The sequence below is a fragment of the Cupriavidus sp. 01L43 genome (assembly GCF_056399925.1).
In genome coordinates this window covers 1-57,671 of the sequence record NZ_JBFTSH010000015.1, presented here as the reverse complement: position 1 = coordinate 57,671, position 57,671 = coordinate 1, and the positions used below count along the sequence as shown (strand labels likewise).

Sequence of the window (57,671 nt, the reverse complement as noted above, 5' to 3'; positions counted from 1 at the left end):
CCCGGGAGTTGTGGCGCAGCGTGCCGTAATAGCCCCGGTTCGGCCAGAATTTGTCGAGTTCCGGCGGTAGCTTGATCATCTCCGAGATCTCTTCCCCGGTGTAGCCGTTGTTCATCAGGTTGACCGACTGGTCATGCGTGTACTTGTACAGGTCGCGCTGCTTCTTCCAGTAGTCGATGATCTTGGCGTTGCCCCACATCGGCCAGTGGTGGGCCTGGAACTTGAAATCGACATCCTTGCCGTAGGTGTCGATGGTCTCGTTCAGGTAGCTCGACCACTTCAGCGCGTCACGCACCTGGGCGCCACGCAGCGTCAGGATATTGTGCATGGTGTTGGTCGTGTTCTCGGCCATCCACATGCCCCGGAACTGGGGGAAGAACGTGTTCATCTCGGACGGCGCCTCGGTGCCTGGCGTCATCTGGAACACCATCTTCACGCCATCCACGGTGATCTCGGTGCCGGTCTTGCTGATGATGTCCGTGGGGACGATCAGCCCGGCGTCGCCGGTCGACACGGTCTGCCCCAGCCCGCCGTTCACGCCACCGCGCGCGTTGCGGGGCAGCAGCGCCCCATACATATAGACGGCGCGGCGCCCCATCGCATTGCCGGCGATGACGTTCTCGCTGACCGCATGCTCCGTGAAGCCTTCCGGCGCGAAGATCTTGACCTTCCCGGACCGGACATCGGCTTCGTTCACGACGCCGCGCACGCCGCCGTAGTGATCCACGTGCGAGTGGCTGTACACCACGGCCACCACCGGCTTCTGCCCGAGGGTTTTCGTGACGAATTCCAGCGCCGCCTTGGCCGTCTCGGCCGAGATCAGCGGGTCCAGCACGATCCATCCCGTGTCACCCTGCACGAAGGTGATGTTCGACAGGTCGAAGCCACGCACCTGGTAAATCCGGTCCGACACCTTGAACAGTCCGTTCTGCATGCCCAACTGGGCGTTGCGCCACAGGCTCGGATTGACGGTGTCCGGCGCGGCCTTGTCGAGCCCGATGTATTGCTTGTAGGCTTCCAGGTCCCAGACGACGTCGCCCTTGGCATTGCGGATGGTCAGCGTGTCGGGCTTGGCCACCAGACCGCGCTGGGCATCCTCGAAGTCGGCCTTGTCGTTGAAAGGGAGTTCGTTCAGCACGGCCGCGTTCGCTGCCTTGGTCGCTGCCGTCGCGGGCTTGCCGCCAATGGGCTGGGCCTGGGCCCACCCCGATGATGTCCACGCCAATGTCGTCGCGGCGATGAGGAGAGGGGCGAATTTCATGGCTGGTACTCCCGGTTAGGACAAACCAATCAAACAACGGCAACCGATAGACCCTAGCGCTTCAGCGCGGTCTCCAGGTTGTGCAAGTTCTGGGGTGGGACACGAATCAAACCGCCGCGCGGGCTGTCGATGTCCGCGATCAGCGCCAGTGACAGCGATATCGTCATCGGCAGCACCAGCAACAGGGCGGCCTTGGCGCTCTTGGTGCGCGCGCCATAGCCCTGCATCAGGCTGCTAAAGAACGCAATCACGATCATCAGGCACCAGGCCGACACCGGGATCCGGTTCAGCCACGCGGCCTCTGTATAGCCCTGGGAATTGAGGACGTCGTTCATGCCCGACACCACCAGCGACGTGATCGGGGTGGGCTTGTCGCGCGCCACGCCGCGCACCACCTTCCACAGGTCGTCGCCGATTTGTGCCGTGGCCTGCTCGATCTGCTGCAGGGCGTCGGGTTCGCGCGTGCGGTAGTAGAGGATGCGCTGGTCCAGGTAGCGAACCAGCAATGCCTTGATCTGCGCCGTCTCCGGACCCTCCACCAGCTCGGCCCGCAGGAATTCGGTGCCGATCGCGTTGGCCTCTTCTTCCTCCAGGTTCTTGCGCTGGTCATAGCGGCCGACCGCCATGGAGAGCGTGAACCCGATCAGCAGGGCGAGCAGCGTGAGCGTGGCGCCCTGCACGATATTGAAGTCGTCCCGGCTGTCGTCCGCCATCGGCCTGATGCGGCGCAGCACCAGGAATCCGATCCCCGCCGCCAGCGCCATGAGCACGATCATGGCCAGGAAGAGGATGGCCGGATGCCTGGTGAGGTAGGTCATGGGACGATGGCCCGGAAGCCGTCAGTTCAGGCTGCCCGGATCCCGCGCGGCTTTCTGCTGCTTGGCGCGCGCCGCGAAGTAGGCCCCGATCTGCTTCTGCGTGATGCCATTGGTCTTCTTGGTGTCGATCTTGTCGTAATTCTTGAAGACTTCCGGCATGCCGGCCTCGGCCTCTTCGCGGCTCAACTTGCCGTCCTGGTTGGTATCGGCGGCCTTGAATTTCTCGGCGAAGGCGGCCTTGGCCTCCTGCGCGTTGGCCGGTTTTTGCTGCTGCGCACTGGCGGTCGTGGACATGAAGGCGGCAATCGCCGAAAGGCACGCAACGGCTACGAATTTCGAAGTCATGGATGTCTCCCAGATGTGTGTTGTATTCAGCGCTTGCGGCGCGACTGCCTGTGTGACTCTATCGCAGCGTTTTCTGATTAGTACTAAAACTTTTCGTGCCAGATATGAAATTAGTCGCCTAGTGTTTCCAATCAACGGGTTGCGGCACGACAATGACACCGCACTTCAGATCGCCACACCTCTGCCAGACGGGCTCCGCCCTCGGCACCGTTGATGAAGGGGGAATCCAATGAAGCCGCATGGCGTCTTTCGCCCGCATTCGCACCCCCTCGCGCTGGAACCCCGCATCCTGTTCGACGGTGCCGCCGCCGCAGCAACGTCCGACCAGCACCATGCCACCGCCGACAAGAGCGCCACGGACGCCCATCCCGCCGCCACCGAGCCGCGCGAGAATGCCGCCGCCCCGGCGCCGACCGCGCCGCGCCACCTGGTGGTCATCGACAGCCGGCTGGAGAACCGCGAAGCGCTGACTGCCCAGTTGCCGGTGGACACCACAGCCATCGTCGTCGACCCCGGCACGGACGCGCTGAACGCCATCTCCGCTGCGCTGGCCCAGATGGCCAAGACCGGTCAGGTCGATTCGATCCAGATCTTTTCCCACGGCACCAGCGGGCAGTTCACGCTGGGCAACCGCACCTACACGGCCGAGTCGCTGGCGGGCTTTGCCGACACGCTGAAGTCCTGGCAAGGCGCCATGCGGCAGGACGCGGACATCCTGCTGTTCGGCTGCCAGGTGGGCGCCGGCGAGGCCGGCCGCGCGCTGGTGAGCCAGTTGGCCCGGCTGACGGACGCCGATGTCGGCGCCTCCGATGACGACACCGGCAGCGCCAGCGCGGGCGGCGACTGGACCCTCGAAGTGGCCAGCGGCATCCTCGACAAGCCGCTGGCCCTCAGCGATGCCGCCGTGCGCGACTACCAGGGCCTGATGGCCGATGCCAGCCCTACCCTCTCGATCGGCACGGCCACGAAGGACGTCGTGCTCGGTGGCACGGTCACCTTCGACGTGACGATGACCAACCCGTCGTCGCAGGTCGGCTACGGGCCTTACGTGGACCTCTACCTGTCCGCCAGCGGGCGCGATGGCGACGATGGCGTGACCTTCGTCTCGGCCACCTACCTCGGGCAGGCCGTGACGGCCTTTACCGTCACCTTCGACGCGCAGGGCAACGCCGTGCATCCGCTGGCCCGCGATGGCTCCGGCAACCCGATCATCATCAACGCGGCGTCGGTCGGCATGCGGCCGGGAGACCAGCTGGTGGTGCTGCAACTGCCGTTCGGCAGCCTGTCGCAGGGCCAGCCGCCGGTGACCATGCAGGTGACCGCCCGGCTCAGCGAGCTGGCGGACACCAGTTTCTCGAATGGCTCGCCCGACCTGCTGATCCGCGCCCGCGCCGGGTTCGAGCTGGGCAACGACTCGCTCAACAATCCGACCGATGACCCAAGCCTGATCGGCGCCGCGCTGGTGGACTTCACCGTCCACCCGACGCTGCTGACGATCACCGAAACGCTGGACATGACCGAGGGCGAGACCGCCACCGGGCCGAATTTCGTCCACCACGAGACGGTCACCATCACGCCGGCCACGCCCCAGCCGCTCAACACGGTGCGCGTGACCCAGGTCCTGCCGGACGACATCCAGGTCACCGCCATCACCCCCGGCGGCAACGGCGTGCTGGTCTCCATCACGCTGCAGGACGGCGCGGTGCTGACCAACCCCACCGCCATCGCCGCCGCGATTGCCGCCGACAACATCTTCATCGCCAGCTACACGGTGGAGTACGCCACGCTGACCGGCCCGGTGCAGAACGTGGTCAGCTTCTACGTGCCCGAAACCAACGCGGCCGGCACGCCGATCATCGACTCGTCCACCGGCGATGCCGTCAACATCACATTCGGCGATGTCACCGCCACCGGCAACTGGGTGCCGCTGGACCCGCGCGACCTCACGCCGCCGGCCACCTCGATCGCCTTCACCGCTTCCGGCGACGGCGCCGTCGCCAGCTTCACCGCGCGCGCCATCACGCTGGAGAAGCAGGCCACCATCGCCGCCGGCGGGGATGTGGGCAGCGCCGGGCCGTCGCCGGGCGACACCCTGCGCTACGACCTCAACCTGGCCATCTCCGACTACTTCGCCTTCGGCCAGAACCTGCTCTTCAACGGCAGCTTCACCGTGGTCGATACGCTGGGCGACGGCCAGACGCTGACCGGCACGCCCACGCTCGTGGTCACCCAGAACGGCATCACCCACACGCTCGCGCTGGTCACCTCGACCACGGTCAATGCCGATGGCACGACCACCCTCACTTTCGACATCGCCGCCTCGCTGCGCCAGTCGCCGGACTTCCCGATTGCCGCGCTGGTGGGCGATTTCGCCCTGAACGCCACGCAGAACGGCGCCACCACGGCGGTCATCAGCTATACCGCGCTGCTCGGCCAGCGCTACAGCGGCACCACCCGGCCGCAGCCCGAAATCAACGAGGGCGACGCCATCGGCAACGCCGCCACGGTCACCGCCACGCTGGTGCAGGACCCGCTGAACCTGACCGGCTTCACCGAAAGCGAGCAGTCCGCCTCCACCACCACGATCCCGGTCAGCCACATCGACATCGAGATCGTGGCCGTCAACGGCGGCACCCCGCCCGCCAGCGGCGAACTGCGCCCCGGCGACACCGTGACCTTCACGCTCAGCTACGACCTCGTCACCGGCGACTACGAGAACTTCAGCCTGACCACCTACCTGCCGCTGCCGCTGTTCGATGCCTCCGGCGTGGCCTGGAGCCAGGGCAGCGGGGTCAACCAGTGGACGCTCGGTGCCGGCAACACCAACCTCGGCCCGATCACCGGCGTGACCACCGGCCCCGGCAATTCGGTGGTGTTCACCTTCGGCGACTTCGCCACGGCCAGCGTCACCGGCAGCCGCATCGAGATCCAGTTCACCATGCGCGTGGGCGACCAGCCGTTCTCGGACCAGCGTTCGCTGGACGTGCTGGCGCAGTCCAGCCAGACCACCACGCTGAACCAGACCGTGCTGTCTTCGTCCGATGTGGCGGTGATCATCTCGGTGGCGGAGCCGGTGCTGGGCATCGAGCATGGCGTGGTGTCCACCTCGCACGGCACCGTGACCGGCACCACCGGCACCTGGGCGGCGCCCGGCAGCGGCGGCGCGCCGTTCACCGGCTCGGTGACCGACCTGGCGGCGCTGAACGGCGCGGTGACCGGGATCGATGCGGGCGACGTGGTGCGGCTTGCCACGGCCGTCGAGAACACCGGGGGCGGCGGCGCGTTCGACGTGGGCGTCTCCATCACCCTGCCGCCGGGCCTGAGCTTCCTCAACGGCAGCCTCGACGCCGCCAACCTGCGCATCTATCGCGGCAACGGCGTGGCGCTGGTGGAGGGCACCGACTACACCGTCAACGGCAACACCATCACCTTCCTCGATGCCGGCGCCGTGGCCACCCTGCTGGCGGGCCGCACCGGCGGCACGGCGGTGACCGACGGCTCCAACATCGTCGTCATCACCTATGACACCGTGGTGGCCAATGCCATTGCCGCCAGCAGCACGCTGCAAAGCACGGCGGCGCTGACCCACTACGCCAGCGTGGACGGAGGTGCCGATTTCACCACTTCCGACATCACCAACACGGCCGACGAACAGGTGGCCGCGCCCGAGGTGACCAAAGTCTTTGCCGGCGGCTCGCTCGATGACGGCGACTCCAGCGCCACGCAGACCACCGGCGCCAACCTGGTGGTCGGTGAGAGCATGCTTTACGACATCGTTGTCACCGTGCCCGAGGGCAGCACCCAGAGCCTGCGCGTGGACGATCTGATTCCGCCCGGCATGCAGCTCGATACGTCCTTCAACGGCGGACTCGGCTACGAACTCATCACCACCGTGGCCGGCAGCGCGGCGCTGACGGCGAATTTCAACGGCAACCTGACGATCGACAGCGTGTCCGGCCTCGGCGGCACCGCCGGCGCGGCCGGCGTGGGCGCCCGCATGACCTTCTCCGTGGCCGGCGCCACGGCAGACAACGTGGTCGGCAACGAGAAATTTGTCATCCGCCTGCGGCTGGTGGCCAGCAACGTGCCGGGCAACCAGGCCGGCACCACCCACGCCAACCAGGCCCAGGCGACCTTCAGCGACCCGGATGGCAACGTGCCCAACGGCACCGCCCCGGTGGACCGGACCGTGGCGCAATCGGGCGCGGCGCCCACCACCACGCTGGTCGAGCCCACGCTGACCATCACCCAGAGCACTTCCGCCCTGCCCCCGCTGGGCGTGGATGCCGGCGATGTGGTCGAGTTCACGGTGGTCATCACCAACGGCAGTGGCGCAGGCGACGTCAACGCCTACGACATCACCTTCTCGGACAACGTGCCGGGCCGGCTGATCAACCTGACGCTGTCCCAGGCGGTCTATGCAGGCGGCGCCACGGCCAACGGCGGGCCGGACTTCATTCTCGACGGCTCGCAGATCCGCACCGCCGATGGCGCCAATATCGACATCCCCACCGGCGGCAGCATCACGCTGCGCTTCACGGGCACGGTCAGCCCGGTCATCGGCGGCGCGCTGAACCTCGCCAACGTGGCCGTGGTGCAGTGGACCAGCCTCGACGGCACCACCGGCCCCGCCGCCAACCCGGCCGGCGAGCGTACCGGCACGGACGGCCTGCTCAACGGCGGCACGCTCAACGACTACCAGAGCGCCGCCACGGTCATCGTGCCGGTGTCGGCAGGCATCCAGATCTCCCGCGTGGGCGGCCTGCCCGATACCGCCGCGCCCTCCCCCACCACGGCGCTCAACGAGGACGTGGCCGTGGGCGAGGTGTTGCGCTACCGGGTCGTCGCACTGGTGCCGGAAGGCGTCACGGAGAACTTCTCGGTGCAGGTCACGCTGCAGAACGGGCTCGAGTTCCTGAACGACGGCACGATCCGCATGACCTTCGTCTCCGCCGGCGGCATCGTCTCCACGCTGACGCTGATCAGCAGCGGCTCGCTCAACGTCAGCGGCAACGAAAACAGCCCGATCGCCCTGCCGATCACCGCCACGCTGAGCGGCCCCGCGCCGGACGGCGTGCTGCTGCCGACGCAGATCCTCGTCAGCCGCGATGCCAACGGCAACACCGTGGTGACCTTCGCGCTCGGCACGCTGGCCAATGCCGACCGGGATCTCGACCTCGAAGGCGTTTCCATCGAATTCAATGCGCGCGTGGCGAATCAGGCTGGCAATGTGCGCGATACACCGCTCGCCGTGACGGCGGCGGACTTCAGCGGCACCACGGCGCTGTCCCAGTCGGACACCGTGATCGAAATCATTGCCGAACCCGGCTTCAGCGGCATGAACAAGCAGGTGGTGGACTTCGTGCCGAACCCTGCCGGCAGCACCGGCACCGCGACAGTCTCGGTGCGCTTCACCGGATCCGGCGACATGACCGCCTATGACGTGGCCCTGACCGATGGCTTCCCGGGCAGCGCCAACTACGCGCTGGTCAGCGTGACCATCGACGGCGTGACCTACGGCCAGGGCAACCTGCCGGCTGGCGTGAGCTTCAGCGGCACGGGCGGCGTGACCGTGAACTTCGCGTCGCTGGCCAGCACCTCGGTCGTCGAGGTCCGCTACACCGTGGAGGTGCCGAACACTGCCACCATCGCCGCGACCAACGCCGAACTGCGCTGGACCAGCCTGCCGCCGGGCTTCAGCAGCTGGGGCGGCTCGCCCGTGGGCACCCCGGGCGCGGCGGATGGCGAACGCACCGGCAGCGAGACCGGCCCGAACAACTACGTGCTGCGCGAAGCGGCCGGCCTCGGCATCATCGCCGGCACGCTGTGGGACGACACCGCCTCGGCCGATACCTCGGTCACGCCGGACGGCGCCGGCCTGCCCGGCCAGCAGGTCACGCTGACCTGGGCCGGCGTGGATGGGGACTTCGCCACGGCGACGGACAACCGCACCTACACCACCACCACCGACGGCACCGGCCGCTACCAGTTCGGCGTGCTGCCCTCGGGCCTGTTCCGGATCGATACCCCCGCAGGCACCATCACCTATGCCCAGCCGCTGGGCAGCCTGCACGTGCGCATCGACACGGACGGCAGTTCCCCGCTGGCGCAGATCGTCGTCACGCTGGGCGAAGGGGTGGCCGCCACGGCCGATGCGGGCTACGTGCAGATCAACGATGCGCCGGTCAATACCGTGCCCGGCACGCAGAATGGCGCCGAGGACACGCCGCTGGCCATCGGCGGCATTACCGTCGCGGACGTGGATGCCGGCACCGGCGTCGTGCAGGTGACGCTGGGCGTGCTGCACGGCACGCTGTCGCTGTCGGCGCCGCCGGCCGGGGTCACGGTCGCGGGCGACCAATCGGCCAACCTGTCGCTGACCGGCACGCTCGATGCGATCAATGCTGCACTCGCCACGCTGGTCTACCTCGGCAATCAGGATTTCAACGGCGCCGACACGCTCACCGTTATCACCAACGACCACGGCCACAGCGGCGACGCCGGCACCCTGAACGGCACGCCGAACGAGGACCCCGCCGACGCCCTGACCGACACCGACAGCTTCCAGATCGTGCTGGCGCCGGTCAACGACACCCCGGTGGCCAACAACGATGTCGCCGATGCCCGCGAGGCCGGCGGCCAGGCCAACGGCACCGTGGGCCTCGACCCGCGCGGCAGCGTGCTCGACAACGACACCGACGTGGACATCGCCACCAACGGCGACGCCCTGCGCGTGGTGAGCCTCCGCTCCGAGATCAACGGGCCGATCCTGCTGCCGAACCCCGGCGCCGGCTCGCTGGCCGGCCGCTACGGCACGCTCACGCTCAACGCCACGGGCGGCTACGTCTACACCGTCGACAACAACAACGCCGCCGTGCAGGCGCTCAGGCTCTCGGGCCAGACACTGGTCGAAACCTTCACCTACACGATCTTCGATGGCGCCAACGCCAGCGCCACGGCCACGCTGACCGTGACCATCCACGGCGCCAACGACAACCCGGTGGGCGTGAACGACGCCGGCACGGCGCTGGAGGCCGGCGGCGTGGCCAACGGCACGCCGGGCACGGCGGCCACCGGCAACGTGCTGCCCAACGACACCGACGTGGACAGCACCGCCAATGGCGAGTCCCACACGGTCACGGGCGTGCGGACCATCATCGCCGCGCAGGCGGGCCCGGTCATCCCCGTGGCCCCGAATACCAGCAGCGGCACCGGCGCGGTGGTCATCGGCCAGTACGGCACGCTGACGATTGGCGCGGACGGCAGCTATCGCTATGTGGTCGACGATGCCAACGCCACCGTGCAGCGCATGCACGCCGGCGACAGCCTGATCGATACCTTCAGCTACGTGGTCACCGACGCGGGCGGGCTGAACGGCATCGCCGAGCTGACCATCACGATTCAGGGCAGCAACGACAACCCCGTGGCCAACGACGACACCGGCAGCGCCTCGCCGGCCTCGACGGACGGCGTCACGCCCGAATCGCACGCCACCGGCAATGTCGTCACCACGGGCCCCGGCGCGGACAGCGACGTGGACGCGGCGGACCAGCCCAACAGCCAGTTGCATGTCGATGGCATCCGCACCGGCACCGAGTTGGCCGGCGGCACGCTGACCGCCGTAGCCGCCAACACCACGGCGACGACCGGCACGGTGGTGATCGGCCTGTACGGCACGCTGACCATCGGCGCGGATGGCAGCTACGACTACGACGTCGACAGCACCAACGCCACGCTGCGCAACCTGCCCCCGGGCGCCACGGTCACGGAGACCTTCACCTACCGGATCACGGACACGGCCGGGCTGACCGACATCGCCCAGCTCGTCATCACCGTCAGCGGCGTCAACGACCCGCCCGTGGCGCAGAACGACACCGCGCAGGCCATCGAGGCCGGCGGCGTGGGCAACGGCACGGCGGGCGTCGATCCCGCCGGCAGCGTGCTGGCCAACGATGCCGATCCGGACGGCGATGCGATGACCGTCACCGCCGTGCGCACCGGCACGGAAGCGGGCTCGGGTACCGCCGGCACGCTGGGCCAGGCGCTGACGGGCATCTATGGGGCGCTGGTGCTCAATGCCGATGGCACCTATCGCTATATCGTGGACAACGGCAACCCTGCGGTGCAGGCCCTGCGGACCGATACCGACACCCTGAGCGAGACCTTCACCTACACCATCGCCAGTTCCGGCGGCACGGACGTGGCCCAGATCACCATCGTCATCCATGGCCGCAACGACAACCCGGTGGCCGTGGACGACACCGGCACGGCCATCGAGGCCGGCGGCACCCTGAATGGCAACCCGGGCCAGAACGCCACCGGCAATGTGCTGACTACGCCTCCCGGCGCCGATACCGATGTGGACGCCAGCGACACCGCCACCGTGACCGCCATCCGCACCGGCACCGAGACGGCCGGCGGCACGCTGACCGCCTTCACCGGCTCGACCACCGTGACGGGCACCTACGGCACGCTGACCCTCCAGGCCAACGGCACCTTCGTCTACGCCGTGGACAACAGCCTGGCCGCCGTGCAGGCGCTGCGGCCCGGCCAGTCGGTCTCGGAGACGTTCACCTACCAGATGGCCGATGCGGCCGGCGGCACCGACCTCGCCCAGATCATCGTCACGGTCAACGGCGCCTGGGATGCCCCCGTGGCCACCGACGACCGCGCGCTGGCCGCCGCCGGCAACGGCAACGGACCGCCGTTCAATCCCACCGGCAACGTGCTGCCCAATGACACCGATGTCGATGCCGGCGATGTGCTCGCGGTGACCGGCATCGTCTCCGAGAACCTGAGCCCCGGCGGCGGGCTGGCGCCGGTGGCGGCGGGCAGCACCAGCGCCACGGGCAGCATCGTCGTCGGCCAGTACGGCACGCTGTTCATCGGCGCGGACGGCAGCTACCGCTACGTGGTGGACGTCACCAACCCGGTACTGGTCAACCTGCCGCGGCTGGGCAGCGTGACCGAGGTCTTCACCTATCAGGCGACGGACCTGGGCGGGCTGTCCGCCACGGCGCAACTGACCATCACCGTGTTCGGCCGCAACGACGCACCGGTGCCCGTGGACGACTTCGGCATCGCCATCGAGGCCTCGGGCGTGAACAACACGGTCTCGGGCACCTCGCCGGACGGCAACGTGCTGCAGAACGATGTCGATCCGGACAGCAACACCTTGTCCGTCACCGGCATCCGCACCGGCACCCGCGACTCGAACAACCCCGACGAGAACGTCGGCCGCATCGGCGACGTGCTGCAAGGCCGCTACGGCACGCTCGTGCTGCTGCCCGGCGGCGGCTGGAAGTACGTGCTGGACAACGACAACCCGGTGGTGAACGGCCTGCGCACCGGCGACCAGACCCTGCAGGAGGTCTTCACCTACACCTCGGTCGATACGCTGGGCGCCGCCGCGCTGGGCGAGTTGCACATCACCATCATCGGTCGTAACGACACGCCGGTGGCCCAGGACGACGCCGCCATCGCCATCGAGGCCGGCGGCGTGGCCAACGGCACGCCGGGGGTGAACCCCGAGGGCGACGTGCTGGCCAACGACCGGGACGTCGATTTCACGATCCTCGGCGAGACCCGCGCGGTGGTCACCTTCGGCACCGAGACGGGCGCCGAGGCGGCCGCCGGACAGGTGCTGGCCGGCCGCTACGGCACCCTCACGCTGCGCGCGGACGGCAGCTACACCTATGTGATCGACAACGACAATCCGGACGTCCAGGCGCTGCGCACGGCGGACGAGGTGCTGAGCGAGACCTTCACCTACGTCATGCAGGACACCGCCGGCGCCACCTCGGTGGCCCGGCTGACCGTGCGCATCCAGGGCAGCAACGACAACCCCGTGGCGCAGGACGACGCCGTGACCGCCAGCGACCAGATTCCCGCGCCGCAGGCCAGCGGCAACGTGCTGCCCAATGACAGCGACATCGATGCCGCCGAGCAGTTGACCGTGGTCGGCGTGCGCACCGGCGCTGAGACCGGCACCGGCACGGCCGGCACGGTCGGGCAGAGCCTGGCGGGCCTCTACGGCACCCTGGTGCTCAACGCGGACGGCAGCTACACCTACACCATCGACCAGTCCAACCCGGACGTGCTGCGCGCGGCGGGCATGGGGCTGGTCCTCCACGACACCTTCACCTACACCGTGGCGGACCGCGCCGGCGCCACCGATCTGGCCCAGCTGGTGGTCAACCTCGATATCGCCACGCCGTACATCCCGCCGCCCGACTATGGCGATTTCTGGCACGACGACCGCGGCGGATACGACCAGCTCGGCCGCTCGTTCCTGCCGGAGATCAATCCGGCCGTGTTCGTGACGCCCGAAGTGCAGCGCGTGTCCAACGTCAGCCGGATCACGCAGGCGAATTTCGACGAGGGCCTGCTGGGACTGGTCGAGGACGCCGAGATCGGCGTCGATCGGCGCATCCCCGTGGTGCCGGGCCAGTTCGTGCACCGGGAAGTGCGCGACAGCCAGCTCGTCTCCGCCTACGACCGCACCTCGGTGCGCAGCCGGCACGGCGTGGTCAACCTCAGCGCCGATGGTCTGCTGAGCGAGCCGTCCGTGCAGACCGTGGACCCGGCCAAGCTCATCCATGTGCCGACGGCAGCCGAAAGCGCGACACCGCCGGACGCCGCGCCAGCACGCCCTGCACCCGCCAAGCCGCCCGCGCCCGCGCCCGCCCCGCGCGCCGCCGCCGATTTCCAGAGCCAGTTGCACGCCGCCGCCGCGCGGCTGCACCCGTTCCAGCCGCGCCCCGCGCCGGCTTCCCACGCAGACAACCACCCGGGAGGGGAGTGATATGCGAATGCGTCCGGTCAGCATGCTGAGCGCAAGCCTCGGCATCACCCTGCTCCTGAGCGCCTGTGGTTCCACCCAGCCGAAGCCGTACACCAAGGAAGAGCAGCAGCTGCAGATCTCGGCGGACAAGGCCACGATGTACGAGGACCAGGAGCCGGTCACTCGCCCCATCACGTTCTATGAGGCGGCGGCGCGCGCGCTCAAGTACAACCTCGACTACCGCCTCAAGCTGATGGAAAGCGCGCTGTCGGCCAAGCTGCGCGATGTGTCGAGCCACGAGATGCTGCCCCGCATCGTGGCCGGCACCGGCATCGCGGCGCGCAGCAACGATTCGGGCGGGACGTCGATCGGCATCGAGGACCGTCAGGTCAGCTTGCGGCCGTCCACGTCCGAAGAGCGCTTCCACATGCTGAGCAACCTCGGCCTGAGCTGGAGCCTGCTCGATTTCGGCGTGGCCTACTACCGCACCCAGCAGCGCTCCGACCAGATCCTGATGGCCGAGGAGCGGCGCCGCAAGGTGGCGCAGAACGTGCTGCAGGACGTGCGCAACGCGTACTGGCGCGCGCTGGCCGCGCAGCGGCTCAAGCCCGAGGTGGACCGGCTGCTGGAACGCACGCAGAAGGCGCTGGGCGCCGCGCGCGAGGCCGAGCAGAAGGGGCTGATGCCGCGCCAGCAGATCCTGGCCTACCAGCGCGCCCTGCTCGACTCGGTCTACCTGCTGACCATCCGCCGGCAGGACCTGGAGCTGTCGCAGGCGGAGCTGGCCGCGCTGATGTCGCTGCCGCCCGGCGTGCCGATGGTGCTGGCCGAGATGCCCGAGCAGGTGCTGCCGCAGCAGACCGTGGAGGTGGGCCGGCTGGAGCAACTGTCGCTCGAGAACCGCCCCGAGATCGCGGAGGAGTGGTACCGCAAGCGCGTCAACGCCAATGACCTCAAGGTCGCCAAGGCGCAGCTCTGGCCGAACATCGGGCTCGACGCCGGCCTCCAGTACGACACCAACACCTTCCTCTACAACAACTACTGGTCGCAGATCGGCCTGACGGTCTCCGTCAACCTGGTGAAGCTGCTGCAATACCCGCTGCTCAACGCCACGCAGGACGCCCAGGCCCACGCGGACGACATGCGCCGCGTGGCGCTCTCGATGGCGATCCTGACGCAGGTGCGCGTGGGGCTGCTGCGCTACCGGCTGGCGCTGCAGGAGATGCAGTTCGCCGAGGACGGCCTGCGCGTGGATACCAGCCTGCTCGACTATGCCCGCGCGGCGCAGACCACCACGTTCGGCTCCGAGCTGGAGCTGATCCGCTCGGAGGGCCGCTACCTGCTCTCGCGCTACCAGCGCGAGGCGGCGTACTCCAACGCCCAGGCCGCCTGGGGCCGGCTCTACAACTCGATCGGCTTCGACATCATGCCGGAGGCCATCGAGCGCGGCGACATCGCCACGCTGGCCAGCGAGATCGAACGTACCGTCAATCGTCAGGAACAGACCAACCTGCTGGTCATCGCCCAAGGAGCCCCGAATGCCGAAGCCGCAAGGCCATGACCGTCGCCGTTCGCCACGCCATGCGTTGTCCCTGACGACCGCGCTGGCCCTGACAGCAAGCGGTATCGGCATGGCATGGGCGGCGCCGGCCACACCCGCCGCGTCTCCCGCCGGCCTCAGCGACCCCAACGCGATCCGCGTGCTGCTGGTGGCGGGCCTGGAGACCACGCTGTCCGCGCAGATGAACGGCACGCTGGGCGACCTGCGCGTGGCGCTGGGGCAGAAGGTGGCGCGCAACGCGGTGCTGGTGCAACTCAACTGCGGCGAAATCCAGGCCCGGGCGGACGTGGCCCGCGCCGAACTGGCCATGGCGAAGCAGAACCTGGTCGGCAAGAAGGGGCTGCAGGAGCTGAACGCTGCCGGCGAGATCGAGGTCGGCCTCGCCCGTACGGACGTGGAGAAGGCCGAGGGCGCCCTCGCCCTGAGCCGCGTGCAGCTTGGCTACTGCAAGGTGCAGGCGCCGTTCAACGGGCGCGTGGCCAAGGTCTATATCAAGCCCTTCCAGACCGTCAGCGCAGGCACGCCGCTGTTCGACATCGTCGGGGACGGCGTGCTCAAGGCGCGGCTGAATGTGCCGTCCGTGCTGCTGCGGCGGCTCAAGGTGGGGCAGCCGTTCGAGATCACCATCCAGGAAACCGGCAAGACCTATCCGAGCCGGGTGGCCGCCATCAACGCCCGCGTGGATGCGGTGGCCCAGACCGTGGAACTGGAAGCGCGGCTGGACGCCGAACACCCCGAACTGAGTGCCGGCATGAGCGGCGTGGCCCGCTTCCCGGACGCGCAATGACTGCCAGCCTGCCGCCGCAACCGGGTCCGGGGCTGCTGCCGGGCGTGCTGGCCCTGCGTGACCGGGCGCTGGCGGCGGACAGCCTGAACGCGCTGGCGTTCTCCATGGCCAACGACCTGTACCCGATGATCGAGTACCGGCAGGCCGTGGTGATGGCCGAGCGTGGCGGGTCGATGACCCTGCTCGCCCTCTCCGGGCTGGCCCGGCCCGACACCGACTCGCCCTTCCTGGTCTGGCTGCGCGGCGCGGCGCGCTGGCTGTCGAAGCAATTGCCCGACGCCGCCCCGCGCTGGGTGCCCTACGCGCCCGACGCCATGCCGCCGGACGTGGCCGAAGGCTGGGCCGAATGGTGGCCAGCCGGCGCCTTCTGCGTGCCGATGCACGACGCGGCCGGCAATCGGCTCGGGCTGGTGATCTTCCTGCTCGATACCCCGGTCTCGGACGCCCAACAAACGGTGCTGCAAGGCGTCTGGCGCACCTGGGCCTACTGCTGGGCCGCACTGGTACGGCAGCGGCCCGGCCTGCGCTGGCGCCCCGGGCGCCGTCAGGTGGCGGTGGTGGTGGCGCTGCTGGCCGCGCTGCTGCTGATTCCGGTGCGCCAGACCGTGCTGGCCCCGGCCGAGATCGTCTCGCGCGAGGCGCAGGTGGTCGCCTCCCCCATCGACGGCGTGATCGCGCGCATGCTGGTACGCCCCAACCAGCCTGTGGAAGTTGGCACACCGCTGTTCTCGCTCGATGAAACCACGCTGCGCAGCCGCGCGGAGGTACTCACGCGGCAGGTGGCCGTGGCCGATGCCGAACTGCTGGCGGCCAGCCAACGCGCCTTCGACAATCCGCAGAGCAAGAGCGAACTCGCCGTGCTGGGTGCCACCGCGCAGGAGCGGCGGGCGGAACTGGGCGCGGTGCAGGCCCAGCTCCAGCGCACGCAGGTGCTCTCCCCGCGTGCCGGCGTGGCGGTCTATGGCGACCCGGACGACTGGCTCGGCAAGCCCGTGGTCACCGGCGAGCGTGTGCTGACCGTGGCCGATCCCGCGCAGCCGGCCATGCTGGTGCACCTGCCCGTGGCAGACGCCATCGCGCTGGAACCCGGCGCCGAAGTCACGCTCTACCTGACCGCCTTCCCGCTGGCGCCGCTGCGCGGCAAGATCCTGGAAACCAGCTATCAGGCGCGCCCCGGCGACGACAGCGTGGTGGCCTACCGGCTGCTGGCCAGCGTGGACGATGTCCCCGCGCACGCCCGGCTCGGCCTGCACGGCACCGCCAAGCTCTATGGCGAGCGCGTGAGCCTTGGCTACTACCTGCTGCGCCGCCCGCTGGCGGCGGCGCGCGCATGGACGGGCTGGTGATGGCCACCGCGCCGATGGGCCTGCTGGCGAATGCCGCCGATACGGTGGACCCGGCCGACGTGCCGCTGATGCCGCTGCGCCCCGACCTGCGCCTCGCCGAAACCGCCCGCAACGCCAGCGGCGAGCCGGCCTGGGTGATCCAGGACACCGTGCTGAACCGCTTCTTCCGCATCGGCTGGTTCGAATTCGAATGCCTGCTGCGCTGGCACGGCACGCCGCGCCAGGTCTGCGACGCCGTGTGCGCGGAAACGCCGATGGCGCCGGACGTGGCGCAGGTGCTCGCGCTCAACCAGTTCCTCGCCCGCAACGACCTGCTGCGCCCAGACGCCCAGGCGCGCGACCGGCTGGCCCGGCAGGCGCGCGGCCAGGGTCCGCGCTGGCTGACGTGGCGCTGGTGGCTCCACCACTACCTGTTCTTCCGCATTCCGCTGGTGCGGCCCCAGCGCATGCTGGCCGCCGTGACCCCGCACCTGGGCTGGCTGTTCCACCGCGCCACGGCGGTGGTCATCGCGCTGCTCGGCCTGCTTGGCGTGGTGCTGGTGCTGCATCAGTGGGACACCTTCACCCACGACGTGGTCGAGTCGTTCTCCACCGAAGGGCTGCTGAGCTTCGCGGCGGCGCTGATCATCGCCAAGACGCTGCACGAACTGGCGCACGCGCTGGTGGCCACGCGGCTCGGCGTGAAGGTGGCGCACATGGGCATCGCCTTCGTCGTCATGTGGCCGATGCTGTACACGGACACCGGCGAAAGCTGGAAGCTCACGCGGGCGCGTCAGCGGCTGGCCATCGCCTCGGCCGGCATCCTGTGCGAGATCGCGCTGGCCGGACTGGCTTCGCTGGGCTGGGCGCTCAGCGAGCCCGGGCCATGGCGCAACGGCCTGCTCTACCTCGCCACCACCAGCTGGGCGCTCTCGCTGGCGCTCAATGCCAGCCCGTTCATGCGCTTCGACGGGTATTTCATCCTGACCGATCTGCTCGACTTCCCGAACCTGCACGAGCGCGCCTCCGCCCAGGCGCGCGTGGCGCTGCGCCGCGCCGTGCTGGGCCTGCGCGAGCCGTGGCCGGAGGCGTTCCCGCCGCAGCGCCGGCACTTCCTGATCGGCTTCGCCATCGTGACGTGGCTGTACCGGCTGGTGCTGTTCGTGGGCATTGCGGTGGCGGTCTACCTGTTCTTCTTCAAGCTGCTGGGCATCCTGCTGTTCGCGGTGGAGATCGTCTGGTTTGTCATCGCGCCGGTCTGGCGGGAGATGCGGCACTGGTGGGCGCATCGCGCCAGCGTGCCCGGGCGGCGGCGCCGGGCGCTGCTGGCGGTGGCCGGCATCGCCGTGCTGCTGCTGGCGCTGCCGTGGCGCACGCAGATCCATGCGGTAGGCGTGGCGCGCTCGGCCCATCAGGTGCGCGTGTTCGCGCCGTTCGCGTCGCGCGTGGTGGCCATCCAGCCGCCGGGCACGGTCAAGGCCGGCGATTCACTGGCGGTGCTGGAGGAACCCGACATCAGTTCCCGCATCGGCAAGAGCGAAGCCGCGCGCCAGGGCATGCTGGCGCGTCTCTCGGGGCTGGTGGCGGACGCCTCGGGGCTGGAGCAGCAGGCCGTCACGCGCGAGCGGCTGCGGGTGCAGATGGAGGAAGGCGCGTCGGCGCGGCTGGAAATCGCCCGCCTGAGCATGATCGCGCCGTTTGCCGGGCGATGGATGGACGTGGACCCGGACCGCAAGCCCGGCCAGTGGATCGGCAATCGGGAGGCGATCGGCATCCTGTTCGATCCGGCGCACTGGGAGGCCGACGCCTATGTGAAGCAGGATGAGATTCCTCGCATCAAGGCGGGCAGCCGCGTGCGTTTCTATCAGGAAGGACAGCCGACGCCGATTGCCGGCGAGGTGATCGCCATCGACAGCACGCGCGCCAAGCAGCTGTCCCACCCGATGCTCGCGGCGCGCCACCACGGGCCGGTGACCACGGTGGCGGCGCAGGACGCCCTGACGCCGAACCCGGCCCTGTTCCACGTGCTGGTGCGACTGGACGGCCCGCCGGTTGGCCAGCGCGAGGCGCGCGGACAACTGCAGATCGACGGCGAGCGGCGCAGCCCGCTGGCGGAAGCGTTCCGCCATATGTCCGCCGCGCTGCTGCGTGAAAGCGCCTTTTAAGTCGCTTCCACGTTAGCGGGGCTTCGACAACTCCCCAAAGATTGTCGGAATCAACTCCGATACGGTCGGATGGATGGCCATGGTCTGGGTCATCTGCGTGGCGGTCATGCCACCGGCCATCGCGGCCAGCACCATATGGACCGCCTCGTCGCCGCCCGGGCCGAGGATGGCGGCGCCGAGAATCTGGTCGGTATCGGCATCCACCACCACCCGCATCGAGCCCTGCGCCTCGCCCTTCTCCACGGCCCGCGCCACGCGCGTCATGGGCCGCATGCCGATGCGCACCCGGTGGCCGGCCTGCCGCGCCTGGGCTTCGGTCATGCCGACGCGGCCGAGCGGCGGATCGGTGAACAGCGCGTAGACCGGAATCCGGTCGCCTACCGAGCGCTGGGCCCCATCGAGCAGATTGGCCGCCACCACTTCGAAATCGTTGTAGGCGGTGTGGGTGAAGGCGCCGCGCCCGTTGCAATCGCCCAGTGCCCAGATGCCGTCCACGCTGGTGCGGAGCTGGTTGTCGACGTCGATATAGCCGCGCGCATCGGTGGCCACGCCGGCCTTGTCGAGGCCCAGGTCGTCGGTGTTCGGCCGCCGGCCCACGGCCAGCAGCACATGGGTGCCGGCGATCTCTTCCGCGCCTTCCGGGCAGCCCGGCCCACTCACGCCCACCGCCGCACCTTCGGCATGCGGGTGAAGCTGGATGCACTCGGCGCCGCAGCGGATGCGGATGCCTTCCGCTTCCAGGATCTCCCGCACCTGCAGCGAGACGTCCGGATCTTCCCGCGCAATCAGGTGCTGGCCGCGCTCCACCACCGTGACCTGCGCGCCGAGCCGGCGGAACACCTGCGCGAACTCTAGTCCCACATAGCTGCCGCCGATGACGATCAGGTGCCCGGGCACCTCGGTCATCGCCACCATGTTCGTATTCGTCAGATAGGGAACCTCGGTCAGCCCGCCGATTTCCTTGGGCGCCAGCGCACGGCCGCCCACATTGAGAAAGATCTTGTTCGCGCGCAGCAGGCGGTCGCCCACGCGCACGGTGCGGGGGCTCTCCAGCCGGGCGTGGCCACGGATCAGCGTGCAGCCTTGCATGCCCCCGAGCCAGCCTTCCAGCCCCGTGCGGGACTTGCCGCTGATCTCCGCCACGCGGGCGCTGACGCGGGCCATATCGATGCGCGCCGGCCCCGGCAGCATCACGCCGTAGTCGGCAGCACGCGCCGCCAGATGGGCCGCATAGGCGTTGGCGACGAGTGCCTTGGTCGGCGTGCAGCCCACGTTGACACAGGTGCCGCCGACCTGATGGCGCTCGATGATCGCCACGGTCATGCCGGCCTGCGTCAGCCGGCCCGCCAGCGACGGGCCCGCCTGGCCAGTGCCGATGATGATGGCGTCGAAGATTTCAGGGGAATCCGACATACAGCCTCCTCATCGGCACACCGGCCGCATGGTCACCGAACTACGGCTTGGGCATTACACGCGCGCCGGCAGCTTCCAGTTCGGGCGCACGAAGTGGCAGGTATAGCCATTCGGCAACCGCTCCAGGTAGTCCTGGTGCTCGGGTTCCGCCTCCCAGAACGGGCCGGCCTGGGAAATCTCGGTCACCGCCTTGCCCGGCCACAGCCCGGAGGCGTCCACGTCGGCCACGGTGTCCTCGGCCACCTGTTTCTGCTCGTCATCCATATAGAAGATGGCGGAGCGGTAGCTGGTGCCGACATCGTTGCCTTGCCGGTTCTTGGTGGTCGGATCGTGGATCTGGAAGAAGAATTCGAGGATTTGGCGAAAGCTGATCTGCTTCGGATCGAACACGATCTCGATGGCTTCCGCATGGGTGCCGTGGTTGCGATAGGTCGCGTTCGGCACATCGCCGCCAGAGTAGCCCACGCGCGTGGAGAGCACGCCCGGATAGCGGCGCAGCAGGTCCTGCATGCCCCAGAAGCAGCCGCCGGCGAGGATGGCGGTTTCGGTTTGCGTCGTCATACGTCTGATCCTTTCATTCGGGGGCCGGCGAGAGCGCCGGCGCATCGACCAGTAATATACGCATGCCTCAGGAATTTAGCAGAATGGCTATGCCGTCCCCACCTTACTCGCCGGGTCTTTCCCCCGGTTTCGCCTCCGATGCCGTGCAGCGCCTGCGCCACGAGATCGCCGCCTGCACGCGCTGCGCGGCCGACCTCGCCGCCGGGCCGCGCCCCGTGGTGCAGTTCAGCGCCACGTCACGCATCCTCATCATCGGCCAGGCGCCGGGCTCGCGCGTGCACGCCAGCGGCGTGCCATTCGACGACCCCAGCGGCGACCGCCTGCGCGACTGGACCGGCCTCACCCCCGAGGTGTTCTACGACGCCAGCCGCGTGGCCCTGATGCCGATGGGGTTCTGTTATCCGGGCAAGGGATCGAGCGGCGACCTGCCGCCGCGCCGCGAATGCGCGCCGCTCTGGCACGAGGCCATCCTGGAACACCTGCCGCCGGACCGCCTGACGCTGCTGGTCGGCAGCTACGCCCAGGCGCGCTATCTGCCGAAGGGTGCCGGCGGATCGATGACGGACGCCGTGCGCAACTTCCGCGCAGCCGGGCCGCATGTGTTCCCGCTGCCGCATCCGTCCTGGCGGGTGGTGGGATGGATGCGCCAGCATCCGTGGTTCGAAGCCGAGCTGCTGCCCGCGCTGCAAGCCGCCGTGCGGGAGCAACTCGCTGGATAACTACGCGGCGGAAGCCAGCACCGCCGGTCGCGACGACACCAGCCGGGGCGTGGCCGACCCGGGCGTTTCCAGCATCCGCCAGAACTCCAGCAGCGTGGGATTGCCGCTGATGACGGGTCGAAACGCGACGATCTCGAGTTCCGCGTACCAGGACGCATCGCCGGCATGCACCAGCGTGCCGTCGGCCAGCGCCTCGGCGGCGGTGCTCAACGGCAGCCACGCCAGCCCGTGGCCCTCGGTCGCCATCTTCAGCAGCAGCATGGCCATGTCGGCCTCGTAGCAGCGCACCAGCCCCCGGTGCGCGTTGTGCGACTCCAGGACAGTATCGAGCACGCGCCCGAGCGTGGTGTTGGGGGTGTAGGCCAGGAAGGGGATGGGCGGCGCGTCGCCCGGGGCGGCGGCGGGCACGGCGAAGCGCGGGCGGCCATCGGGCCGGGGGGCCGAGACCGGCAGCAGCGTGTCGGCACCCACGGTCAGGCTCAGGAAACGGTCCGCATCGAGCGAGACCGGCACGCGCGGGTGGTTGTAGCCGAGCATGAGGTCGCAGTGGCCTTCGGACAGCGCCACCACGGCGTCCAGCACATTGGCCGCCACCACGCGCGCGTGGAAGTCGCCGAAGCGTTGCTGGCAGCGCTTGAGCCAGGCCGGCAGGAAGGCCAGCGAGAGCGTGTGCCCGGCGGCGATGTCGATGGCATTGCCCGGCAGCGACGCCTCGCGCCGCAACGCGGCACGGGCGTCCAGCAGCAGGTCCGCGGCCTGCCCGGCCGTCTCGCAGAAAGCCGCGCCGGCCCGTGTCAGCGCCAGCGGGTAGGTGTTGCGGTCCACCAGTTCGGCGCCGACCCAGTCCTCCAGCGAGCGGATGCGGCGCGACAGCGCCGACTGCGTGATGTGCCGCAACTCGGCGGCACGCGAGAAACTGCGCGTGCGTTCCAGCACGAGCAGGTCTTCGATCCATTTCAACTGCATGATGCGACCCCATGACCGGGCCACGGACTCCTGCGGCGCCCGGATGAGACATCCCTATTCCGGTTTCGCATAGGTTCATGGCCAATTTGCATCCCATGATGCACGGACCGTGCCTAGAATCGATCCCACTCCCAACAGCAGGCCGCCCCAAGGCGCGCGGCCCCTGGCATGACAGGCGCGACAGAGCCCGCGAGACAGCGGCCGGTGCGTCAGATGTTCCGCAACCCATCGCCCTCGGAGTCTCTCCCATCATGTTGAAGTCGTCGTTCCCGTCTCCCTCGCCCGTCCGCACCGCCCCGGCGCATGCGCGCACCATCCTGAACCGCGCCCTGCCCGTGCTCGTGGCCGCCGCCGGCCTCTCGGGCGCCCTGGCCGCACCGGCCGCATTCGCCGCACCCGCCGAGTATCCGGATCGTCCGATCCAGCTCGTGCTGTCGTTCCCGCCCGCCGGCGCCACCGACGTGCTGGCCCGCGCCGTGGGCACGCGGCTCTCGCAGGTGCTCAAGCAGCCGGTGGTGGTGGAAAACCGCCCGGGCGCCGGGGGCGCGCTGGGCATGGGCTACGCCGCCAAGGCCGCGCCGGACGGCTACACGCTCTACATGGCCGCCGTCAGCAATGCCGCCATCGCCGCCGTCACCTACAGCAACCAGCCGGCCAACCTCGCCAAGGATTTCGTGCCGATCGCCGGCATCGGCAATGTGCCGCACATCCTCGTGGTGCCGTCCACGCTGCCCGTGAAGACCGTGCCGGAACTGGTGAAGTACCTGAAGGCGTCGCCGGGGCAGTACAACTTTGCCTCGCAGGGGTCGGGCACGCTGTCGCACCTGGAGTCGGAGCTGTTCCGGCTGCGCACGGGGGTGGACGTGATGCACGTGCCATATAAGGGCAGTTCGTTCGCGCTGCCGGACCTGATGGCGGGCCGCTCGGCGATGATGTTCGACAGCATTCCCTCGGCCCTGCCGCACGTGAAGGCGGGCAAGCTGCGCCTGCTGGCGGTGGCCTCCGACCAGCGCGTGAAGTCCCTGCCCGAGGTGCAGACCATGGGCGAAGCCGGCATCCAGGACTTCCGCGCCAACAACCTGTTCGGCCTGGTGGCGCCCAAGGGCACCCCGCCGGCCGTGATCGAGAAACTGGCCGCCGCCACCAAGGCCGTGCTGGCCCAGCCGGATCTGGTCGACACGATGGATGCCCAGGGCGTGCAGATCGTCTATTCGGCGCCGGACAAGTTCGGCCGCATGATCAACGAGGAAATGCGCGACTGGGCCAAGGTGGCGCAGGCCGCGAAGGTCAAGGTGGACTGAATATGACGGCTTTCTGGGATGTTCCGTACACGGCGCGCCGCTTGCCGGTGCTTGCCGACAATGTGATCGCCACGTCGCAGCCGTTGGCCGCCGCCGCCGGGATGCGCATGCTCGCGCGAGGCGGCAATGCCGTGGATGCCGCGCTGGCCACCGCCATCGCCCTGACCGTGGTGGAACCGTGCATGAACGGCATCGGCGGCGACGCCTTCGCGCTGATCTGGGACGGCGAGACGCTGCACGGCCTCAACGCCTCCGGCCGCGCGCCGCGCGCCTGGACGCCAGAATCGTTCGCGCGCCACAGCAGCATGCCCTTCACCGGCTGGGACAGCGTGACGGTGCCCGGCGCGGTCTCGGGCTGGCGCACCACGTGGGAACGCTTCGGCTCGCTGCCGTTCGAGGACCTCTTCGAACCGGCCATCGAGTACGCCACCAATGGCTACGTGGTCTCGCATACGGTCCATCGCCAGTGGCAGGCCCAGGTGCCGGTGCTGCGCAACGAGCCCGGCTTTGCCGAGTCGTTCGCCCCGCGTGGCCGGGCGCCGCTGCCCGGCGAGCGCTTTATCTGCCCGGGGCAGGCGGAGACGCTGACGCGCATCGCCCGCTCCGGCGGGGAGGACTTCTATCACGGCGAACTGGCGCGCAAGATTGCCGATCACGCCCGCGCCACCGGGGGCCGCATCGACGAAGCCGACCTCGCCGCCCACCGTGCGGACTGGGTCGAGCCGATCCGCATGGCCTACCGCGACCTGGAACTCTATGAAATCGGCCCGAACGGCCAGGGCATTGGCGCGCTGATGGCGCTGGGCATGCTCGAGCATTGGGATATTGCCGAGTCCGGGCTCGATAGCGCCCGCACCATGCACCTGCAGATCGAGGCGATGAAGCTCGCCTTCGCCGACCTGCAAGCCCATGTGGGCGATATCGATGCCATGCGCCGGCCCGGCGCGGTGTCGCCCGAGGCGCTGCTCGATCCCGCCTATCTGGCCGAACGCGCGCGCGCCATTCGCCCCGACCAGGCCTCGTATCCCGGCCCGGGCAAGCCGCACACGGGCGGCACGGTCTACCTGACCGCCGCCGACCGCAACGGGATGATGGTGTCGTACATCCAGTCGAACTTCAAAGGCTTCGGGGCCGGCGTGGTGGTGCCCGGCACGGGCATCGCGCTGCATAACCGGGGCTGGGGCTTCAGCCTGGAAGCCGGCCATCCGAACCAGGTGGCGCCGGGCAAGCGCCCGTTCCACACCATCATTCCCGGCTTCCTGATGCGCGACGGTGCGCCGCTGGCCTCGTTCGGGGTGATGGGTGGGTCGATGCAGGCGCAGGGCCACGTGCAGATGACGAGCCGACTGGCGGATTTCGGCCAGAACCCGCAGGCCGCCAGCGACGCGCCGCGCTGGCGGGTGATGGACGATAACGTGGGGGTAGCCGTGGAAGCCCATTGCCCGCCCGCCACCGTGGAGGGGCTGCGCGCCATGGGACACAAGGTGGAGCAGGCACCCGCCGACAGTCTCGACTTCGGCGGGGCCCAGATGGCGATGAAGATGCCGCACGGCTATGCGGCGGCATCGGATTCCCGCAAGGATGGCTATCCGGTGGGGTTCTGACCCCGCCGGACGGCCATCCCGCCTCAGCGGGGGCTTACCAGCGGTAGCGCATGCCCAGTTGCGCCTTGCCGGCCGTGTAGTCCTGTGCGCCGGCCTCGACGCCGATGCTGCCCCACACGGTCAGGCGCCGCGTGACATCGCCCTGCATGCCGACCCGGGCTTCGAGACGGTTGGCAGGCAGGTCCTCGCGGACGACGAGCGAGTCGAACTGCGCGGTCTGCGTGGCGGGGCCATGCCACCAGTTGATTTCGGCAAACGGTTTCATCCGCATCATGCCGATGGGGCTGCCGGCGGTCTCGGGATGGCTGACATCGCCATGCAGGCGCAGGCCCAGCCGGGTGGTGATGCTGCTCTCCGAGAGCTGGCTGACCACGGTGCCGCCCTGCTCGACATGGCGATCCGCCCAGTAGTTCGCGTAGAGGATCTGCAGTTGCGGCTCCAGATACGTCTGCACGTCCGCCGAGCGTTGGAGCGGGAAGGCGTGGCCGGTTTCGATGGAGGTCACGAGGTTCGACGAGCGATAGCGCTCCGAGGGCAGGCCCGCGCCGTTGACCTCATTGTCATAGGCGCCATACATGGCCCACACGTCCACGTAGGGGCCGGTTTCCGTGTGGCGATTGCCGTACCAGGTGCCGTAGACCCCCGCGCTGACGCCATCGACCTTGCCGTGCGCGGCCAGCGGCCCGTTGTTCGACACGTTGCGGCTGCCGCCGTACGCGCCCATCACCCCCACATGGATGCTGCCCTTGTCCACCGGCAAGCGGAGCACATCGCTGCCGCCATGCACGAGGTAGCGGTTGTCGCTGCCGGTCAGGCCCAGCGCGCTGTCGCGGCTGGCCGTGGCGCCGACCGTGCGCAGCCAGGCGTGGCGGCCTGCGCGGTTGGCGTCGCCGGTACCGGCGGCGGTGCGCTCGCCCTCCCGGTCGCGCAGGGTGTGGAACAGCAGGGTGCTGGCGGCGAGCTTGTTGTTCAGATAGGCGCCGACCTCCGGCCGCAGCGGCGGCAGCGGATCGACGTCGTCAGGCTTCCCGTCGGACCGCACCTGCGCCACCAGATACCAGTCTTCGGCCGTGCCACCCTCGCCGCCCCGCAGCAGTTGGTAGTCATAGGCGCCGGCGGCGATCGATCCCACGCCTTGCCGGTAGCCGTCCGAGCCGGGGTTCAGGCGGAACGCCCTGGCGTCCGTGGCGCCGCCGTTGCGCGTCTCCACGAGGCGGATGCCTTGCACAGTCTGCGCACCTTCGCCGCCAGCATGGTGGATCAGCAGGCTGGTATCGCCCGAGGCGCGCGCGCCGTCGAGCACGATCTTGTCGGTGGCCGATGCATCGCCGCCCATCTGCGTGGCGAGCCGCACGGTACCGCCGTTGCCGGTGTAGTCACGCGTCACGGTCAGCGTGTGGCCGGGGGCCGTGCCGGTGACGAGGTTGACCATGCCGCTGTTGGCGAGGCTGGCGACCACGGCATCGCCCTGGGTGTTCCAGGTCGATAGCGGGTCCACGGACAGGTTGAAGGTGCTGCCGGCCTCGATGCGCGCCGCGCCGTCCAGCGTCGACGATTCCAGGCCGAGGTTCAGCGTTGCCGGGGCGGCAGCGTTGCCATTCACCAGTTCGATGACGTGCGTGCCGCCGGATACCGTCGCGCGCCGCAGCGTCGCGTCCAGCGTGGTGCCCTCCACAAGGATGCCCGCACCCTGATGGGCCACGAGCCGCGCGTCGGACACGAGGGCTGAACTCGTGCCCTGCCCGTAGGCCGTGGCGACCAGGGCCGCCGCGCCCGCGCCGTGCGTCGTGACCGAGCCGTGATGCAGGTGCAGGTTGGCGGCGCCGCCCAGGACCGTGCCATGGGCGTCAGCGCCGTGCGTGGCGATGTCGACATCGTGCGTGATCAGCGTGGCGGGATGGGTCGTGCCCGGTTTCTCGCCGATCGCCAACAGGCCGTAGGCTTCCGCGCCCTCGGTGGTCACGGCGCCGCCGGTGAGCGCCACCTGCGCCCCGTGCATGGCGAAGGCGCCTGCGGCGCGCTGCCCTTTGGTCGTCACGGCCAGATCGCGGGCCTCAAGCTTGCCGCCCGACAGGGCGCCCAGGCCGTGTGCGAGCGCACCCTGCGTCTGCACGGTGCCGCCCCGGATATTGGCCGTGCTGACGTAGTCGTGCTGGTCGTTGACGCCCTCCACCCAGACGCCGGCGGCACCTTCCCCGCCGGTGACGATATCGGCCTGCGCCACGTTGATGGCGCCGGACATCGCATGGGCGCCGTGCGCCGCCTTGCCGGTGGTGCGGATGCGCGTGCCGGTGGCCTCGACGAGGGTGCCGTGGCTCAGGCCAATCGCCTCCAGCCCGTGGCCGCGCAGCCCGCTGGTGTTGATCACGCCGCCCGTGATGGTGACGGTGGCCTCGCTGTTGGCCTCCACCGCGCTGATATGGTCGCCGCTGGTGTTGATGGTGGTGTCGCGCACGTCGATCCGGGCCCCGCCACTGAAGGCCATCACGCCATGGCCGGCTTCGGCTGTGATCGTGCCGCCCGTGATGCCGATGCGCGCACCGTCGTCGGCCCGCGCGCCTTCGTAGGTCTGGCCCGCGAAGACCTGTACGTTGTGGAGGTCGATGCGGCTGCCGTCGTCATAGGCAAACAGGCCCATGCCTTGCTCGGCGCTGATGCCGCCGCCGCGCATGGTGATGACGCCGCCGCCATGCGCCACCAGCCCATGGGCGCCGCCGCCATGCGTGGCGATGGCGACCGCGCCATTGGTATCGACGATGTTGACGATGCCGCCGTCGTAGGCCAGGACCGCGGCGCCTGCCCGCCCGACCGTGCTGCCGGTGTCGATGGCGCGACCATCATCGACCTGAACCTGAACGCCGTTGGCGACGACCTGCTGGGCGATTGAGGAATGGGAAAAAACGAGACAAGCCGTGGCGATCACGGACAACGGCGTGCCGACAGCCCTGCGCTGTCGGCGGGCCTGCACTGGAGGTAGCACCTGCATGAATGGACTCGAAGAGTAAGTAGGAAGGGCCGGTCCGCCCCGCCTTGTGAGCGAGGCTTCCCGGGCGCCCGCGCATTCTCACGAGTCACATTTCCTGTTTCTATGGGCATTTCCTTAAATTGCAGCAGGATGCCAGTCGCATCAATGTCTACCCCAGCGGCAGCGCCGTGCTGTACAGCACCTGCTTCAGCGCGAAGCTGGAGCGGATGCTGGCCACGCCCGGGATGCGCGTGATCTGATCGATGATCAGACGCTCGAGCGAGTCCACGTCGGCCACCACCACCCGCAGCAGGTAGTCGGCATCGCCCGACATCAGGTAGCACTCCATCACCTGTGGCAGCGCGGCGATGCGGCGTTCGAACTCGTCCAATGTCTCGCGGCGCTGCTTGTCGAGCGTGATCGAGATGAACACCACCACCTTGAGGCCGAGCCGGCGCGCGTCCAGCAGCGTGACCTTGCGCGCGATCACGCCCGATTTCTCCAGTTGCTTGACCCGCGCCAGACAGGGCGACGGCGACAGGTTCACGCGGCTGGCCAGCTCCACATTGGTGAGGCTGCCGTCGCGCTGCAATTCGCTCAGGATCCGGATATCTGTGGCGTCGAGATCGATGTCCAGCATGTTGCGCTTCCTATTCGTGCAAAAACGGCATTCTATGCTGGAATCGGAGGTCAGCGCAGTTGTATCCGGTGATTGCTGCGGCGCAACCAGACGTAGACTTTTCAGCACCCCGCACCCGTTCCGGAAACCTTTCCCGATGTCTGCCCAAGCTCCCGCCGGCGCCGCTCCGGCCGCTGGACTCAAGAAATTCCTGCCCTTGATCGGGGCCGTCGCCATCTGGGGCGGCAACTGGCCCGTGATGAAACTCGGCCTGGCCCACGTCAGCCCGCTGTGGTTCGCGGCGCTGCGCTTCGGCTCGGCGGCGCTGATCAGCGTGGTGGTGCTCGGCGCGCTGCGCCGGCTGCGCCTGCCCACGCGCCAGGAATGGCCGCTGGTGATCAGCGTGGGGTTGTTGCAGATGGGTGCCTTCACGGCGCTGGCGCTCTGGGCCTTGCAGTACGTGGCGCCGGGGCGGGCCTCGGTGGTGGCCTACGCCACGGCGATCTGGGTGATTCCGCTGTCCGCGCTGGTGCTGGGCGAGCGGCCGTCGCGGCTGCAATGGCTGGCCACGGCGTTCAGCTACGCGGGCATCGCCGTGATCGTGGCGCCCGCGCTGGGCGACTGGGAGTTGCATACCGTGATGGGGCTGACCATGTTGCTCGGCGCCTCGCTCGCGTGGTCGGTCAGCATCATCCATCTGCGCGCGCACCGCGCGGTGCGGCTCGGCGCGGACATGATTCCGTGGGAATGCGCGGTGGCCACGGTGCCGCTGCTGTTGCTGGCCCTGTTCCGCGATGGCGCGCCAGATCTCGGCGCGATGGCGGACATCTGGCCGATCATCCTCTACACCGGCCCGCTCGCCACGGCGCTGACCTTTATCGTCGTGCTCAATGTCACGCAGGCGCTGCCGCCGGCAGCCACCTCCATCGCCATGCTCGGCGTGCCGCTGCTCGGCCTGCTGCTCTCGGCGGTGGCCTGGCACGAGCGCATTTCCGCGGATCTTTCGATTGGCCTCGCGCTGATCGGCCTCGGCGTCATTACCACCGCGCTGGCGCCCCGCCTGGGCAGGCTGGCTGCGCAGCGCTGATTTCTCGGAAAACGCGGCAAACGGCTAGGGCTGCACTGAAGGCTCGCGCTTCAGGGTGCGCAGCACGAAGGTCGAGTGGCTGTGCCGCAGGCCGGGCAACTTGTAGAGCTTGTGGCGCAGGAATTCCTCGTAGCCCTCGGTGCCGGCCACGGCGACCTTGATCAGATAGTCGTACTCGCCCGTCAGCAGATGGGCTTCGAGCACTTCCGGCAGTTCGGCCAGCGCCTCGCCAAAGCGGCGGAACATGTCGTCATCGTGGCGGTCCAGCGTGACTTCGATTAGCACCGTGTCCGGCAGGCCCAGCGCCTTCTGGTTCAGCAGCGCCGCGTAACTCTCGATCACCCCTGCTTCCTCCAGCGCCCGCACCCGGTTCCAGCACGGCGTGGCGGACAGGCCAACCAGCTCGGCCAGCTTCGCATTGGAGATGCGCCCGTCGCGGCGCAGTTCGCGCAGGATGCGGCGGTCGATGTCATCGAGCTTGGGAAGGTTCGACATGGCGGATTCGCTTCAAGAAGAAGAATTATCCTGTGATTGTATTCCAATCAGCGATTTCTTCTTCATCCTTACTCATATCGAAGAAAAATCAGAAGCTCATTTTCCGCCGGCGCTGGTAAATTTACCGGACACCTTTCGCATCACATCCGGACCGCCTGCCATGCCGCTTCCCACCCTCGACCTCGCCCTCGAACTCGATCCCGCCGATGTCTTCGGCAGCCTGGAATGGGTGCTCGCCAATGCCCGCCGCACGGGCCTGACGCTGCAGGCGCTGCGCTTCGACGCCAATGCTGCGCAAGGCGTGCGGTTCTCCGCCAGCGCGCCGGTGCCGGAACTGCTGCACGTGTTCGTGCGCCGCATCGGCCATGGCGTCGATGTGCGGATCGTGGATGCCGAGTTCGGCGATGACGTCGATGGGCTCGACGGCCTGATGTCCGTCACGCTGCCCGAGCCGGTGGCGCTGCCCGCCTGACCTGGGTCAGGCGGCGGCATGAATCAGAACTAGGTTAGAAATCGGTCGAAAAACCGGCCTCATGCGCGCGTAGCTGTGTCTTTGTGTCACATGGTGCGCGCGCAGGCCAGGCCGTATCCTCTCGGGAAAAATTCCAAGAGGAAGTCATGAATCGAGCCAATCCGTGGCGCCGCGCGGCAGTCTTGCCCGTGGCCGCCTTGTCCACGGCTGCGCTGGGCCAGGCGGCCAGCGCGCCCGACCCCGCACCCGAACACGTGCTGCCCACCGTCACCGCGACGGCCCCGGCGGCGGGATCGCTGACCGCGCCCAGCATCAGCCAGCAGCGCCGGTCGCTGTTCGAATCGGCGGGCTCGGTGGGGTTTGTCGACGCGGCGTCGTACACCAACACCTACGCCAGCGATCTGCGGGATGTGCTCAAGGATGCACCCGGCGTCTACGTCCAGGAACGCTACGGCCAGGAACTGCGGCTGTCGATACGCGGCTCGGGCGTGGCGCGCGGCTTCCACACGCGCGGCATCGACATCCTCCAGGACGGCGTGCCGACCAACTTCGCCGATGGCAGCGGTGACTTCTACCAGATCGATCCGATCGGCCTGTCAGCGGCGGAGATCTACAAGGGCGGCAACGGCCTCGCCTACGGCAGCACCACGCTGGGCGGCGCGATCAACTTCACCACGCCGACCGCCCTGAACGCCGAGGCGCCGAACATGGCGCGCGTGGACGGCGGCAGCTTCGGCACGATCCGCGCGAGCGGGCAGGTGTCGCGCCAGATCGGCGCGTGGGACTTCCTGGCCAACCTGACCGTGAACCATTCGGAGGGCTACCGGAACCACGAGCGCGGCCAGTACGAGCAGCTCAACGCCAACCTCGGCTACCGCTTCAGCCCGTCCGTGGAAACGCGCTTCTACTTCGGCGCGTACATCGTCGACCAATTGCTGCCCGGCACCCTGAGCCTGAACGACGCGCTGAACAACCCGCGCATGGCCTCGGCCAGTGCGCTGGCGGGCGACCAGGCCCGCAACACGCGCACCGAGCGGCTGGCCAACGTGACGACCGTGAAGCTCGACAACGGCCAGCTCGACTTCAGCACCTGGGTCATCCACAAGAGCCTGTACCACCCTATCTTCCAGGTCATCGACCAGGATTACTGGACGTACGGCTTTGCGCCGCGCTACACGGGCAATTTCACGCTGGGTGGCATGCGCAACCAGCTGATCGCGGGCGCGCGCTTCTTCGGCGGCAACAACGATGCGCGCCAGTACGTGAACGTGAACGGCAGCCGGGGGGCGCAGACGCTGAACGCGGCGCAGGATGCGTATAACTACGAGGCGTATCTGGAAGACCGGCTCTACGTGGTGCCCACCGTGGCGCTGATGGCCGGCGCCAAGGCGTACCGCAACCGGCGCGAGTACCAGGACTACGGCGGCCTGCCCGCCAGCCCCACGGCCAAGTCGGACGGCGCCACCTACAGCGGGGTGAACCCGAAGTTCGGCGTGCTCTGGGAACCGCGCAAGGACGTGCAGGCCTTCGTCGACATCACGCGCAGCGCGGACGTCCCGGATTTTTCCGATCTGAACCAGACCATCGGCGCGACCAACCAGTTCGTGCCGCTGGCCGCGCAGCGCGGCTGGACGCTGGAGGCCGGCACGCGCGGCCAGGTGGACCGCTTCGGCTGGGATCTGACGGTGTACCGCTCCCTCGTGCGCGACCAGCTGCTGCAATACACGGTCAGCCCCGATGTACCGGCTTCCACCTTCAACGCCAATCGCACCATCCTGCAAGGCGTGGAGCTGGGCGCCAGCGCCGACGTGCTGCGCAACGTGGCCGGCCCCGGCGACAAGATCACCGTGTCGCAACTGTGGAATTTCAGCGATTTCCGATTCGACAACGACCCGGTGTACGGCAACAACCGCATCGCCGGCATCCCGAAGCACGTGCTGCGCACGACGCTCGCGTATAGCCAGGTGGCGGGATTGCGGGTGGCGGGAACGATCGACTGGGTGCCGACCGGGGCCTATGTGGATTACGCCAACACGATGAAGGTGCCGGCCTACGTGCTGTTCGGCATCCAGGCCAGCTACGAATTCCAGCGCGGCGTCACGCTGTTCCTCGATGCCCGCAACCTGGCCGACAAGCGCTATATCAGCGACTTCGGCACCGTGGCCGACGCACGCACCGCCAACACCGCGGTGTTCTACCCGGGCGTGGGGCGCGCGTTCTACGCGGGCGTGAAGTTCAAGTTCTGATGGGGGTCGGCCGCCGGTTCGCGCGTCAGTTCACGCGCTGCACGGCCGGCGGCGCCCACTTGCCTTCCAGCATGGCCTGGTCCGGCCAGTAGGCGCGCAGCACGAGGTTGAAGCCATCGGGCGGCGCCGGCAGCCAGTTGGTCGCGCGCGCGCCGTCGGGGCGCTCGTACTGGATATAGATGTCGAGCGAGCCGTCGCGGTTGTAGCGCAGGCGGTCGCGGCTGCCGAGTGCGTAGCGCTGGATCGCGTTGTTCACGAACGTCTGCTTGTTGTTGTAGAGCGTGAGCGACCAGAACGCCTTCACCGGCGGCAACTGCCCTTTCTCGAAATGCAGCACGTAGCGGCTGCCGCCATCGAACGGCCGGCCCGTGGCATCGGCGCGCGTGGCGGGATAGACCGCGTCCTCGGGCAGGTTCGCGCCCAGGCCCACCATGGCGATGGCCGCGCGCTTGGTGTAGTCGGTGCCGTAGCTGCCGAGGTCACGCGTCACGCGCCAGCCGGTGCTGCCGGCCGCGCCCTTGCGCGCTTCGGCGGCAATCCCGGCCAGCGCCGCGGTGGCGCCTTCCTGCACGGCGCGCGCCGTGGACGGCTCCAGCACGGTGGTCTTGAACGGCTCGCCGGCCTCGATCCCCATCCGACGCATTTTCCCAACCATCGCCGCATCCTCGGGCGCCGGCGGGTTGGCCTCCAGCAAGTCGGCCATGCGTGTGAAGAACGCCTGCGCGTCCATGGCCGCTACCTGCTCGACGGGCGGCGTCTGGGTGTCGATCAACGTGGCACGCGGCGGCGCGGCCGGCGGCGCCACGCGAGCGCCCTTCTGCCAGGCGGAAAGCGGAATCAGGCGGTACTGGTCCTGGAGCCGGTGCACGTTCGGGAAGTCCTGCTTCCCGTTGGTCTGCGTGCGGCCAATCAGCCAGACCATGGCGGTGGGCGAGCGAATCTCCTTCACGCCCTTTGGCAGCGTGCCCTGCCAGTCCGGCCCGACGATGGCGAACGCGCCGCGCTTGGTGCCCGAGGTGCGCTTGCCCGGCGACGCGAAGACATTGGTCCACGCATCCATCAGCGGCATCAGGTAGTAGCGGCCCGCGGTATCGGGCACGGACAGAATCACGGGTTCCTTCGACAGGTCCAGCCAGGCCGTCGAATACAGCGTATCGGCGTTGGGGCTGACCACGTCGGTGAACATGGCATCCGGGAAGTTGCGCTTGTGGACGAAGGTGTTCGCCGGCGTGCGGGCCGTCATCACCTCGCGTGTCACGTCCATCAGCACGAGTGGATAGCCGTACGTGAACACCTCCGCGGACAGGGCCTTCATGGCCTGATCGGAGGGCGGCTGCTCCACGGCCGTGGCGGTGGTCGCACGTTCGTTGGTGGACGAACATGCGGTGAGCAGGACGGCCAGCGCGACCACGCTGGCCAGATTGCGAATGGAAGGATTCATGACCCCGTTTCCCTTTGGACTGGCGGCCTTCCGGATAGACGGGCAAACGGACGGGTAAAGCGTCGCTTGTCGCCCCGGAGGCGCATCTCTTCCGGACGAATGATGTGCCCGCCGATCCGCCCGTGTCAATGTCCCGGCAACCCAATTAAGGGGGGAAACGAACACGCTTCGGGCGAATACCGGCAAGGGCTGCCGGGTCGGGAACCCAGCGCTACAGGTAGGTGGCGATCACGACATAGCCGGCGGGGGTGCCGACAGGGATGCCGGGGCCATCCGCCGGCCGGACATTGAGGTGATAACGGCCCACGGACTCGCCCTCCCCGGCTGCCGGCAACGCCAGGGTCCGCACGACGGCACCACCTGGCACCGGGCAGCGCGACTGGAGCGTCGGCCGCTCCCCGGATTGCGGCTGGATGTCGCAGGTCGGCGCGGTGACGGCCCCCTCGAACCGGATCGTCCCGCCCTCGGCACACGCCACCCCCACCTGCCCCATCAGCAGCCCCGCCGCCATCGCCATCGCCGCCATCGGGAATGCCCACGTCTGCGCCTTCATGCTTCTCTCCTTGATGTCTGAGACTGCCTGAGAAATTTCCTAAGCGGCCAGTGTAGCGACGCGACAGATCAGCGAGAAGTGAAGGATTTCGGGATGGTGTGAACGAACGGGGGATGGTGGCTTCGCGAGGCGGAAGCCGAATAGCGGGAGGACCTGCAGGAGGATGTCCGAGGACAAAAGAAAAACGGGATTGGCAAACGCCAATCCCGTTTTTCTTGCAAATAGTGGCGCGGCTGGCAGGATTCGAACCCACGACCCCTTGGTTCGTAGCCAAGTACTCTATCCAACTGAGCTACAGCCGCACGCGAGGCCGCAATTGTATCGCAATTCGCCTTTCGTGCAAGCGTTTGATGAAAAAAATCGGCATGGTTACCAGCGGTACCGTGCGCCGAGCGTTGCGCCTGGGTTACGACCGGCGCGCCCCTTCATCCAGACCTTCAGGCCGGTGATGGAATTGCGCTGGGCGCCGACGTTGAACGACAGCAGTCCGCGCAGCAGGTCGGTGTCGATGCGGGTGCCGTTGATGTTGATGGTCTTGGCGCGGTTGTCCTGCCACCAGTCGGCTTCCACATAGGGATAGACGCCGGAGATGCGCGTCGGGCGGGAGCCGTAGAGGCGGACGGCCAGGCCGGTGGCGCTGGACTCGCCGGGCGGGGCGTCCCAGTTATTGCCGACGGGCGACATGCCGGGGCGATAGGCCATCTCCACGCGCGACTGCAGCGTCAGTCCTTCCGCGTTGCGCGACAGTGGCGTGTTCATTGCCAACGCCATGCTGCGCACGCTGCTGTCGACAAAGCCGGTGGCGGAGGTCACGTCGTCGAGGTGCAACCGGGCGGGACGGGGCGCGCCGCGATAGGTCTCAACCTGGCGATCGATGGCGCCGGGGCCCGGCGCGTCGTCGACGGGCCGCGATTGCGCGGACAGCGAAGCGTAGTGCGGACGGGGCAGCCCCGGACCGTCATCGCCGTCCACCATGCGTGGCGGCGCGAGGGCATCGGGCTGGGCGGGGGACTTGGGACGCCCGCTGGCGAGTTCGGGCGGCGCGGCGCCTTCGCCGGTGGGCTCGGGCGCAGGGGCGGACGCGGCGGCGGGCGCGTTCCAACTGTCCGCCTCCTCCGCATGGACCACGACTGCGCCGGCCATCAGCGCCATGAGCAACCACCATCGGAGCGACGGATGATGTGCCCAGTCTGTCGCGGCACAAGGTTTCCATCCGGGATGGCACCCGGACCGCTCCTCTCTCTCACGCAACGCCAGCTTTCTCATGGCAACCACCTTGCCGGGCGTTTCTGACCATGCCCGATCAGACTTGAGCATAGGTCAAACATCCGGCGATGGTGAATGCCTGTGTGAACTGCCGCGCAAGCCAAAACCCGCAGAGATCGTACAAGCGCCGAAAACGAAAAAGGCCCCGAGGGGCCTTTTCTTCCGTACAAATAGAAATGGCCCCGCTTTCGCGGGGCCATTTAAATATTGGTGCCCAGAAGAGGACTCGAACCTCCACAGTGTTGCCACCGCTAGGACCTGAACCTAGTGCGTCTACCAATTCCGCCATCTGGGCTTCGTCTCGCTGCATGTCTGCGGCGATGCGAAGAAAGAGATTATGCTGCGATGATTGGCCTCTGTCAACAGGCTATCGAAAAAATCTTAGCGCAACTGGAAATCCACCTGTGATGGCCGGCCGTCCAGCGTCAGCGTGGCGGTGGCGGCCGGGGTACGGGCCACCACCTTGCCGGCGCGCAGCACGGCCAGCCGCGTGGCGCGCAGGCGGAGGGCCTCCACCGGATTGCGCGCCTGCAACAGCACCAGGTCCGCCCGGCAGCCCGGGGCCAGGCCGTAGCCGTCCATGCCGAGGATTTTGGCTGGCGTCTCGGTCACGGCGGCAAAGCAGGCGCGCATGGCGTCCTGCCCGGTCATCTGGGCCACGTGCAGGCCCATGTGGGCGACCTCCAGCATGTCTCCGGTGCCGAGCCCGTACCACGGATCCATCACGCAGTCGTGCCCGAAGGCCACCGGCACCCCCGCCGCCAGCAGCTCCGGCACGCGCGTCATGCCGCGCCGCTTCGGGTAGGTGTCGTGCCGGCCCTGGAGCGTGATGTTGATCAGCGGATTGGCGATCGCCGCCACGCCGGCCTCGCGCATCAGCGGCAGCAGCTTGGACACGTAATAGTTGTCCATCGAATGCATCGACGTCAGGTGCGAGCCCGTGACGCGCCCCTGCAGCCCAAGCCGGACGGACTCGCTGGCCAGCGTCTCGATATGGCGCGACATCGGGTCGTCGCTCTCGTCGCAATGCATGTCCACGCGCAGGCCGCGCGCGGCGGCTTCCTCGCACAGCAGCTTTACGGACGCCGTGCCGTCCGCCATGGTGCGCTCGAAGTGCGGAATGCCGCCGACCACGTCCACGCCCATGTCCAGCGCGCGGCGCAGGTTGTCCAGCGCGCCGGGCGCCCGCAGCACGCCGTCCTGCGGAAAGGCCACCAGTTGCAGGTCGAGGTAGGGCTTTACGCGCTCGCGCACGTGCAGCAGCGCCTCGGTGGCCAGCAGGCGCGGGTCGCAGACATCCACATGCGAGCGGATGGCCAGCAGCCCCTTGGCCACGGCCCAGTCGCAATAGGCCAGCGCGCGCTCCACGATGGCCTCCTGCGTCAGCAGCGGCTTCAGTTCGCCCCACAGGGCGATGCCCTCGAGCAGCGTGCCGGACTGGTTCACGCGCGGCAGCCCATAGGACAAAGTCGAATCCATGTGGAAGTGGGCGTCGACGAACGGCGGCGTGACGAGCTGGCCGGCGGCGGCGATCTCCTCGCCCGCCGTGGCGGCCAGGCGCGGCTCCACGGCGGCGATCTTGCCGTTGGCGATGCCGATGTCGATGTCGGTACGGCCATCGGGCAGGCTGCAGCGGCGCAGGATCAGGTCGAACATGTGGAATCTCTCTCTTATATATATAGGGGGCGATGGGACCGGATCAGCGCTCGCCCTTGCGGTACGGCTTCATCAGCGCCTGCGGATAGGCCGCGCGGCGCGCCACCAGCACCAGCGCCAGGATCGACAGCACATAGGGCAGCATCAGGTACACCTGGTACGGCAGCGGCGGCAGCCCCGGCAGGCTCGCCCCGCCCTGTTGCAGACGCAGTTGCAGGGCGTCGAACGCGGCGAACAGCACCGCGCCGAGCAGCGCCCGGCCCGGCCGCCACGAGGCAAAGACCACCAGCGCCACGCAGATCCAGCCGCGCCCGTTGATCATATTGAAGAAGAACGCGTTGAAGGCGGAGAGCGTCAGGAAGGCGCCGCCCACGGCCATCAGCGCCGAGCCGGCCATGATCGCACCGATCCGCACGGCCGCCACGCGGATACCCTGTCCCTCCGCCGCCGCCGGATTCTCGCCGACCATGCGCAGGGCCAGCCCCAGCGGCGTGCGATAGAGCAGCCAGCCGATCAGCGGCGCCATGCACAGCGCCAGCAACGTCAGGGCTGTCTCGGCGGCCATCACGGGACCGATGACGGGTACCTGCGCCCACCACGTCATCGGCGCGAACGGGGTGATCGTCGGCGGCGACGACACCTGCGCGAAGTTCAGCCGGTAGGCGTAATAAGACACGCTGGTGGCCAGCATCGTCACCCCCAGCCCCGCCACGTGCTGGGACAGCGCCATCGACACGGTCAGCCAGCCGTGCAGCAGCCCGAAGGCCAGCCCCACGCCCGCCGCCACCGCCACGCCGCCCCAGAGCGGCGCGCCGAGGTAGACCGCCAGCCAGCCGGAGAAGGCGCCGGCCACCATGATCCCTTCGATGCCGAGGTTGAGCACCCCGGCGCGCTCGCACAGCAGCACGCCCAGCGTGCCGAAGATCAGCGGCGTGGCCACGCGCAGCACGGCGACCCAGAACGGCGCCGCGCTCACGATATCGAGCAGTTCCATCAGGCGGCCCTCCCGATGCGGTCGAGCCGCACGCGGTAGCGCGTCAGCATCGTGGCTACCAGCATGGTCAGCAGCGCCACGGCGACGATCACGTCGGCGATGGCATTCGGCACGCCCACGGCGCGGCTCATGCCGTCCGCGCCCACCAGCACGCCCGCCACGAACACCGACGCGGCGATCACGCCGATCGGATGCAGCCCAGCCAGCATGGCGATGACCACCCCGGCGTAGCCGTAGCCGGGCGAGATGTCGAGCGTCAGGTAGCCGGTGCGCCCCGCCACCTCCACCACGCCGGCCAGCCCCGCCAGCGCGCCGGACAGCATCGCCGCCAGCAGCGTCACGCGCGTCACTGGCATGCCCGCGAAAGCCGCCGCGCGCGCGTTGGCGCCCACCGCACGCATCTGCAGGCCGAACACCGTGAAGCGATTGACCGCCCACAGGATCACGGCCAGCGCCACGGCGATCAGCAGCCCGCTATGCACGCGCGAACGCTCCAGCAGCCGCGACAGTTCGAGTTCCGGCACCAGCGCGACGGACTGCGGCCAGCCCATCGCCAGCGGGTCCTTCATCGGTCCATCCAGCATCATCGACACGCCCAGCAGGACGATAAAGTTCAGCAGCAGCGTGGTGACCACCTCGTCCACCCCCAGCCGCAGCCTCAGCAGTGCCGGCACCAGCAGCAGCAACCCGCCGGCCAGCAAGCCGGCCGCCACCATCAGGCCGAACAGCAGCCCGTTCGGGAGCGAAGCCGCCCAAGGCGCGGCAGCCCCATCCACCTGCCCGCCCACGGCCACCGCCGCCAGCGCGCCCAGGTACAACTGCCCCTCCGCGCCGATATTGAACAGCCGCGTGCGGAACGCCACCGCCACGGCCAGCCCGGTCAGCATCAGCGGCGTGGCGCGGGTCAGCGTTTCCGACCACGCGAAGCGCGAGCCGAAGCCGCCTTCGAGCAACAGCCAATACGCCTTGCCGACCGGCGCGCCGGCCCAGGCGACCAATACGGCACAAATACCAAGTGTGGCGACGATGGCCCCGAACGGCGCGGCCACCAGCGCGGTGCGCGAGACCGTGGTGCGTGCCTCAAGCCGCATGGGCCACCTCCCCGTGCGTTGCGGCGTGGTCCGCGCCGGCCATGGCCAGACCCAGCGTGCCGAGCGTCCAGCCGGACGCTGCGCGGGCCGGCGTCAGCCGTCCGCCATGGATCACGGCGATGCGGTCGGCCAGCGACAGCAGTTCGTCGAGATCCTCGGAAATCAGCAGCACGGCGGCCCCGGCCGCCGCCGCTTCCAGCAACTGGCGATGGACGTAGGCCACCGCGCCGATGTCCAGCCCCCAGGTGGGCTGGCTGGCGATGACCAGCCGAGGCGTCTGCGCGCCGCGTACCGACAGCGCGCGCCCCAGGATCAGCTTCTGCATATTGCCGCCGGAGAGCGTGCGCGTGGGGGCGTCGATGCCGCCGCCGCGCACATCGAATTTCTTGGCCAGCGCCGCCGCAAAGCGCCGCGCCGGTCCGCTGCGGATCACCCCGCCGCGCACGAACGCCGGGTTGCCCAATTGCTCGGCAATCGCGTTCTCCCACACGGCCAGGTCGCCCACGGCGCCTTCGGCATGGCGATCCTCGGGCACGCGCGCCACGCCGGCGGCAATCCAGCGCCGAGGCACGGCCGGCAGGTCGATGCCTTCCACGGTCACCGTGCCGGACGATGGCGCGAGCATGCCGCTCATCAACTCGGCCAGCGTCACCTGCCCGTTGCCGGACACGCCGGCGATGCCGACGATCTCGCCCGCATGGAGCGCCAGCGTGACATCGTGCAGTGCCACGCGGCCCTCGGCCGCCGCCACACTGGCGCGGCGCAGGGTGGCGACCAGTTCCCCAGGCGTCTCGACGGCCACGCGCCGCGGCATCTCCACACGCCGTCCCACCATCAGTTCGGCCAGCTCCTGCTTGCTGGTCTCGCCGACCGCGCGCATCGCCACCAGCTTGCCGCCGCGCAGCACCGCCACGCGATGTGATACACGCAGCACTTCATCGAGCTTATGGCTGATGAAAATGACCGACAGCCCTTCGGCGATCAATTGCGCCAGCGTGGTGAACAGGCTGTCCACCTCCTGGGGCGTCAGCACGGCTGTGGGTTCATCGAGAATCAGCACCCGGGCGCCGCGATACAGCGCCTTGACGATTTCCACGCGCTGGCGCTCGCCTACGGACAGCGCGCCGACCCGCGCGTTGGGCTGGACGGCAAGGCCGAAGCGCTGGGCGATGGCCTGCACGCGCCCGAGCGCGGCGGCGCGCTGCTGGCGCCAGCGCCAGAGCGGCTCAGTGCCGATCAGGATGTTGTCGAGCACGGTGAGGTTGTCGGCCAGCGTGAAGTGCTGGTGCACCATGCCCACGCCAGCCGCCAGCGCCGCGCGCGGGTTGCCCGGCGGCAGCGTCGTGCCATCGACTTCGACGCTGCCGGCATCGGCAACGTAGTGGCCGAACAGGATATTGACCAGCGTGCTCTTGCCGGCGCCGTTCTCGCCGAGCAGGGCGAGCACCTCGCCACGCTGGAGATCGAGCGAAATGTCGTCGTTGGCGGTCAGCGGGCCGAAACGCTTGGTGATATGGGAAAGACGGAGGACGGGAGGCGATGCCATTTCAATGTTCGTGGGTGATCTCCCCTCTCCCGCACGCGGGAGAGGGGAGTAAAACCAACCTTACGGCGTGGACTTCGGCTCCGTTTCCACCACCTTGACCGTGAACTTGCCATCGAGGATGGCGCGCTCCTTGGCCTTGACCTTGGTCATCACGTCAGCCGGCACCTTGCCCTCGAAGGTGCCCAGCGGCGCCAGCTCGGCGCCCTTGACCTTCATCAAGGAATACTGGCCGTAGTCCTCGTTCTTGAACTGGCCGGCCTTGACCTTGGCCAGCGCGGCGCCAATCGTCGGCTCCATGTTCCACAGCGCCGAGGCCACCACCGTGGCCGGGTATTGCGGCTGGGTGTTGATCACGTTGCCGATGGCCAGCTTGCCGCGCTCCTTGGCCGCGTCGGAAACGCCGAAGCGCTCGGCGTAGAGCACGTCCGCGCCCTTGTCGATCATGGCGAAGGCCGCTTCCTTGGCCTTGGGCGGATCAAACCAGGAGCCGATGAAGCTCACCGTGAACTTCACCTTCGGGTTCACCTCGCGCGCGCCTTCCATGAAGGCGTGCATCAGCCGGTTCACCTCGGGAATCGCATAGCCGCCGACCATGCCGATGTGGTTGGTCTTGGTCATGCCGCCCGCGATCATGCCGGTCAGATAGGACGGTTCCTGGATGTAGTTGTCGAACACCGAGAAATTCGGCGCCTGCGGCTTGCCCGAGGAGCCCATCAGGAAGCCGACCTTCGGGTAGTCCTTGGCGACCTTGCGCGCGGCGGCCTCCACGGCGAACGATTCGCCCACGATCAGCCCCGAGCCCTGCTCCGCGTACTGGCGCAGCACGCGCTCGTAGTCGGCATTCGACACGCTTTCCGAGAACACATAGTCGATCTCGCCGCGCGCCTTGGCCTCGTTCAGCGCCTTGTGGATACGCGAGACCCACTGCTGCTCCACCGGCACCGTGTACACCGCGGCCACCTTCACCTTTGTCTGGGCATGGGCCAGCGGCGTGGCGCCGAGGGCCACGATACCCGCCAGCGCGGCCCCCGCCGCCGCCACTTTCAGCCAGGTGCGGCGATAGCTTTCAATAGGCATGACTTCACTCCCCTTTCGCGTCGTTGCGCGTGATCGAGTACTGCGTTGGAATTCTTTTTTTCTGGTCCAGCATCGGCCTCAGGCCATGCCATGCGCGCGGGCGGACGCTGGCTCGAGCCCGCAGCCGCGCAACAGCAAGGCCACCAGATGCTCGGTGGCCTGCTGGAAGTCCTGGGCGTCCAGCCGCTTCACGCCCAGCACGGCACAGATCTGGGTTTCGAAGTCGGCATAGGTCTGCGTGGCGGCCCAGATCGTGAAGAACAGATGCTGCGGGTCCACCGCCGCCATCTGCCCGCCGGCGATCCAGGCGCGGATCACCCCCGACTTGCGCGCCACCAACTCACGAAGTGCCTCACGCAGCACCCCACCGATCTCGGGCGCGCCATGGAGCAGCTCGTTGGCAAACACGCGCGAGGCGTCCGGGTGGCTGGCGGAGAGCCGCATCTTGGCGCGGATGTAATGCTCCAGCGCCACCTCGGGCGGATAGTCGACGCTGATGATGTCGGTCTCGGACAGCCACAGTTGCAGCGTATGGGCCAGCACCGCGCGGTACAGCGCCTGCTTGGTGCGGAAGTAGTAGTGCAGGTTCGACTTCGGCACGCCGGCGCGCAGGGCGATGTCGGCCATCGTCGCCCCGGCGAAACCCGCGCGGGCGAACACGTATTCCGCCGCGCGCAGGATCAGCGCCTCGTTTTCCTGTCGAATGCGGCCCGCCGCTTCGCGGGCGGCGGGCGCGACCAGCGCGTCCATTACTTCGTGCCGTAGAGCCGGTCGCCGGCGTCACCGAGGCCCGGCACGATGTAGCCGTGCTCGTTGAGCTGCTCGTCGATGGCCGCCGTGACGATCGCCACGTCCGGGTGCGCCGCGCGCAGCGCCTGGAGCCCCGGGCGGGAGGCAATCAGGCAGACATACTTCATGGTCGTCACGCCGGCCTCCTTGAGCCGGTTCAGTGCCGCGATGGCGGAGTTGCCCGTGGCCAGCATCGGGTCCACCACGATCACCATGCGCTCGTGGATGTCTTCCGGCATCTTGAAGTAGTACTCGATGGGCTCCAGCGTCTCGGGGTCGCGGTAGAGCCCGATATGGCCGACGCGCGCGGCGGGCAGGAGGTCGAGCATGCCGTCCAGGAAGCCGTTGCCGGCGCGCAGGATCGACACCAGACAGAGCTTCTTGCCCGACAGCACCGGCGACACCATCGGCGCGATCGGCGTCTTGATGGCGATGGTCTCCATCGCCAGGTCGCGCGTGGCCTCGTAGGTCAGCAGCTGGCTGATCTCGCGCACCAGGCGGCGGAAGTTATCGGTAGTCGTTTCCTCGCTGCGCGCGAGCGTGACCTTGTGCTGCACCAGCGGGTGATTGACCACCATCACCATGGCTGACGGCGACGTCTCTGTATCGGCAATGGCTTGCGCGGCCGTAGGCACGGCGGACAGGTCATTCATGGTGCGCTCCTTGGGTCGACTCGCTGGTTTCATCAGGCACGACGGGCCACTGGCCCGCCGCGCCCGGCTGCCTGCAAAAACGTGGGTGGTAAAAGGCTCTCGTCAGAACACCGTGCCGTCGCTCTGGATCGCGAACGGGGGCGTGCCGCCCGGCCTGCGCTGCGCGGCAATGCGCCGGCCCGCGGCCCAGGTGCCGCCCTCCAGCACCCGCGCCAGCGGAAAATCCTCCTGGGTGACGCCCAGCGCCTGCCGCACCCCTTCGGCCACGAGGTCGAGCCCGGTCACGGTCAGCGCACGCCATTCCACGATCACCGGCTCATCCACCGTGTGCGTGCCCGCCGCGAAATCGGGGTTGCGCGGCACCATCAGCTCGAAATCGAACAGCAGGCCGCCGTTGCGGTACTCGGGCAGGCCGGTCAGGGCGTCCAGCCCGGTGACGGTGAGGCCGGCGTCCTCAAGCGGCTCCAGCAGCGAATAGGTCAGCCACTGGGTGAGCTTGTGAAACGGCACCAGCCCGTCGGGCGCGGCTTCATGGTGCCAGCAGTCGCCCAGCGAGATGCCATCGAGCTGCACGCGGCCCGGCCAGACCGGCCCGAGCGCCACCAGCAGCGTGCGCAGCACGAAGCTGGCCTCGATGCGGCCATCGACGGCATGTTTGGCGAAGTAGTCGTACAGATTGCCGAGCCGGGCCGGCGTGCCGAAGACGGCCGGGGTGGCTTGCACCACCTCCCCCAGCCGGCGCAGCAGGCCGGCGCGGCCTTCCAGCCCCACCAGCGGGTTGTGCGCGGCCACCTGGAAAGCGGTGGCGATGGTCGAGGCGTCCATGCGCGCCAGCCGCTCGCCATCGGCACGCAAGGGGTCGCCATGCTCGGCGGAGAAGCCGCCGCGCGCGAAGAGATCGAAGCTGGCCACGCCGAGCCCCTCGGAGCGGGTCAGCATCAGGTCGCTGGCCGGATCGCGGTAGCGCCAGTCAGGGCCGGCACCGGCATCGAGCAGCACGCTCGGGATGACCAGGTCGATGCCGATGCGCGCGCGTTCCTCGCAATGATCGGCGCCGGACATGCCCGCCCGCTCGCACAGGATCTGCCAGCGGTCGAGCTTTTCCTCGCCCGGACCGCCGCTCTCGAAATGGCGCCAGCGGCTGTGATACGGCACCTTGAGGTCGCGGTAGCGGCGCCGGATGGTGGCCGCCACGTAGTCCGCCACGGCGTGCACCCGGTCTGGATGCCAAGTAAAGAGCGCAGACTCGCCCGCCGCCACGTATTCCGTCACGATGGCGCACCGGCTGCGCACAGCCTCCGCGCTCAACAGCGCCGAGGCGGGATGGTCCGGCGGCACCGGGGTGTGCCAGCCGCTGCCATCGCCATCGATCCGTGCGTCCTGCCCTCCTTCGGGATGCTGGTTCATTCGTTCAACCCCCTGCCCTTTGCCAGGGCGAGTTCGTCGGCGTCCGGCGGCGTGTACCGCGTGAAGTACCCCGCCGCCACCTTTGCATCGATTTCCACGCGCGCGTCGGCCGGGATCAGCGCCTCGGGAATGGCCACCTGCTCCACCACCTCGATGCCCTGCGCGGTCAGCGCGCCATGTTTCATATTGCTCATGGACGCCCAGCGGTCGATCCGCCGGATGCCCAGCCAGTGGAAGACGTCGGGCATCAGTTCCTGGAACCGCATGTCCTGCACGCCCGCCACGCATTCGGTCCGCGCGAAGTAGGTTTCGGCGCGGTCGCCGCCCACCTGGCGCTTGCGCGCGTTGTAGACCAGGAACTTGGTCACCTCGCCCAACGCGCGGCCCTCCTTTCGGTTATAGACCACCAGGCCTACGCCGCCCTGCTGCGCCATCTCGATACAGACCTCGATGCCGTGCGCCAGATAGGGCCGGCACGTGCAGATGTCGGAGCCGAACACATCCGAGCCATTGCATTCGTCGTGCACGCGGCAGGCCACGCGGGTCTCCGGCTGGCCCAGCTTGGCCACATCGCCGAAGAAATAGAGCGTCATGCCACCGATGGGGGGGAGGAAGACCTTGAGGTCAGGCCGCGTGACGAGTTCCGGGAACATGCCGCCGGTCTGCTCGAACAGGCTGCGCCGCAGGATGCTTTCCTTGATATTGAAGCGCCGCGCCAGGCCCGGCAGGTACCAGACCGGGTCCACGGCGGCCTTGGTCACGCGCACATCGCCATTGGGATAGAGGATCTCGCCATCGGGCACCAGCCGGCCAGCGGCGATGGCCGCCGTCAGCTCCGGCATATTGATATGGGCGCGCGTGACGGCGATGGTCGGGCGGATGTCCACGCCGGCGGCGATGCGGTCTGCGAAGACGGTGGAAACGAGGTGGCCCCAGGGGTCCAGCGAGACGATCTTGTCCGGATCGCCCCACTGGGCATGGGGCCCGATGGACTCGGCCGGCGCCGTGTCGGTCAAATCCGGCCGATGCGCGCGCTGCAGGCTGCCCGAGGCCACCGCCAGCGCGCGATAGATCGCATAGGCCCCGGCGTGGGTGCCGATCACGTTGCGGCGCGTGAGGTCCGTGAGGCTGGCGATGACCGGTCCCCGCTCGGCCGCCGTGGGGGCGCCCCAGTGGATCGGCTCGGCCGGCTTGTCGCGGCGCGCGTGCGAGGTCAGGACGATGTGATCGGACATGACAGCCTCTTCCCCGGATGCCCCGGTATCTGGAATCCTGACCAAATGGTCAGGTTTGTATCTCCATACTAGGCAACGTTCGTGCCATCGCCCAAGTGGGGTTGTTACGGTAGGTGTTGCGCCGAACGCACCGTGGCAGTGCGTTGCCCGCGCCAAGGCGAGGCGGTGGGCACCATCAGGGCGATGGGGTCAATTTAGGATTTCGGCTATGTCGAGGTCGACAGGCATTTTCCATACTGGCTGCATCGCGCCCCAGACGGGGCCAGCCACAGCATGGAGAACATCATGAAATTACTATCCGCCTTAGCGGCAGTCGCCGCATCCCTCAGCGTGTTGGCGCCTGTGGCGGCGCATGCGGCATCGGCTAGCCCGCTGCCTGCGTCCTGCGTGACGGTGCCGGCGCAGGCCGGCGAGGCCCAGCGCGCACCCGGGCCGCGCGTGCGGTGTGTGCTGCCGTCCGGCAAGGTGTCGGGCATGGTGCCCGTGGGAGGGATGTCGCACGGGGCGCCCGCGGACTGGCGCCGGGTCATCGAGGACCCGGCCGCCCGCAAGGCGCTGGTGCCGACATACAGCTGAGAGCGCTAAGGCGCTAAGGCCCGCATCAGGCCTCGGAAGTGACCGACTTTTCACGCGCCGGCCAGATCGCCTCGCGCAACACATGGAGGACATCGACCGATTCCACATAGCGATGGAACACCGCCCCGGCCAGATTGCTGGCGACCCAGGCGGCCCCCATGCCCAGTGCGTTGAGCACGGGCTGCCCCGGCGCCAGGTGCGAGACCGCCGCATTGACTACCAGGCAAACCGGAAAGTGGACCAGGAAGACCGAATAGGAAATCTTGCCGAAATAGGCCGAGAGATCCGCCAGACGGCCGCCGGGCCAGCGCTCCAGCCAGTCCCCGCGCCGGGAGATGGCCAGCAGCAGCGCCGTGGCCAGCGCCACCGCGATGCGCAGCCGGAAGTCCACCACCAGCGCCGCCACGCCCAGCGAGGCCAGCAGGATCAGCGCCATCGGCGAGCGCCCCGGGTTCGACACCCAGTACGCCAGCGTGCCCATGCCATAGGCACCAAAGAAATAGATCGCCCAGATATCCCAGCTGGCGTCGCGGTTGAACCAGAACAGCGACGCCACGGCCAGCGCACCCACCAGCGCCATGCCCCACGGCAGGCGCCGACGCGGCGCCGCGCGCGCCACCCACAGCACCATCACGAGCAAGGCGAACAGTTGCAGGTCGATGGCGATATACCAGACGCCGGCGGACAGCGCGTCCACATCGAGAATGTTGTGCAGCAGCAGCAGATGCGCGACGAACTGCGCCAAGTGCGGGGCGGCCGGAATGGAGTCATGCGTCATCCAGGTGCGCGCCAGCGCAGCCCCGGCAATCGCCACGAGAATGGCAACGGCAAACGGCACCACCAGCTTCTGATAACGGCGCCAGATGGTCCCCAGCGGATTCGCGGCCGTCAGAATCCCGCCCGGCGCCAGGCTGCGCGCGGCCAGGAAACCACTGACAACAAGAAAGACCTGCACGGCAATGCGCGCATAGTCGGCCAGCCAGCCAATCAGCCCCGGGGCAAGGGCGTGCGCGGCATCGGACATCGGCCCGTAGAAGGCCAGATGGTGCAACACGATCAGCTGTGAGCTGACCGCCTTCAGCGCGTCAATGCACGCCAAACGAGAAGGACGGGTGCCCATTTGTTATGAGAACGATACAAAGGTGCGGGATTGTACCTTGTTGGTGCAGGGACGGATGGGGGTCAAACGTTACGGGTGTAACAAGGTTAGCGCGTGGACCGCGCCGCACGAATATCCATTTGGCTCGGAAGGCCCGGCGGCTTCGATGTGGGCTTATCAATCACAGCAAAACTATCTGGTCGCGTGCGCCGCGGCATGGACCGCCAGCACCCTCGCCCTCTGGTCCCTGCTGGCCAGGCGCACCCGCATGCGGACCCGCGTCCTGTGTGCGCTCCCGTTTGCGGTGGTCTGGGCGTTGATGGCCTGCGACAGCTCCCGGCTGACGTAGCGCGGCCCATTCCCCAAAACCGGGCATTTGCTTATGACGAGAATATCCTTCCTGCGCCGCAGGCCCGGGGTATACCCTTGCCGCTTTCGTCAGCACCCTCGGATCCCATGTCGCCGTTTGCCTCGTTTTCGTCCCTGCAACGCCTGATTGCCGCTGCTGCCCTGCTCGCCGGGGTAGTGGCGCCTGCTGTCGCCCATGCCGATAGCCCGGTTCTCAACAAGATTCGCGAGACGGGCACGATTACGCTCGGCTATCGGGAATCGGCGTTGCCGTTCTCGTTTGCCGACGACAAGGGCCAGCCGGCCGGGTATGCGGTGGATCTCTGCCTGCGTGCCGCCGAGGCCGCCCGCGTCAAGGCCGGGTTGAAGGAGATCAAGGTGCGCTGGCTACCGCTGACGCCGCAGAACCGCATTCCGGCCGTCGTCAATGGGCTGGTCGACCTCGATTGCGCGCCCAATACCAATACGCTGGAGCGCCAGAAGCAGGTGGCGTTCAGCGTTTCGCACTATGTATCCACGGTGCGGATGCTGGTACGGGCCGATTCGGGTATCAAGTCGCTCGAGGATCTGCGTGGCAAGACCGTGGTGACCAGCGCCGGCTCCACCGGCGACCGCCACGTGCGACGCCTGAAGGCCGACTATGGCTATCGGGACGTCTACGCCAAGGATCATGGCGAGTCGTTCCTGCTGCTGGAGACGGGCCGCGCCCAGGCCTTCGTCATGGACGATGTGCTGCTGGCCGGGCTGCGCGCCAAGTCGAAGGATCCGTCGCAGTTCGTGATTGTCGGCCCGGCGCTGTCGGTGGAGCAGAACGCGCTGATGATGTCCAAGGCGGACCCGGAGTGGAAGCGGCTGGTCGATCAGGCGCTGGCGGGCACCTTCGCCACGCCGGACGTGGTCGCGCTGCAAAAGCGCTGGTTCCAGCAGCCGATTGGCACGCGTGGCACCAACCTCGCGCTGGCGCCCTCCGCCGAGGTCACACAGGCCTGGAAGCACCCCTCTGACGCCGTGACCGAATAAGCACTTTTCGGCATCCATCTCGGGGCGGCACCGCGCTGCCGCCCCCGGAAAACCCCTGAGTTGACGGCTTCACCGGCCTTGGACACACTGGCCCGAGCGGGCTGACATGCTGTTTACTGGCCGGTAAGCCCGCACAACGCGAACCGCCGGAAGGCGGCACCACTCAGGAGATCCCATGAACAAGATCATCGCCACCGCAGTTGCGCTGGGCCTTGCTACCGCCTCCGTGGCGGCCATCGCACAGGACAAGAAGCAGTTCGACCCGTACTCGCAAGGCGCGAAGTCCGGCGAGAAATTCGACACCTACAGCCAGGGTGCGAAGTCCGGCGACAAGTTCGACCCGTACAGCCAGGGCGCGAACAAGAGCACCCGTGCGGATCTGGTGGATCAGTCGGGCCAGCCGAAGAAGGACAAGACCAAGAAGACCACCAAGAAGCCCACGCAGGGCAACTGATTGGCCGCTGGCCGGTCACGGATCTTCCCGTGCGGAAACAGACCCCCCAAGACATTGGGGGGTTTTTTATTGGCCGGATGCGGGTGTCAGCGCTCCGCCGGGGCCTCGGGGTCCAGCATTTCCAGCCCGGTCACGTCCACGCGCTGGACCTTGTTGTTCTGGCGGACTTCGGTGCGCAGCACGAAGGCCTCCATCGGGCAGTACCAGTCGGTGACGTGCAGCACGCTCGGCTCCAGCTGCAGGATCTCGTCGCCCACCATCAACGGGCCCAGCGAGGTGCGCTTCTCATAAGTGATGGGCATGCACTCCTTGCGTCCCATCACGGTATTGATCATCTGGCGTCGCCCCACCATGCGGGAGCCGACGATGATCGACGCATGCAGGGCCTGCATCGTGCCCACCACCTCGTCGGCGCCGAGCGGATAGATCTTCAGCGAGACGCTCGACTGGAAGGTCTCGCCCTCGAGCATCGCCCCCTCCTTGATCTCCACGCCGGCATAGTTGAAAACGCCGCTACCCGTAAACGACGCCTCGCCGAACATCCGCGCATATCGGGCCCGGGCGTTGATCACCGCGTTGCGGCTGTCGATGCGCGTGCGCATGGTCGCGCTGCTGCGGTCGATATTGATCTCGTGCACCTGGTCCATCACCACCGGGGGGCCCATCAGCGCCGACAGCGCCGACTTGGAGCGCACTTCGAGCTGGGCGCTGCAGCCGCGCGCCGTGCGCATCACCTCGCGCAGCGTCATGGTGATCGACATCGGCATCTCGCCGTCGCCTTCCATCTGCACGCGGGAGCCGGAGCGGAACCACGGGGCGTCGCACAAGGCTGCACCGGCCGGCATGGGCACGGGGGACATGCCGGCCACGGGCGCGGCGTCGGCGGCCGGGGCGGCCGGGGCGGCCGGGGCGGTCTGAGCAATCTGGGCGATTTCGGCAGTCGGCTCCGATGCCTGTGAATGTGCTCCATTCGCCACTGTGAGCAGGCTGAAACAGAGACCGGACATCAGGGCCGTTTTCATCGTAGTTTCCTGAGGATTCGACAAACCGGCCTGCCGGGACTGATCGTGGCGCGGTGCAGCCGCCAGTATTACGCGAATCCGGCACATGGGGAATCCTGGCCGGCGGCGGCACCGGCGCGTCGTGCTAACATTGCGCGCCAATTTGGCGACCGGACGGGGGAGCAAATCGGCCATGGCCGGTCGTTCCAGGGGAACCCCTGCCCTTCCGCGAGGTTCTCACCGCGGCGGGGAATGCGTGTCCACCGAATCCGGCCCTGCGGCGTTGTGTGGTGTCTGCTGCACAACCGGGGCCACATCGCTTCCGGTTCGCCGGCCATTTCAGGAGAGTTATGCGTAGTTCCACGCCCTCGCGCTATGCCGGGCTACCCGTCGGCATGATTGCCCTGGTCGTCATCGCAATCCTGCTGGTCTGGTTCGGCACGCTCGACTTCCGGCACCTGCTGAAGCCGGACGAAGGCCGCTACGCGGAAATCTCGCGCGAGATGTTCGCCAGCGGCGACTGGGTGACCATCCACTACAACGCCCTGAAGTACTTCGAGAAGCCCCCGTTCCATATGTGGGTCACCACGCTGGCCTACGAGGCTTTCGGCGTGGGCGACTGGCAGGCGCGGCTGTGCGTGGCGCTCTCGGGCATCCTCGGGCTGGGCGTCACGGTGCTCGCCGCCACGCGCTGGTTCGGCGCGCGTGCCGGCCTGCTGGCCGGGCTGGCCCTGCTGGCGGCGCCGATGTGGAGCATCGCCGGCCACTTCAACGCCCTCGACATGACGCTGTCCGGCGCGCTCGCGTGCGTGCTGGCCTGCATGATGCTTGCCCAGCATCCGGACGCCACGCCCGCCGCCCGGCGCGGCTGGATGCTGGCCTGCTGGGTCGCCATGGGCGTCGCCATCCTGACCAAGGGTTTGGTCGGCATCGCGCTGCCGGGCCTGGTCCTCGTGGTTTACTCGCTGATCACGCGCGATCTGGCGCTGTGGCGGCGCCTGCATCTGGTGTCCGGCATCGTCGTCATGCTGGTCGTCACGGTGCCGTGGTTCTGGCTGATTTCCTCGCGCAACCCCGAATTCCCCCATTTCTTCTTTATCCACGAGCACTGGGACCGCTATACGTCCACCGTGCATGCGCGCAAGGGCACGCCGTTCTACTTCGTGCCGCTGCTGCTGCTGGGCTTCCTGCCGTGGCTGGGCCTGACGCCGCGCATGTGGACCGCCGTGCGCGAGCGCGCCGGGGCCGCGCGCGGGGCCGGCGGCAAGCCGTTCCAGCCCGCGCTGATGGCACTGATCTGGGCCGTGGCGATTTTCGTCTTCTTCAGCATGTCCGGCTCCAAGCTGCCCGGTTACATCGTGCCGATCTTCCCCGCGCTGGCGATGCTGGCCGGCGTGGCGCTGGACGACATCACCGAGCGCTCCTGGCAACGCCAGGTCAACGCGCTGATGGCGCTGGCCGTGGTGGGCCTGCTGGCCACGCCGTATGTGGCCACGCTGCATCGCCCGTCCAATCCAAACGAGGTCTTCCGCACGTTTGCCGTGTACACGGGCGTCGCGTTTGCCGTACTCTTGGGCGGCACGATACTGGCGCGCAAGCTGTTGCAGTCAAGGGGCCTGTTCCCCAGCATCACGGCGTGTGCGCTGGCGATGTTCCTGACCTGCACCATCGGCCTGATGGGCCATGAAGTGATGGGCCGGCGGGCGTCCGGCGTGGATCTGGTGCCCGCCATCCGTGCCGTGCTGAAAGACGATATGCCCCTGTACGGCGTGCGGGTACTCGACCATACCCTGCCGTTCTACCTGGGACATCCGCTGACGATGGTGGAGGAGCCCGATGAGCTTGAATTTGGCGTGCAGCAGGCCCCGGACCAGTGGATTCCCACACTGGACCAGTTCATCGCGCGCTGGCGCGACGGCCAGCCCGCGCTGGGCATCATGGACCCGAGCCTCTACGACGAGCTGTCGGCACGGCAGGTCCCGATGCATGTGGTGGCGCGCGATAGCCGGCGCGTCGTGGTCAGCAACTTTCCGCCGTCCGGTGCCCCGGCACCGGCAGGCACTCCGGAACCCAAGCCCGCGTCATGACGCTTTCGACTTTCGCTTTCATCCTGACCGGCGTGATGCTCAACGCCGCCGCGCAGTTGCTGCTCAAGGCCGGCACCAATGCCGTGGGCGCCATCACGCTGGACCGCGCCACGCTGTTCACCACCGCGTTCCGCGTGCTGACGCAATGGCCGGTGATCGGCGGCCTGACGCTGTACGTGGTCAGCGTGGCGGTGTGGATCGTCGGGCTGTCGCGCGTGGACGTGTCCATCGCCTACCCCATGCTGTCGCTGGGCTACGTGGTCAACGCCCTGGCGGCGTGGTGGCTGTTCGGCGAGATGATTGGTCCCTTGCGCGTAGCCGGCATCCTGCTGATACTGGCCGGAGTCTTCCTGATTGCACGATCCTGAGCGTACGCGCCTGAGCCCCCGTGCCCCACAAAGAACCATGACCGTTACCGCAGCCCAGCCCTTCCTGCCGTTCGTGCGGCCCGAGATCGACACCGAGACCATTGCCGAGGTTGGCAAGGTGCTTGCTTCCGGATGGATCACTTCCGGCCCGAAGATGCAGGCGTTTGAAGCGGCGCTGTCCGATGTGTTCGGCGGCCGGCCGGTGCGGACGTTCGCCAACGGCTCCGCCACGATGGAGATCGCGCTGCGCGTGGCCAATATCGGCCCGGGCGACGAAGTCATCACCACGCCGATCACCTGGGTGGCCACGGCCAACGTGGTCCTCGCCGTGGGCGCCCGCCCGGTGTTCGTCGATATCGACCCGCGCACCCGCAACCTTGACCTGGACGCCGTCGAGGCCGCCATCACGCCGCGCACGCGGGCGATCATGCCGGTCTACCTGTCCGGCCTGCCCGTGGACATGGACCGGCTCTACGCCATCGCGGACAAGCACCAGCTGCGCGTGATCGAGGACGCCGCCCAGGCCATCGATTCCCGCTGGCGCGGCCAGCGCATCGGCGCGTTCGGCGACCTGGCCAGCTTCAGCTTCCAGGCGAACAAGAACATCACCACCATCGAAGGCGGCTGCCTCGTGCTGAACTCGCCCGAGGAAGCCCTGCGTGCCGAGCGCCTGCGCCTGCAAGGCGTGATCCGCACCGGCATGGACGGCATGGACGTGGAAGAACCCGGCGGCAAGTTCAACCTGACCGACGTCAACGCCGCCATCGGGCTGGCGCAGCTGCCGAAGCTGGACGCCATCACCGCCAAGCGCGCCGCGCTGGCCGAGACCTACTTCCGCTGCGCCGCCGACACGGGGCTGGCCGATCTCGGCATCGAGCTGCCGCTGCCGCTGGACCCCGCCGGCGCCACCACCAACTGGCACATGTTCCAGGTGGTGCTGCCCACGGACCGCCTGCGCGGCGGCCCGGCGGAAGCGCGCCGCCACGTGATGGAGGCGCTGCGCGAGCAAGGCATCGGCACGGGTGTCCACTATCCGCCCATCCACCTGTTTACCCACTACCGCTCACTCGGCTGGCGCGAAGGCATGCTGCCCCACGCCGAGCGCATCGGACGCGGCATCGTCACGCTGCCGCTGTTTCCTGCCATGCATGCCACCGACGTGGAGCGGGTATGCGCAACTCTCAGCGAAACATGCAAACGCCTTTCTCTCTAAGCCCCGTCGAGGTCTCGGTCGTCGTCCCCGTCTACAACGAGGAGGACGGCCTGCAGGCGCTGTTCGATCGCCTTTATCCGGCGATGGACGCCATGGGCGAGTCGTACGAGCTGATCTTCATCAATGACGGCAGCCATGACCGCTCCCCGCAGATCCTGGCGGCGCAGTTCCACAAGCGTCCGGACGTCACGCGCGTGGTGCTGTTCAACGGCAACTTTGGCCAGCACATGGCCATCCTGGCCGGGTTCGAGCACACGCGCGGGCGCATCGTCATCACGCTGGACGCGGACCTGCAGAACCCGCCCGAGGAAATCCCGCGCCTGGTGGCCGCCATGCGCGAGGGCCATGACTACGTGGGCACGATTCGCCGCCAGCGCAACGACACGGCGTTCCGGCGCTATGCGTCGCGCGCGATGAACCAGCTGCGCGAGCGCATCACCAAGATCAAGATGACGGACCAGGGCTGCATGCTGCGCGCCTATGACCGCAACATCATCGACACGATCAACGCCTGCCGCGAGGTGAACACCTTCATCCCGGCGCTGGCGTACACGTTCTCGTCCAATCCGGTCGAGATCGAGGTCGGCCACGAGCAGCGTTTCGCGGGGGAGTCGAAGTATTCGCTCTACCAGCTGATCCGCCTCAACTTCGACCTCGTTACCGGCTTCTCGATCGTGCCGCTGCAGTGGTTCTCGGCGATTGGCACGCTGCTGTCGATCTCCTCGGCGGGCCTGTTCGTCGTGCTGCTGATTCGGCGCTTCCTGCTCGGCTCGGAAGTGCAGGGGGTGTTCACCCTGTTCGCCCTGAACTTCTTCCTGGTCGGCATCATGCTGTTCGGCATCGGCCTGCTTGGCGAATACGTGGGCCGGATCTACCAGGAAGTGCGCGACCGCCCGCGCTACCGCATCCAGGCCGTGCTCGAGCGTGACCCGCTCCGGACGCCGGCGGACCAGACCGCCGTGGAGGAATCGTGCGCGCGGTAGTCTTCGCCTACCACAACGTTGGCGACCGCTGCCTGCGCGTGCTGCACGCGCGGGGCGTGGACGTGGCGTTGGTGATCACCCATCGTGACCGGCCCGACGAGAACATCTGGTTCCGCCGCGTGGCCGATACCGCCGTGGAGCTGGGCATCCCCTTCCTGCACGGCGAAGATCCGACCGACCCGGCACTGGCCGAGGCCGTGCGCGCCGCCCGGCCCGATGTCATCTTCTCGTTCTACTACCGGGCGATGATTCCGGCCGAGGTGCTGGCCATCGCGCCGCAGGGCGCATTCAACATGCATGGCTCGCTGCTGCCGAAGTATCGCGGCCGCGTGCCGGTGAACTGGGCGGTGATCCACGGCGAGACCGAGACCGGCGCCACGCTGCACGCGATGGAAGCCAAGCCGGACGCCGGCTATATCGTCGACCAGACCGCCGTGCCGATCCTGCCCGACGACACCGCCGGCGAGGTCTTCGAGAAAGTCACCGTCGCCGCCGAGCAGACGCTCTGGCGCGCCCTGCCGGCCATGATGAGCGGCCATACGCCCAAGCGTCCCAATCGGCTGGCCGATGGCAGCTACTTCTCGGGCCGCAAGCCCGAGGACGGTCGCATCGACTGGCACCAGCCGGCCTCCGCCGTCTACAACCTGATTCGCGCGGTGGCGCCGCCCTACCCGGGCGCGTTCACCGAGCTGGACGGCCATCGCCTGATCGTGGCCGCCGCGCGCCGTATCCCTGCCCTGCCATCGGTCCCGCTGCAGCCCCAGGGGCTGCGCGTGATCGATGACCGCATCGTCGCCGTCTGCGGCGACGGCGGCATGCTGCATATCCGTACGCTGCTGGAAGGCGCCTCCGCCGATCACGCCGCGCCGGTTACCGTTTCTGCCCTTCAATCCATCATCGCAACTGCACAGTCCAGAGAGGAAAACCGATGAAAAAGGTCCTGATTCTTGGTGTCAACGGCTTCATCGGCCATCACCTCACGCGCCGCATCCTCGAGACCACCAACTGGGAGGTCTACGGCATGGACATGGCCTCCGACCGCCTCGGCGACCTGGTGAGCCATCCGCGCATGCACTTCTTCGAAGGTGACATCACCATCAACAAGGAGTGGATCGAGTACAACATCCGCAAGTGCGACGTGGTGCTGCCGCTGGTGGCCATCGCCACCCCGGCCACCTACGTGCGTCACCCGCTGCGCGTGTTCGAGCTCGATTTCGAAGCCAACCTGCCGATGGTCCGCGCGGCCGTGAAGTACAAGAAGCACCTGGTGTTCCCGTCGACCTCCGAGGTCTACGGCATGTGCGCCGACGATGAGTTCGAC

At 68.2% G+C, this 57,671-nt stretch carries 43 protein-coding genes and 2 tRNA genes (1 of these 45 running past the window's edge); 20 read left to right on the top strand and 25 right to left on the bottom strand.

Annotated elements, in window-relative coordinates:
* The 3 genes in view from AC1DP9_RS21630 to AC1DP9_RS21620 are tightly spaced (at most 53 nt apart) and all read right to left on the bottom strand, a layout consistent with a single transcriptional unit that may run on beyond the window.
* Positions 1-1,261, bottom strand: partial view of an alkyl/aryl-sulfatase gene (locus tag AC1DP9_RS21630; protein WP_454757790.1) — the 5' portion only. 710 nt of this gene lie to the left of the window's left edge; 1,261 of the gene's 1,971 nt are visible here — the first part of the coding sequence; the start codon lies at positions 1,259-1,261; the stop codon falls past the left edge of the window.
* A gap of 53 nt (positions 1,262-1,314) precedes the next feature.
* A complete protein-coding gene (locus AC1DP9_RS21625; protein ID WP_477108444.1) occupies positions 1,315-2,079 on the bottom strand; it encodes a bestrophin-like domain in 765 nt (254 codons plus the stop codon).
* 21 nt (positions 2,080-2,100) lie between these two features.
* On the bottom strand, positions 2,101-2,424 hold the full coding sequence (locus tag AC1DP9_RS21620; RefSeq protein ID WP_477108443.1) for a calcium-binding protein: 324 nt from the start codon (positions 2,422-2,424) through the stop codon (positions 2,101-2,103).
* 229 nt (positions 2,425-2,653) lie between these two features.
* Here AC1DP9_RS21620 and AC1DP9_RS21615 point away from each other — a divergent pair, with 229 nt between their 5' ends.
* Genes AC1DP9_RS21615 through AC1DP9_RS21595 form a run of 5 tightly spaced genes read left to right on the top strand, consistent with a single transcriptional unit; the run spans position 2,654 to position 19,045 of the window.
* Positions 2,654-13,228, top strand: coding sequence for a VCBS domain-containing protein (locus AC1DP9_RS21615; RefSeq protein ID WP_477108442.1), 10,575 nt, complete (start codon positions 2,654-2,656; stop codon positions 13,226-13,228).
* Position 13,229: 1 nt separating this feature from the next.
* Positions 13,230-14,768, top strand: a complete 1,539-nt coding sequence (locus AC1DP9_RS21610) for a TolC family protein (RefSeq protein WP_477108441.1) — start codon at positions 13,230-13,232, stop codon at positions 14,766-14,768.
* Complete coding sequence (locus AC1DP9_RS21605; protein WP_477108440.1) at positions 14,746-15,555, top strand: efflux RND transporter periplasmic adaptor subunit; 810 nt, start codon at positions 14,746-14,748, stop codon at positions 15,553-15,555. The genes AC1DP9_RS21610 and AC1DP9_RS21605 overlap by 23 nt, the downstream gene beginning before the upstream one ends.
* On the top strand, positions 15,552-16,901 hold the full coding sequence (locus AC1DP9_RS21600; RefSeq protein WP_477108439.1) for an efflux RND transporter periplasmic adaptor subunit: 1,350 nt from the start codon (positions 15,552-15,554) through the stop codon (positions 16,899-16,901). The genes AC1DP9_RS21605 and AC1DP9_RS21600 overlap by 4 nt, the downstream gene beginning before the upstream one ends.
* Complete coding sequence (locus AC1DP9_RS21595; RefSeq protein ID WP_477108438.1) at positions 16,886-19,045, top strand: site-2 protease family protein; 2,160 nt, start codon at positions 16,886-16,888, stop codon at positions 19,043-19,045. The genes AC1DP9_RS21600 and AC1DP9_RS21595 overlap by 16 nt, the downstream gene beginning before the upstream one ends.
* 12 nt (positions 19,046-19,057) lie before the next feature.
* Here AC1DP9_RS21595 and AC1DP9_RS21590 read toward each other — a convergent pair whose 3' ends face one another.
* Together AC1DP9_RS21590 and msrA are read right to left on the bottom strand one after the other, a co-directional pair.
* Complete coding sequence (locus AC1DP9_RS21590; protein ID WP_477108437.1) at positions 19,058-20,458, bottom strand: FAD-containing oxidoreductase; 1,401 nt, start codon at positions 20,456-20,458, stop codon at positions 19,058-19,060.
* A gap of 54 nt (positions 20,459-20,512) precedes the next feature.
* Positions 20,513-21,019: a peptide-methionine (S)-S-oxide reductase MsrA gene (gene msrA / locus AC1DP9_RS21585; RefSeq protein WP_092300641.1), complete on the bottom strand. Its 507-nt coding sequence runs from the start codon at positions 21,017-21,019 to the stop codon at positions 20,513-20,515.
* Positions 21,020-21,108: 89 nt separating this feature from the next.
* On the opposite strand from msrA, the gene AC1DP9_RS21580 reads away from it, so the two are divergent.
* A complete protein-coding gene (locus tag AC1DP9_RS21580; protein WP_477108436.1) occupies positions 21,109-21,738 on the top strand; it encodes a uracil-DNA glycosylase family protein in 630 nt (209 codons plus the stop codon).
* Here the strand turns inward: AC1DP9_RS21580 and AC1DP9_RS21575 are convergent, their stop codons facing one another.
* On the bottom strand, positions 21,739-22,704 hold the full coding sequence (locus AC1DP9_RS21575) for a LysR substrate-binding domain-containing protein (RefSeq protein WP_477108435.1): 966 nt from the start codon (positions 22,702-22,704) through the stop codon (positions 21,739-21,741).
* 251 nt (positions 22,705-22,955) lie between these two features.
* Between AC1DP9_RS21575 and AC1DP9_RS21570 the strand changes: the two genes are divergently transcribed.
* Together AC1DP9_RS21570 and AC1DP9_RS21565 are read left to right on the top strand one after the other, a co-directional pair.
* Positions 22,956-24,005: a Bug family tripartite tricarboxylate transporter substrate binding protein gene (locus AC1DP9_RS21570; RefSeq protein WP_477108434.1), complete on the top strand. Its 1,050-nt coding sequence runs from the start codon at positions 22,956-22,958 to the stop codon at positions 24,003-24,005.
* 2 nt (positions 24,006-24,007) lie between these two features.
* Entirely contained in the window at positions 24,008-25,609 is a 1,602-nt protein-coding gene (locus tag AC1DP9_RS21565) for a gamma-glutamyltransferase family protein (protein WP_477108433.1), read from the top strand.
* 34 nt (positions 25,610-25,643) lie between these two features.
* Here AC1DP9_RS21565 and AC1DP9_RS21560 read toward each other — a convergent pair whose 3' ends face one another.
* Complete coding sequence (locus AC1DP9_RS21560) at positions 25,644-28,595, bottom strand: autotransporter family protein (RefSeq protein ID WP_477108432.1); 2,952 nt, start codon at positions 28,593-28,595, stop codon at positions 25,644-25,646.
* A gap of 148 nt (positions 28,596-28,743) precedes the next feature.
* Positions 28,744-29,214, bottom strand: a complete 471-nt coding sequence (locus AC1DP9_RS21555) for an Lrp/AsnC family transcriptional regulator (RefSeq protein ID WP_092300659.1) — start codon at positions 29,212-29,214, stop codon at positions 28,744-28,746.
* A gap of 136 nt (positions 29,215-29,350) precedes the next feature.
* Between AC1DP9_RS21555 and AC1DP9_RS21550 the strand changes: the two genes are divergently transcribed.
* Entirely contained in the window at positions 29,351-30,280 is a 930-nt protein-coding gene (locus tag AC1DP9_RS21550) for a DMT family transporter (protein ID WP_477108431.1), read from the top strand.
* A 24-nt stretch (positions 30,281-30,304) separates the two neighbouring features.
* Here AC1DP9_RS21550 and AC1DP9_RS21545 read toward each other — a convergent pair whose 3' ends face one another.
* Complete coding sequence (locus AC1DP9_RS21545) at positions 30,305-30,775, bottom strand: Lrp/AsnC family transcriptional regulator (protein WP_092300665.1); 471 nt, start codon at positions 30,773-30,775, stop codon at positions 30,305-30,307.
* Positions 30,776-30,935: 160 nt separating this feature from the next.
* Between AC1DP9_RS21545 and AC1DP9_RS21540 the strand changes: the two genes are divergently transcribed.
* Positions 30,936-31,247 (top strand): AsnC family transcriptional regulator, encoded by a 312-nt coding sequence (locus tag AC1DP9_RS21540; protein WP_092300668.1) that lies wholly within the window; start codon positions 30,936-30,938, stop codon positions 31,245-31,247.
* Positions 31,248-31,393: 146 nt separating this feature from the next.
* A complete protein-coding gene (locus tag AC1DP9_RS21535; RefSeq protein WP_092300671.1) occupies positions 31,394-33,493 on the top strand; it encodes a TonB-dependent receptor family protein in 2,100 nt (699 codons plus the stop codon).
* A 25-nt stretch (positions 33,494-33,518) separates the two neighbouring features.
* Here the strand turns inward: AC1DP9_RS21535 and AC1DP9_RS21530 are convergent, their stop codons facing one another.
* The 14 genes from AC1DP9_RS21530 to AC1DP9_RS21465 all read right to left on the bottom strand — a co-directional run bounded on the left by AC1DP9_RS21530 (position 33,519) and on the right by AC1DP9_RS21465 (position 47,201).
* Complete coding sequence (locus AC1DP9_RS21530) at positions 33,519-34,934, bottom strand: DUF1254 domain-containing protein (protein WP_092300675.1); 1,416 nt, start codon at positions 34,932-34,934, stop codon at positions 33,519-33,521.
* 211 nt (positions 34,935-35,145) lie between these two features.
* Positions 35,146-35,487, bottom strand: coding sequence for a hypothetical protein (locus tag AC1DP9_RS21525; RefSeq protein WP_477108430.1), 342 nt, complete (start codon positions 35,485-35,487; stop codon positions 35,146-35,148).
* Between the two features lie 225 nt (positions 35,488-35,712).
* Positions 35,713-35,789 (bottom strand) — tRNA-Arg (locus tag AC1DP9_RS21520).
* A gap of 67 nt (positions 35,790-35,856) precedes the next feature.
* The gene (locus tag AC1DP9_RS21515; RefSeq protein WP_477108429.1) at positions 35,857-36,639 is read right to left on the bottom strand and encodes a hypothetical protein; all 783 of its coding nucleotides are present in this window, start codon (positions 36,637-36,639) and stop codon (positions 35,857-35,859) included.
* Between the two features lie 322 nt (positions 36,640-36,961).
* A tRNA-Leu gene (locus AC1DP9_RS21510) sits at positions 36,962-37,048 on the bottom strand.
* 86 nt (positions 37,049-37,134) lie between these two features.
* Positions 37,135-38,409, bottom strand: coding sequence for an amidohydrolase family protein (locus AC1DP9_RS21505; RefSeq protein ID WP_477108428.1), 1,275 nt, complete (start codon positions 38,407-38,409; stop codon positions 37,135-37,137).
* A 43-nt stretch (positions 38,410-38,452) separates the two neighbouring features.
* A complete protein-coding gene (locus tag AC1DP9_RS21500) occupies positions 38,453-39,406 on the bottom strand; it encodes an ABC transporter permease (RefSeq protein WP_092300762.1) in 954 nt (317 codons plus the stop codon).
* Positions 39,403-40,494, bottom strand: coding sequence for an ABC transporter permease (locus AC1DP9_RS21495; protein ID WP_477108427.1), 1,092 nt, complete (start codon positions 40,492-40,494; stop codon positions 39,403-39,405). The genes AC1DP9_RS21500 and AC1DP9_RS21495 overlap by 4 nt, the downstream gene beginning before the upstream one ends.
* Positions 40,484-42,040, bottom strand: a complete 1,557-nt coding sequence (locus AC1DP9_RS21490) for an ABC transporter ATP-binding protein (protein WP_477108426.1) — start codon at positions 42,038-42,040, stop codon at positions 40,484-40,486. Before AC1DP9_RS21490 ends, AC1DP9_RS21495 begins: the two co-directional genes overlap by 11 nt.
* A 60-nt stretch (positions 42,041-42,100) precedes the next feature.
* Positions 42,101-43,117 (bottom strand): BMP family protein, encoded by a 1,017-nt coding sequence (locus AC1DP9_RS21485; RefSeq protein ID WP_092300693.1) that lies wholly within the window; start codon positions 43,115-43,117, stop codon positions 42,101-42,103.
* Positions 43,118-43,195: 78 nt separating this feature from the next.
* Complete coding sequence (locus AC1DP9_RS21480) at positions 43,196-43,867, bottom strand: TetR/AcrR family transcriptional regulator (protein WP_092300696.1); 672 nt, start codon at positions 43,865-43,867, stop codon at positions 43,196-43,198.
* Positions 43,867-44,559, bottom strand: a complete 693-nt coding sequence (upp, locus tag AC1DP9_RS21475; protein ID WP_092300699.1) for a uracil phosphoribosyltransferase — start codon at positions 44,557-44,559, stop codon at positions 43,867-43,869. Before upp ends, AC1DP9_RS21480 begins: the two co-directional genes overlap by 1 nt.
* A 102-nt stretch (positions 44,560-44,661) precedes the next feature.
* On the bottom strand, positions 44,662-45,966 hold the full coding sequence (locus AC1DP9_RS21470) for a URC4/urg3 family protein (protein WP_477108425.1): 1,305 nt from the start codon (positions 45,964-45,966) through the stop codon (positions 44,662-44,664).
* Positions 45,963-47,201 (bottom strand): GTP cyclohydrolase II, encoded by a 1,239-nt coding sequence (locus AC1DP9_RS21465; protein ID WP_092300705.1) that lies wholly within the window; start codon positions 47,199-47,201, stop codon positions 45,963-45,965. Before AC1DP9_RS21465 ends, AC1DP9_RS21470 begins: the two co-directional genes overlap by 4 nt.
* Positions 47,202-47,486: 285 nt before the next feature.
* Between AC1DP9_RS21465 and AC1DP9_RS21460 the strand changes: the two genes are divergently transcribed.
* Positions 47,487-47,777, top strand: coding sequence for a hypothetical protein (locus AC1DP9_RS21460; RefSeq protein ID WP_477108424.1), 291 nt, complete (start codon positions 47,487-47,489; stop codon positions 47,775-47,777).
* A 25-nt stretch (positions 47,778-47,802) separates the two neighbouring features.
* On the opposite strand, the gene AC1DP9_RS21455 is transcribed toward AC1DP9_RS21460, so the two are convergent.
* Positions 47,803-48,897: an acyltransferase family protein gene (locus AC1DP9_RS21455; RefSeq protein ID WP_477108423.1), complete on the bottom strand. Its 1,095-nt coding sequence runs from the start codon at positions 48,895-48,897 to the stop codon at positions 47,803-47,805.
* A gap of 435 nt (positions 48,898-49,332) precedes the next feature.
* On the opposite strand from AC1DP9_RS21455, the gene AC1DP9_RS21450 reads away from it, so the two are divergent.
* Both AC1DP9_RS21450 and AC1DP9_RS21445 read left to right on the top strand, forming a co-directional pair.
* A complete protein-coding gene (locus AC1DP9_RS21450) occupies positions 49,333-50,244 on the top strand; it encodes an amino acid ABC transporter substrate-binding protein (protein WP_454757777.1) in 912 nt (303 codons plus the stop codon).
* 175 nt (positions 50,245-50,419) lie between these two features.
* Positions 50,420-50,698, top strand: a complete 279-nt coding sequence (locus AC1DP9_RS21445) for an amino acid ABC transporter permease (RefSeq protein ID WP_092300721.1) — start codon at positions 50,420-50,422, stop codon at positions 50,696-50,698.
* Between the two features lie 86 nt (positions 50,699-50,784).
* Here the strand turns inward: AC1DP9_RS21445 and AC1DP9_RS21440 are convergent, their stop codons facing one another.
* Positions 50,785-51,720 carry a hypothetical protein gene (locus tag AC1DP9_RS21440; RefSeq protein ID WP_477108422.1) on the bottom strand — a complete coding sequence of 312 codons (936 nt, stop codon included), beginning with the start codon at positions 51,718-51,720 and terminating at the stop codon, positions 50,785-50,787.
* A gap of 329 nt (positions 51,721-52,049) precedes the next feature.
* On the opposite strand from AC1DP9_RS21440, the gene AC1DP9_RS21435 reads away from it, so the two are divergent.
* The 6 genes from AC1DP9_RS21435 to AC1DP9_RS21410 form a co-directional block, all read left to right on the top strand.
* Positions 52,050-53,786, top strand: coding sequence for a glycosyltransferase family 39 protein (locus tag AC1DP9_RS21435; protein ID WP_477108421.1), 1,737 nt, complete (start codon positions 52,050-52,052; stop codon positions 53,784-53,786).
* Positions 53,783-54,154 (top strand): DMT family transporter, encoded by a 372-nt coding sequence (locus AC1DP9_RS21430; protein WP_092300729.1) that lies wholly within the window; start codon positions 53,783-53,785, stop codon positions 54,152-54,154. Before AC1DP9_RS21435 ends, AC1DP9_RS21430 begins: the two co-directional genes overlap by 4 nt.
* Positions 54,155-54,191: 37 nt before the next feature.
* Positions 54,192-55,367, top strand: a complete 1,176-nt coding sequence (locus tag AC1DP9_RS21425) for a DegT/DnrJ/EryC1/StrS family aminotransferase (RefSeq protein ID WP_092300732.1) — start codon at positions 54,192-54,194, stop codon at positions 55,365-55,367.
* Complete coding sequence (locus tag AC1DP9_RS21420) at positions 55,346-56,350, top strand: glycosyltransferase (RefSeq protein ID WP_477108420.1); 1,005 nt, start codon at positions 55,346-55,348, stop codon at positions 56,348-56,350. Before AC1DP9_RS21425 ends, AC1DP9_RS21420 begins: the two co-directional genes overlap by 22 nt.
* Complete coding sequence (locus AC1DP9_RS21415; RefSeq protein ID WP_477108419.1) at positions 56,338-57,282, top strand: formyltransferase; 945 nt, start codon at positions 56,338-56,340, stop codon at positions 57,280-57,282. Before AC1DP9_RS21420 ends, AC1DP9_RS21415 begins: the two co-directional genes overlap by 13 nt.
* Positions 57,279-57,671 (top strand): NAD-dependent epimerase/dehydratase family protein (locus AC1DP9_RS21410; RefSeq protein ID WP_477108418.1); only part of this gene is annotated, 393 nt, incomplete at its 3' end. The genes AC1DP9_RS21415 and AC1DP9_RS21410, both read left to right, overlap by 4 nt.

Excerpts from the sequence above, each read along its gene's own strand:
- AC1DP9_RS21440 (WP_477108422.1), bottom strand. The coding sequence starts at position 51,720 with ATGAAAACGGCCCTGATGTCCGGTCTCTGTTTCAGCCTGCTCACAGTG.
- AC1DP9_RS21485 (WP_092300693.1), bottom strand. The coding sequence starts at position 43,117 with ATGCCTATTGAAAGCTATCGCCGCACCTGGCTGAAAGTGGCGGCGGCG.
- AC1DP9_RS21535 (WP_092300671.1), top strand. The coding sequence starts at position 31,394 with ATGAATCGAGCCAATCCGTGGCGCCGCGCGGCAGTCTTGCCCGTGGCC.
- AC1DP9_RS21435 (WP_477108421.1), top strand. The coding sequence starts at position 52,050 with ATGCGTAGTTCCACGCCCTCGCGCTATGCCGGGCTACCCGTCGGCATG.
- AC1DP9_RS21580 (WP_477108436.1), top strand. The coding sequence starts at position 21,109 with ATGCCGTCCCCACCTTACTCGCCGGGTCTTTCCCCCGGTTTCGCCTCC.
- AC1DP9_RS21425 (WP_092300732.1), top strand. The coding sequence starts at position 54,192 with ATGACCGTTACCGCAGCCCAGCCCTTCCTGCCGTTCGTGCGGCCCGAG.
- AC1DP9_RS21555 (WP_092300659.1), bottom strand. The coding sequence starts at position 29,214 with ATGCTGGACATCGATCTCGACGCCACAGATATCCGGATCCTGAGCGAA.
- AC1DP9_RS21600 (WP_477108439.1), top strand. The coding sequence starts at position 15,552 with ATGACTGCCAGCCTGCCGCCGCAACCGGGTCCGGGGCTGCTGCCGGGC.
- AC1DP9_RS21565 (WP_477108433.1), top strand. The coding sequence starts at position 24,008 with ATGACGGCTTTCTGGGATGTTCCGTACACGGCGCGCCGCTTGCCGGTG.
- AC1DP9_RS21575 (WP_477108435.1), bottom strand. The coding sequence starts at position 22,704 with ATGCAGTTGAAATGGATCGAAGACCTGCTCGTGCTGGAACGCACGCGC.
- AC1DP9_RS21530 (WP_092300675.1), bottom strand. The coding sequence starts at position 34,934 with ATGAATCCTTCCATTCGCAATCTGGCCAGCGTGGTCGCGCTGGCCGTC.
- AC1DP9_RS21545 (WP_092300665.1), bottom strand. The coding sequence starts at position 30,775 with ATGTCGAACCTTCCCAAGCTCGATGACATCGACCGCCGCATCCTGCGC.
- AC1DP9_RS21590 (WP_477108437.1), bottom strand. The coding sequence starts at position 20,458 with ATGTCGGATTCCCCTGAAATCTTCGACGCCATCATCATCGGCACTGGC.
- AC1DP9_RS21490 (WP_477108426.1), bottom strand. The coding sequence starts at position 42,040 with ATGGCATCGCCTCCCGTCCTCCGTCTTTCCCATATCACCAAGCGTTTC.
- AC1DP9_RS21460 (WP_477108424.1), top strand. The coding sequence starts at position 47,487 with ATGAAATTACTATCCGCCTTAGCGGCAGTCGCCGCATCCCTCAGCGTG.
- AC1DP9_RS21595 (WP_477108438.1), top strand. The coding sequence starts at position 16,886 with ATGGACGGGCTGGTGATGGCCACCGCGCCGATGGGCCTGCTGGCGAAT.
- AC1DP9_RS21480 (WP_092300696.1), bottom strand. The coding sequence starts at position 43,867 with ATGGACGCGCTGGTCGCGCCCGCCGCCCGCGAAGCGGCGGGCCGCATT.
- AC1DP9_RS21605 (WP_477108440.1), top strand. The coding sequence starts at position 14,746 with ATGCCGAAGCCGCAAGGCCATGACCGTCGCCGTTCGCCACGCCATGCG.
- AC1DP9_RS21470 (WP_477108425.1), bottom strand. The coding sequence starts at position 45,966 with ATGAACCAGCATCCCGAAGGAGGGCAGGACGCACGGATCGATGGCGAT.
- AC1DP9_RS21610 (WP_477108441.1), top strand. The coding sequence starts at position 13,230 with ATGCGAATGCGTCCGGTCAGCATGCTGAGCGCAAGCCTCGGCATCACC.
- AC1DP9_RS21430 (WP_092300729.1), top strand. The coding sequence starts at position 53,783 with ATGACGCTTTCGACTTTCGCTTTCATCCTGACCGGCGTGATGCTCAAC.
- AC1DP9_RS21445 (WP_092300721.1), top strand. The coding sequence starts at position 50,420 with ATGAACAAGATCATCGCCACCGCAGTTGCGCTGGGCCTTGCTACCGCC.
- AC1DP9_RS21515 (WP_477108429.1), bottom strand. The coding sequence starts at position 36,639 with ATGGCGCTGATGGCCGGCGCAGTCGTGGTCCATGCGGAGGAGGCGGAC.
- AC1DP9_RS21465 (WP_092300705.1), bottom strand. The coding sequence starts at position 47,201 with ATGTCCGATCACATCGTCCTGACCTCGCACGCGCGCCGCGACAAGCCG.
- AC1DP9_RS21550 (WP_477108431.1), top strand. The coding sequence starts at position 29,351 with ATGTCTGCCCAAGCTCCCGCCGGCGCCGCTCCGGCCGCTGGACTCAAG.
- upp (WP_092300699.1), bottom strand. The coding sequence starts at position 44,559 with ATGAATGACCTGTCCGCCGTGCCTACGGCCGCGCAAGCCATTGCCGAT.
- AC1DP9_RS21455 (WP_477108423.1), bottom strand. The coding sequence starts at position 48,897 with ATGGGCACCCGTCCTTCTCGTTTGGCGTGCATTGACGCGCTGAAGGCG.
- msrA (WP_092300641.1), bottom strand. The coding sequence starts at position 21,019 with ATGACGACGCAAACCGAAACCGCCATCCTCGCCGGCGGCTGCTTCTGG.
- AC1DP9_RS21620 (WP_477108443.1), bottom strand. The coding sequence starts at position 2,424 with ATGACTTCGAAATTCGTAGCCGTTGCGTGCCTTTCGGCGATTGCCGCC.
- AC1DP9_RS21560 (WP_477108432.1), bottom strand. The coding sequence starts at position 28,595 with ATGCAGGTGCTACCTCCAGTGCAGGCCCGCCGACAGCGCAGGGCTGTC.
- AC1DP9_RS21450 (WP_454757777.1), top strand. The coding sequence starts at position 49,333 with ATGTCGCCGTTTGCCTCGTTTTCGTCCCTGCAACGCCTGATTGCCGCT.
- AC1DP9_RS21540 (WP_092300668.1), top strand. The coding sequence starts at position 30,936 with ATGCCGCTTCCCACCCTCGACCTCGCCCTCGAACTCGATCCCGCCGAT.
- AC1DP9_RS21420 (WP_477108420.1), top strand. The coding sequence starts at position 55,346 with ATGCAAACGCCTTTCTCTCTAAGCCCCGTCGAGGTCTCGGTCGTCGTC.
- AC1DP9_RS21615 (WP_477108442.1), top strand. The coding sequence starts at position 2,654 with ATGAAGCCGCATGGCGTCTTTCGCCCGCATTCGCACCCCCTCGCGCTG.
- AC1DP9_RS21495 (WP_477108427.1), bottom strand. The coding sequence starts at position 40,494 with ATGCGGCTTGAGGCACGCACCACGGTCTCGCGCACCGCGCTGGTGGCC.
- AC1DP9_RS21505 (WP_477108428.1), bottom strand. The coding sequence starts at position 38,409 with ATGTTCGACCTGATCCTGCGCCGCTGCAGCCTGCCCGATGGCCGTACC.
- AC1DP9_RS21525 (WP_477108430.1), bottom strand. The coding sequence starts at position 35,487 with ATGAAGGCGCAGACGTGGGCATTCCCGATGGCGGCGATGGCGATGGCG.
- AC1DP9_RS21625 (WP_477108444.1), bottom strand. The coding sequence starts at position 2,079 with ATGACCTACCTCACCAGGCATCCGGCCATCCTCTTCCTGGCCATGATC.
- AC1DP9_RS21570 (WP_477108434.1), top strand. The coding sequence starts at position 22,956 with ATGTTGAAGTCGTCGTTCCCGTCTCCCTCGCCCGTCCGCACCGCCCCG.